The organism is Lacinutrix iliipiscaria (genome assembly GCF_042686125.1).
GTDB classification, from domain to species: Bacteria; Bacteroidota; Bacteroidia; order Flavobacteriales; family Flavobacteriaceae; genus Oceanihabitans; species Oceanihabitans iliipiscarium.
In genome coordinates this window covers 230686-288356 of sequence record NZ_JBHUOV010000007.1, presented here as the reverse complement: position 1 = coordinate 288356, position 57671 = coordinate 230686, and the positions used below count along the sequence as shown (strand labels likewise).

The 57671-nt window shown below is 32.2% G+C and carries 58 protein-coding genes and 2 tRNA genes (2 of these 60 only partly in view); 28 read left to right on the top strand and 32 right to left on the bottom strand.

All coding sequences use genetic code 11. The features are described 5' to 3' along the window. From ACFS5M_RS11835 to tgt, 12 genes are all read right to left on the bottom strand, one after another. A protein-coding gene (locus ACFS5M_RS11835; protein ID WP_183488312.1) for an asparagine synthetase B crosses the window boundary here: on the bottom strand, positions 1-848 show its 5' portion. Its footprint begins 409 nt before the window's first position; 848 of the gene's 1257 nt are visible here — the first part of the coding sequence; it begins with the start codon at positions 846-848; the stop codon falls past the left edge of the window. Positions 849-900: 52 nt separating this feature from the next. Then, positions 901-1626: a sulfotransferase-like domain-containing protein gene (locus ACFS5M_RS11830; RefSeq protein ID WP_221267581.1), complete on the bottom strand. Its 726-nt coding sequence runs from the start codon at positions 1624-1626 to the stop codon at positions 901-903. Further along, on the bottom strand, positions 1619-2539 hold the full coding sequence (locus ACFS5M_RS11825; protein ID WP_183488314.1) for an aminotransferase class IV: 921 nt from the start codon (positions 2537-2539) through the stop codon (positions 1619-1621). The genes ACFS5M_RS11830 and ACFS5M_RS11825 overlap by 8 nt, the downstream gene beginning before the upstream one ends. 43 nt (positions 2540-2582) lie before the next feature. Further along, on the bottom strand, positions 2583-3188 hold the full coding sequence (locus ACFS5M_RS11820) for a MarR family winged helix-turn-helix transcriptional regulator (RefSeq protein WP_183488316.1): 606 nt from the start codon (positions 3186-3188) through the stop codon (positions 2583-2585). A gap of 70 nt (positions 3189-3258) precedes the next feature. Then, positions 3259-3522 (bottom strand): DUF2024 family protein, encoded by a 264-nt coding sequence (locus ACFS5M_RS11815; RefSeq protein ID WP_183488318.1) that lies wholly within the window; start codon positions 3520-3522, stop codon positions 3259-3261. A gap of 18 nt (positions 3523-3540) precedes the next feature. Next, the gene (locus ACFS5M_RS11810; protein ID WP_183488319.1) at positions 3541-3774 is read right to left on the bottom strand and encodes a thioredoxin family protein; all 234 of its coding nucleotides are present in this window, start codon (positions 3772-3774) and stop codon (positions 3541-3543) included. A gap of 96 nt (positions 3775-3870) precedes the next feature. Beyond that, positions 3871-4884, bottom strand: a complete 1014-nt coding sequence (locus ACFS5M_RS11805; RefSeq protein WP_183488321.1) for an AI-2E family transporter — start codon at positions 4882-4884, stop codon at positions 3871-3873. Positions 4885-4906: 22 nt separating this feature from the next. After that, positions 4907-6436 carry a replicative DNA helicase gene (dnaB, locus tag ACFS5M_RS11800; protein WP_183488323.1) on the bottom strand — a complete coding sequence of 510 codons (1530 nt, stop codon included), beginning with the start codon at positions 6434-6436 and terminating at the stop codon, positions 4907-4909. 243 nt (positions 6437-6679) lie between these two features. Then, positions 6680-7633, bottom strand: a complete 954-nt coding sequence (locus ACFS5M_RS11795; protein WP_183488325.1) for an acetyl-CoA carboxylase carboxyltransferase subunit alpha — start codon at positions 7631-7633, stop codon at positions 6680-6682. Between the two features lie 61 nt (positions 7634-7694). Then, positions 7695-8594, bottom strand: a complete 900-nt coding sequence (locus tag ACFS5M_RS11790; RefSeq protein ID WP_183488327.1) for a DMT family transporter — start codon at positions 8592-8594, stop codon at positions 7695-7697. Next, positions 8581-9657, bottom strand: coding sequence for an LptF/LptG family permease (locus ACFS5M_RS11785; protein ID WP_183488329.1), 1077 nt, complete (start codon positions 9655-9657; stop codon positions 8581-8583). Before ACFS5M_RS11785 ends, ACFS5M_RS11790 begins: the two co-directional genes overlap by 14 nt. A 48-nt stretch (positions 9658-9705) precedes the next feature. Then, a complete protein-coding gene (gene tgt / locus ACFS5M_RS11780; RefSeq protein ID WP_183488331.1) occupies positions 9706-10836 on the bottom strand; it encodes a tRNA guanosine(34) transglycosylase Tgt in 1131 nt (376 codons plus the stop codon). A 168-nt stretch (positions 10837-11004) separates the two neighbouring features. On the opposite strand from tgt, the gene ACFS5M_RS11775 reads away from it, so the two are divergent. From ACFS5M_RS11775 to ACFS5M_RS11765, 3 genes are read left to right on the top strand one after another with little or no spacing between them, the layout of a single operon-like run. Next, positions 11005-11850, top strand: a complete 846-nt coding sequence (locus ACFS5M_RS11775; protein ID WP_183488333.1) for a transketolase — start codon at positions 11005-11007, stop codon at positions 11848-11850. 16 nt (positions 11851-11866) lie between these two features. Further along, positions 11867-12820 (top strand): transketolase family protein, encoded by a 954-nt coding sequence (locus ACFS5M_RS11770; protein ID WP_183488334.1) that lies wholly within the window; start codon positions 11867-11869, stop codon positions 12818-12820. A 46-nt stretch (positions 12821-12866) separates the two neighbouring features. After that, the gene (locus tag ACFS5M_RS11765; protein ID WP_183488336.1) at positions 12867-13451 is read left to right on the top strand and encodes an outer membrane beta-barrel protein; all 585 of its coding nucleotides are present in this window, start codon (positions 12867-12869) and stop codon (positions 13449-13451) included. A 51-nt stretch (positions 13452-13502) separates the two neighbouring features. On the opposite strand, the gene ACFS5M_RS11760 is transcribed toward ACFS5M_RS11765, so the two are convergent. Beyond that, complete coding sequence (locus tag ACFS5M_RS11760; protein WP_183488338.1) at positions 13503-14534, bottom strand: FKBP-type peptidyl-prolyl cis-trans isomerase; 1032 nt, start codon at positions 14532-14534, stop codon at positions 13503-13505. An 84-nt stretch (positions 14535-14618) separates the two neighbouring features. Here ACFS5M_RS11760 and ACFS5M_RS11755 point away from each other — a divergent pair, with 84 nt between their 5' ends. Together ACFS5M_RS11755 and ACFS5M_RS11750 are read left to right on the top strand one after the other, a co-directional pair. After that, on the top strand, positions 14619-14993 hold the full coding sequence (locus ACFS5M_RS11755) for an RNA-binding S4 domain-containing protein (RefSeq protein ID WP_183488340.1): 375 nt from the start codon (positions 14619-14621) through the stop codon (positions 14991-14993). A 51-nt stretch (positions 14994-15044) separates the two neighbouring features. After that, positions 15045-15548, top strand: coding sequence for a phosphoribosyltransferase family protein (locus ACFS5M_RS11750; protein ID WP_183488342.1), 504 nt, complete (start codon positions 15045-15047; stop codon positions 15546-15548). Here ACFS5M_RS11750 and ACFS5M_RS11745 read toward each other — a convergent pair. Then, positions 15540-16058 carry a shikimate kinase gene (locus ACFS5M_RS11745; protein ID WP_183488344.1) on the bottom strand — a complete coding sequence of 173 codons (519 nt, stop codon included), beginning with the start codon at positions 16056-16058 and terminating at the stop codon, positions 15540-15542. The two genes, ACFS5M_RS11750 and ACFS5M_RS11745, sit on opposite strands and share 9 nt — an antisense overlap. Positions 16059-16189: 131 nt before the next feature. Between ACFS5M_RS11745 and ACFS5M_RS11740 the strand changes: the two genes are divergently transcribed. Then, positions 16190-16262, top strand: a tRNA-Lys gene (locus ACFS5M_RS11740). Positions 16263-16318: 56 nt separating this feature from the next. Further along, positions 16319-16402, top strand: a tRNA-Leu gene (locus ACFS5M_RS11735). A gap of 82 nt (positions 16403-16484) precedes the next feature. On the opposite strand, the gene ACFS5M_RS11730 is transcribed toward ACFS5M_RS11735, so the two are convergent. The 7 genes from ACFS5M_RS11730 to ACFS5M_RS11700 form a co-directional block, all read right to left on the bottom strand. After that, entirely contained in the window at positions 16485-17348 is an 864-nt protein-coding gene (locus tag ACFS5M_RS11730; RefSeq protein ID WP_183488897.1) for an anti-sigma factor, read from the bottom strand. A 76-nt stretch (positions 17349-17424) separates the two neighbouring features. Beyond that, positions 17425-18096: a Crp/Fnr family transcriptional regulator gene (locus ACFS5M_RS11725; RefSeq protein WP_183488346.1), complete on the bottom strand. Its 672-nt coding sequence runs from the start codon at positions 18094-18096 to the stop codon at positions 17425-17427. Between the two features lie 119 nt (positions 18097-18215). Then, positions 18216-20486 (bottom strand): aconitate hydratase, encoded by a 2271-nt coding sequence (locus ACFS5M_RS11720; protein ID WP_183488348.1) that lies wholly within the window; start codon positions 20484-20486, stop codon positions 18216-18218. Positions 20487-20769: 283 nt separating this feature from the next. Then, the gene (locus tag ACFS5M_RS11715) at positions 20770-21723 is read right to left on the bottom strand and encodes an AAA family ATPase (RefSeq protein WP_183488350.1); all 954 of its coding nucleotides are present in this window, start codon (positions 21721-21723) and stop codon (positions 20770-20772) included. Position 21724: 1 nt separating this feature from the next. Further along, positions 21725-23170, bottom strand: a complete 1446-nt coding sequence (locus ACFS5M_RS11710; RefSeq protein WP_183488352.1) for a peptidylprolyl isomerase — start codon at positions 23168-23170, stop codon at positions 21725-21727. After that, positions 23133-23987: a peptidyl-prolyl cis-trans isomerase gene (locus ACFS5M_RS11705; protein WP_379898906.1), complete on the bottom strand. Its 855-nt coding sequence runs from the start codon at positions 23985-23987 to the stop codon at positions 23133-23135. Before ACFS5M_RS11705 ends, ACFS5M_RS11710 begins: the two co-directional genes overlap by 38 nt. A gap of 1 nt (position 23988) precedes the next feature. Next, a complete protein-coding gene (locus ACFS5M_RS11700; RefSeq protein WP_183488354.1) occupies positions 23989-25914 on the bottom strand; it encodes a peptidylprolyl isomerase in 1926 nt (641 codons plus the stop codon). Between the two features lie 227 nt (positions 25915-26141). On the opposite strand from ACFS5M_RS11700, the gene ACFS5M_RS11695 reads away from it, so the two are divergent. The 3 genes from ACFS5M_RS11695 (at position 26142) to ACFS5M_RS11685 (ending at position 27583) form a co-directional block, all read left to right on the top strand. Next, positions 26142-26795 (top strand): T9SS type A sorting domain-containing protein, encoded by a 654-nt coding sequence (locus ACFS5M_RS11695; RefSeq protein WP_183488356.1) that lies wholly within the window; start codon positions 26142-26144, stop codon positions 26793-26795. A gap of 103 nt (positions 26796-26898) precedes the next feature. Further along, positions 26899-27354, top strand: a complete 456-nt coding sequence (locus tag ACFS5M_RS11690) for an SRPBCC family protein (RefSeq protein WP_183488358.1) — start codon at positions 26899-26901, stop codon at positions 27352-27354. Then, positions 27344-27583 carry a hypothetical protein gene (locus ACFS5M_RS11685; protein WP_183488360.1) on the top strand — a complete coding sequence of 80 codons (240 nt, stop codon included), beginning with the start codon at positions 27344-27346 and terminating at the stop codon, positions 27581-27583. The genes ACFS5M_RS11690 and ACFS5M_RS11685 overlap by 11 nt, the downstream gene beginning before the upstream one ends. A 120-nt stretch (positions 27584-27703) precedes the next feature. Here the strand turns inward: ACFS5M_RS11685 and ACFS5M_RS11680 are convergent, their stop codons facing one another. After that, positions 27704-28981, bottom strand: coding sequence for an NAD(P)/FAD-dependent oxidoreductase (locus ACFS5M_RS11680; RefSeq protein WP_183488362.1), 1278 nt, complete (start codon positions 28979-28981; stop codon positions 27704-27706). A gap of 130 nt (positions 28982-29111) precedes the next feature. Between ACFS5M_RS11680 and ACFS5M_RS11675 the strand changes: the two genes are divergently transcribed. Both ACFS5M_RS11675 and ACFS5M_RS11670 read left to right on the top strand, forming a co-directional pair. Next, a complete protein-coding gene (locus tag ACFS5M_RS11675; RefSeq protein WP_183488364.1) occupies positions 29112-29606 on the top strand; it encodes an RNA polymerase sigma factor in 495 nt (164 codons plus the stop codon). Positions 29607-29610: 4 nt separating this feature from the next. Beyond that, positions 29611-30255: a hypothetical protein gene (locus tag ACFS5M_RS11670; protein ID WP_183488365.1), complete on the top strand. Its 645-nt coding sequence runs from the start codon at positions 29611-29613 to the stop codon at positions 30253-30255. Here the strand turns inward: ACFS5M_RS11670 and ACFS5M_RS11665 are convergent. Both ACFS5M_RS11665 and ACFS5M_RS11660 read right to left on the bottom strand, forming a co-directional pair. Then, entirely contained in the window at positions 30252-31064 is an 813-nt protein-coding gene (locus ACFS5M_RS11665) for a lysophospholipid acyltransferase family protein (protein WP_183488367.1), read from the bottom strand. The genes ACFS5M_RS11670 and ACFS5M_RS11665 overlap by 4 nt on opposite strands. 50 nt (positions 31065-31114) lie before the next feature. Beyond that, a complete protein-coding gene (locus ACFS5M_RS11660; RefSeq protein ID WP_183488369.1) occupies positions 31115-31756 on the bottom strand; it encodes an NUDIX hydrolase in 642 nt (213 codons plus the stop codon). 214 nt (positions 31757-31970) lie between these two features. Between ACFS5M_RS11660 and ACFS5M_RS11655 the strand changes: the two genes are divergently transcribed. Next, positions 31971-32678 (top strand): peptidylprolyl isomerase, encoded by a 708-nt coding sequence (locus tag ACFS5M_RS11655; RefSeq protein WP_183488371.1) that lies wholly within the window; start codon positions 31971-31973, stop codon positions 32676-32678. Between the two features lie 3 nt (positions 32679-32681). Here the strand turns inward: ACFS5M_RS11655 and ACFS5M_RS11650 are convergent, their stop codons facing one another. Beyond that, the gene (locus ACFS5M_RS11650; RefSeq protein WP_183488373.1) at positions 32682-33284 is read right to left on the bottom strand and encodes a trimeric intracellular cation channel family protein; all 603 of its coding nucleotides are present in this window, start codon (positions 33282-33284) and stop codon (positions 32682-32684) included. A 42-nt stretch (positions 33285-33326) separates the two neighbouring features. Further along, positions 33327-34043, bottom strand: a complete 717-nt coding sequence (locus ACFS5M_RS11645) for an RDD family protein (RefSeq protein ID WP_183488375.1) — start codon at positions 34041-34043, stop codon at positions 33327-33329. A 35-nt stretch (positions 34044-34078) separates the two neighbouring features. Between ACFS5M_RS11645 and ACFS5M_RS11640 the strand changes: the two genes are divergently transcribed. The 7 genes from ACFS5M_RS11640 to ACFS5M_RS11610 all read left to right on the top strand — a co-directional run bounded on the left by ACFS5M_RS11640 (position 34079) and on the right by ACFS5M_RS11610 (position 40724). After that, positions 34079-35077, top strand: a complete 999-nt coding sequence (locus ACFS5M_RS11640; protein ID WP_183488377.1) for a stage II sporulation protein M — start codon at positions 34079-34081, stop codon at positions 35075-35077. After that, positions 35074-35946 (top strand): hypothetical protein, encoded by an 873-nt coding sequence (locus tag ACFS5M_RS11635; RefSeq protein ID WP_183488379.1) that lies wholly within the window; start codon positions 35074-35076, stop codon positions 35944-35946. Before ACFS5M_RS11640 ends, ACFS5M_RS11635 begins: the two co-directional genes overlap by 4 nt. After that, the gene (locus ACFS5M_RS11630) at positions 35947-36678 is read left to right on the top strand and encodes a DUF4129 domain-containing protein (RefSeq protein WP_221267582.1); all 732 of its coding nucleotides are present in this window, start codon (positions 35947-35949) and stop codon (positions 36676-36678) included. Further along, complete coding sequence (locus ACFS5M_RS11625) at positions 36675-37910, top strand: DUF4350 domain-containing protein (RefSeq protein ID WP_183488381.1); 1236 nt, start codon at positions 36675-36677, stop codon at positions 37908-37910. Before ACFS5M_RS11630 ends, ACFS5M_RS11625 begins: the two co-directional genes overlap by 4 nt. Next, entirely contained in the window at positions 37889-38875 is a 987-nt protein-coding gene (locus ACFS5M_RS11620) for an AAA family ATPase (protein WP_183488383.1), read from the top strand. The genes ACFS5M_RS11625 and ACFS5M_RS11620 overlap by 22 nt, the downstream gene beginning before the upstream one ends. Further along, the gene (locus ACFS5M_RS11615; protein WP_183488385.1) at positions 38875-40206 is read left to right on the top strand and encodes a DUF58 domain-containing protein; all 1332 of its coding nucleotides are present in this window, start codon (positions 38875-38877) and stop codon (positions 40204-40206) included. The genes ACFS5M_RS11620 and ACFS5M_RS11615 overlap by 1 nt, the downstream gene beginning before the upstream one ends. Before the next feature lie 98 nt (positions 40207-40304). Further along, a complete protein-coding gene (locus tag ACFS5M_RS11610) occupies positions 40305-40724 on the top strand; it encodes a DUF2141 domain-containing protein (protein WP_183488387.1) in 420 nt (139 codons plus the stop codon). 89 nt (positions 40725-40813) lie between these two features. On the opposite strand, the gene ACFS5M_RS11605 is transcribed toward ACFS5M_RS11610, so the two are convergent. Beyond that, a complete protein-coding gene (locus ACFS5M_RS11605; protein WP_183488389.1) occupies positions 40814-41293 on the bottom strand; it encodes a Dps family protein in 480 nt (159 codons plus the stop codon). A 105-nt stretch (positions 41294-41398) separates the two neighbouring features. Between ACFS5M_RS11605 and ACFS5M_RS11600 the strand changes: the two genes are divergently transcribed. Further along, entirely contained in the window at positions 41399-42340 is a 942-nt protein-coding gene (locus tag ACFS5M_RS11600; RefSeq protein WP_183488390.1) for a LysR substrate-binding domain-containing protein, read from the top strand. Positions 42341-42439: 99 nt separating this feature from the next. Here ACFS5M_RS11600 and ACFS5M_RS11595 read toward each other — a convergent pair whose 3' ends face one another. The 3 genes from ACFS5M_RS11595 to ACFS5M_RS11585 form a co-directional block, all read right to left on the bottom strand. Continuing rightward, positions 42440-42637 (bottom strand): hypothetical protein, encoded by a 198-nt coding sequence (locus ACFS5M_RS11595; RefSeq protein WP_183488391.1) that lies wholly within the window; start codon positions 42635-42637, stop codon positions 42440-42442. A gap of 138 nt (positions 42638-42775) precedes the next feature. After that, a complete protein-coding gene (locus ACFS5M_RS11590; RefSeq protein WP_183488392.1) occupies positions 42776-43576 on the bottom strand; it encodes a TIGR00266 family protein in 801 nt (266 codons plus the stop codon). A 60-nt stretch (positions 43577-43636) separates the two neighbouring features. Then, positions 43637-44098, bottom strand: a complete 462-nt coding sequence (locus tag ACFS5M_RS11585) for a DUF4442 domain-containing protein (protein WP_183488393.1) — start codon at positions 44096-44098, stop codon at positions 43637-43639. 144 nt (positions 44099-44242) lie between these two features. Between ACFS5M_RS11585 and ACFS5M_RS11580 the strand changes: the two genes are divergently transcribed. From ACFS5M_RS11580 to ACFS5M_RS11555, 6 genes are all read left to right on the top strand, one after another. Then, a complete protein-coding gene (locus ACFS5M_RS11580) occupies positions 44243-44689 on the top strand; it encodes a DUF4870 domain-containing protein (protein ID WP_183488394.1) in 447 nt (148 codons plus the stop codon). A gap of 81 nt (positions 44690-44770) precedes the next feature. After that, the gene (locus ACFS5M_RS11575; protein WP_183488395.1) at positions 44771-45112 is read left to right on the top strand and encodes a PadR family transcriptional regulator; all 342 of its coding nucleotides are present in this window, start codon (positions 44771-44773) and stop codon (positions 45110-45112) included. Beyond that, positions 45109-46926 (top strand): PspC domain-containing protein, encoded by a 1818-nt coding sequence (locus ACFS5M_RS11570; RefSeq protein ID WP_183488397.1) that lies wholly within the window; start codon positions 45109-45111, stop codon positions 46924-46926. Before ACFS5M_RS11575 ends, ACFS5M_RS11570 begins: the two co-directional genes overlap by 4 nt. Positions 46927-47025: 99 nt before the next feature. Continuing rightward, on the top strand, positions 47026-47754 hold the full coding sequence (locus ACFS5M_RS11565; RefSeq protein ID WP_183488399.1) for a head GIN domain-containing protein: 729 nt from the start codon (positions 47026-47028) through the stop codon (positions 47752-47754). 158 nt (positions 47755-47912) lie between these two features. Next, a complete protein-coding gene (locus tag ACFS5M_RS11560; protein WP_183488401.1) occupies positions 47913-48761 on the top strand; it encodes a GIN domain-containing protein in 849 nt (282 codons plus the stop codon). 65 nt (positions 48762-48826) lie between these two features. After that, a complete protein-coding gene (locus ACFS5M_RS11555) occupies positions 48827-50641 on the top strand; it encodes a M2 family metallopeptidase (RefSeq protein WP_183488403.1) in 1815 nt (604 codons plus the stop codon). A 77-nt stretch (positions 50642-50718) separates the two neighbouring features. Here the strand turns inward: ACFS5M_RS11555 and trxB are convergent, their stop codons facing one another. Then, positions 50719-51699 carry a thioredoxin-disulfide reductase gene (gene trxB, locus ACFS5M_RS11550; protein ID WP_183488405.1) on the bottom strand — a complete coding sequence of 327 codons (981 nt, stop codon included), beginning with the start codon at positions 51697-51699 and terminating at the stop codon, positions 50719-50721. A gap of 316 nt (positions 51700-52015) precedes the next feature. Here trxB and ACFS5M_RS11545 point away from each other — a divergent pair, with 316 nt between their 5' ends. Continuing rightward, complete coding sequence (locus tag ACFS5M_RS11545; protein ID WP_183488407.1) at positions 52016-57436, top strand: CHAT domain-containing protein; 5421 nt, start codon at positions 52016-52018, stop codon at positions 57434-57436. A 73-nt stretch (positions 57437-57509) separates the two neighbouring features. Here the strand turns inward: ACFS5M_RS11545 and ACFS5M_RS11540 are convergent, their stop codons facing one another. Next, a protein-coding gene (locus tag ACFS5M_RS11540; protein ID WP_183488408.1) for a hypothetical protein crosses the window boundary here: on the bottom strand, positions 57510-57671 show its final stretch. The gene runs 240 nt beyond the window's last position; only the last 162 of its 402 coding nucleotides appear in the window; its start codon lies beyond the right edge, outside the window — the gene reads right to left on this strand; the stop codon is at positions 57510-57512.

Below are 57671 nucleotides of genomic sequence, written 5' to 3'. Positions count from 1 at the left end.
AATTCGTAGATATTCGGACTTTGCTCAAGTGTATAATCTGTAAATGCAAATGTTTTACTATAATCTATTTTATTTTGATAATTGGCTTCGCTTCCATCGCCATCAAACATGGCTTCACAAATATCGATGCCTTGAGCAGAAAGAGCAATATCAAAGCTATCTGTAGCACTACACATGGCAAACATAAATCCGCCACCAATCACATAATCTCTAATTTTTAGAGCGACATCTAGCTTTTCTTCAGAAACTTTAGAGTAGCCTAATCTATTGGCTAACGCCTCAGCTTCTTTTTTTTCTTCTATATACCAAGCAGCTGTTCGGTACATGCGATAAAATTTACCATATTGTCCTGTAAAATCTTCGTGGTGTAAATGCAACCAATCAAACAATATCAATCCATCATTTAAAACCTCTTCATCGTATATGGTTTCGTAAGGAATTTCGGCATAAGTTAACACCATAGTAACGGCATCATCCCAAGGCTGTTTCCCTTTTGGTGAATACACTGCAACTTTTGGTGCTTTTTCTAAAACTACAGCTTCCATATTTTTACTTGGACTACTTATTTCTTCAAGGATACTTTCTGCTTTAGCATCAGAGAGTACTTCAAAAGAGACTCCACGTATCTGACATTCACGCTGAATCTCATCGCTGTCTGGCAAAAGAAAAGAACCTCCACGATAATTAAGTAACCATTTTACTTTTAGTTGGTTATTAAGTGTCCAATAGGTAATTCCGTAAGCTTTTAAATGGTTTTTCTGGCTTTCGGCATCCATAGGAATTAATATATACGATGCAAATGTTTGGGTTACAAACAGTATTAATAAGAGTGTTATTAGTTTTTTCATTGCAAGAAAGATACTCAAAAATTGTTCCTTTTAAAGCCAGTTTAAAACAATTTTAACCTATGGCATATTTTAGTAATTTATTATAATGAGGTAAGCACTCGTTTAATAAGGGTTTTAAATGCTTCGGAAAGGGTTCTGTTTTAGGTTTATATTCTAAAAATCCTGTAGATTTATGAATGTTTGCATACCAAAATTTGGCCCAAGTACCATCTTCTACTCGTGGTCCAGCTTCCCAATGCAACATATTATCATTAAAAGGAATGCCGATAAATTCACATAACTCGGTTAATACTTTCTTCGGATTTAATAAGACGCGTTTTGAATCTAAAACGATAGGTTGAATCTGATGGGTTTCAAAATAGTTTAATAATTCTGTATGATTGGCGTAGCCAACATCTTCAATTGAAGGGTTTTGAATAACTTTATCGAAAGAAGGAAGCATTTCTACAGGATCACGAGTTAAAATCACATTATAGACTTCTTTCATAAAATCTCGATTTAAATCTAAAAGATGATGCGTCATATTTTTAAAAAACAGTACAGGCTTTTCCTGATTAGACATCATTTTTGCAATCACCTTTTTACCATCATGCTCTAAACTATTCAAAATATCTTGAGTTCCTGGATGATATGCTATAGCACTTGTATTACTTAAATAATACGCATATAATGGTTCATCAAACACTTTAGTATCTTGTCTTTGAGCAAAGGCATACATTAATGTTGTAGAAATATTTCGTGGACCAGACCACAAGCATATACGTTTAATATTAGCCATTGTTTTGTACTTCTCTTTCAATTAAACTTTGATATAAACCACTTAAAATTCTAGTAGTATCTCCAAAAGGCTTTTCTCCTATTTGACGACCATCTATTTTGGTGACTGGAGTTAATCCTCCAAAGGTTCCTGTTACAAAAGCTTCATCTGCACCATAAACATCAAACAATGAAAAATTCTTTTGGTGACACACGATATTATTTTCATGACACACTTGAATAACTTTAGCTCTCGTAATCCCGTTCATACAGTATTGTCCAGTAGATGTCCATACTTCCCCATCTTTAATGATAAAGAAATTAGTCGCATTACACGTCGATACAAAACCATGTATATCTAACATTAAGGCTTCATCGGCTCCAGCTTCAATAGCTTGAATTAGTGCTTGTACTTCATGAAGTTTACTGTGGCAATTCAACCTAGGGTCGAGGTAATCTGGTGAGCCACGACGAATGGTACTCGTAAAAAGAGTAATTCCTTTTTCTTTGCTTTCGGTTGAAGCTTTTTTATACTCTGGAAGAATCACCACATTTGGTCCAGAAATCGTAAGACGAGGATCTTGAGAAGGTGTTTTTTTTAATCCTCTTGTAATCATGATACGCACATGCACATGATCTTGCATGTTATTTACATTGAGAGTTTTCCAGACTTCAGCGATGAGTTCTTCACGAGAAAAAGGAAATGTCATACCAATAGTAGCAGCAGATTGCCATAATCTATCTAAGTGATCTTTTAAGAAGACCAAAACACCATGATGTAAGCGTAATGCTTCCCAAATACCATCACCTACGAGATAACCACTATCTAATACTGATATTTTAGCATTCTCTCGATTAAAAAATTCGCCATTAATATAAATTTTAATGTCCTTATTTCTGCTATCTTCAATAGCATTATGTGTACCATGAACCATGAAATAATAATCGCTTTAATGAAAATGAAAGATACTAAAAATGTTATTTATTTAGTTCAAATTCTGCACAATCTACTCGAATATCTTTGTCATTTAATTTTTGATTCAAGTAATGGCAAAAATGATTTTTATTAATGCTCTCATAAAACTTGCACGAATAACACATACGCTGTACACTTAGTTGTCCTGTTTTATTTAAACCATATATAAGATTGGTTATTGATTTGTAAAGCATTTCTAAATCTGAATGATTAATCTTATTGAGTTCTTTCTGAATAGGATTAGCAAATCCTTCCGTTTGAGAAACAATATCCTGACCAATGTCTGACAAGAAAACAGAATACCTTCTACTGTCGGTTGACGAATACTCTTTAACTACAAACCCTTTATTGACTAAGACTTTAACAGCATCGCTTATAGTTGGTTTAGTCACATTAAACTCTTGAGCAAAATGACTTACATTACAGTATTCTTGCTTATGATGAGCAATAAAAATTAATATCTGAATTTGAATAGGGCTTAAACCAATAGCTTTAGCGTGTTCCCAAAGTAAAACCTTAAAGGCTTCTGAAACACGTTCTAATCCAACCACTATTTTACTCGTTAAGTTGGTTTCTTGTTGCTTGATATTGAATGCACTCTTAGTCATAAAAAAAGCTTGTTAAGATAATGTCTTAACAAGCTAAGTTAGTAATCCTAATTATATTAATCAAAAAAACTTAAATACAATTTTCCATTTCAATAATTGAAAATCCTTTTTTATTAATGTCTTCAATTATTTGAGGTGTAGCCTGTTCAATATGACATAATTTACATTCTTGAGTTGAAAGGCTATTCGTTTTAAATGGTTTTTGACTTAAATACAAATCTCCATAATTAAATATTATAGATTGGTCATCTAAATGATGAGGAACTAGAATGTCAAAATGCATGGTTTTGCCATCTTCTCTTCTAACGTATGTGTCCCAAACTGATACTTTCATTAATATAATGTAATTAAATTAGCCTTTAACATCTGCAAGCGATGCTCCAAAATTAATATGTAACACATTTCCGTTTGAAGTCACTAAAGATGGTACCGACTTCACCCCTGCTTGTTCAGCTTGTGCGATTTTAGACTTATCTTCTCCAAGATGAATAACTTCAACATTAGAAGCACCAATCAGATCAATGATATCGTGTTCTGCACTAATGCAAACAGGACATCCAGCGTGATAAAAAATAGATTTACTCATTGTATTATAATTTATGTTAATGCAACATTGCAAAACAAATATAGTTAGGATTCCTAACCTAAGCAAATTTATAATCATTTAAATGAATTTTAATTTTTACGATATTAAATCTGAAAATCTTTTAGTACCAGGAAATTGTTCGAAAATAATTTTAAGAAAAACAGTAATTGGAATAGCCATTATGAGGCCAGGAATACCCCAAAGAAAACCCCAAAACATGAGCATTACCAGAACTGTAATAATGTTTATAGAGAAAGATTTTCCCATAAAAATAGGCTCTAAAATAGCCCCAAAAAGCACTTGTACTCCTGTTATAGTCAATATAAAAAACAGCAAGAAGCTTGAAGTTTCTAATTCAATAAAAGCAAAAATAGAAAGTATAATCACACAGACAAATGATCCAACCATTTGAACAAAATTAATAAGGAAGGCGAAAATTCCCCAGAAAATAGGAAAACTTATATCGAAGAAATAACAAGCCAACCCAGTACCAACTCCTGTTAAAAAGCTCACTAAAACTTTAACTTTTATAAAGGTTATTAATTCCTTTTCAATTTTCCTAAACGCTCGTATAGAAGCATACCTGCCCTTTAAAATAATTCGGTCTAATACTTCGTGAACATTAATAGACTCGGCTAACCAAAGGACTACAAAAAAAGCAATCATAAGTAGCATGGTAACAAATTTTCTTAAAAACCCAACAGTTGTACCAATGTTTTCCTTTTTTACTATTTGAGTTAACAGATTTTTATCTTGCTGCATTTCGATTCCATAAGTATCTTCCAAATAAAATGAAGCTTCATTGATTTTTTCTTCGGCCTTAGCAAAGAATTCAGTATCTGATGACATGATTTGCTTGCTTGATAATTGAACGAGTTCAACAGCGATAAAAAACCCAGAAATTATAATAAGAACAATAACAAAAAGACTAATAAACTTAGGTACTTTACGTCTATCAAACCAACGCATTAATGGTAAAAATAATAAGGCATTAAATAATGAGAATACTAATGGTATAAAGATAAATGACAGTACTTTTAATAAATAAAATACAATTGGAATAACTATAATTAATAATAATATGTTGGTTGTACGACGTTCGTTTAACATTTGGCTTCTTTTATGAGATTAATTAAAACGGCACATCGTTATCATCTGGAGCTCCAAATGCATCATTTGGTGATGGTAAATTTTGAGTTTTGAACGTATCATCATTTGCTGCAGCATTCATTTTTGAATGGAACTCAAAAGGCGAATCAAAATCATCTAGATTATCAAATTTACCTAAATGCCCAATAAATTTTAAGCGAATATTATCTAATCCACCATTTCTATGTTTAGCCACTATGAATTCTGCCTGACCTTCTGTAGGTGAGCGTTCTTCATCATCCCATTCTTCAATTTTATAGTATTCTGGTCGGTATATAAAACTTACAATATCGGCATCTTGCTCAATAGCTCCAGATTCACGTAAATCTGATAGTAAAGGCCTTTTACTTCCTCCACGAGTTTCAACTGCACGTGATAATTGAGATAATGCAATTACAGGAACACTTAACTCTTTTGCTAACGCTTTAAGGTTACGAGATATTGTTGAAATTTCTTGCTCTCTATTTCCTCCTTTTTGGCTTCCTCCTGCAGTCATTAATTGCAAATAATCGACAATGATTAATTTAATACCATGTTGAGAGGCTAAACGACGTGCTTTTGCTCGCAAATCGAAGATAGATAACGAAGGGGTATCATCTATAAATAGTGGCGCTTTTTCTAATCCTTTAACCTTTACATTTAGTTGTTCCCATTCATGTTTTTCTAATTGACCTGTTCTTAATTTTTCGGAAGACAAACCCGTTTCACTTGAAATTAAACGCGTTATTAACTGTACCGAAGCCATCTCTAATGAAAAGAAAGCTACAGGGATTTGGTGATTTACAGCAATGTTTCTCGCCATAGATAAAGTAAGCGCTGTTTTTCCCATACCAGGACGAGCAGCAACAATAATTAAATCACTTTCTTGCCAACCAGAGGTTAACTTATCTAATTTATCAAATCCAGAAGGAATACCACTCATTCCTTCTTTATTAGAAATTTCTTCAATCTTCTTTTTGGCTTGAATGACTAAGCTTTGAGCTGTTTCACTAGACTTTTTAATGTTGCCTTGAGTGACTTCATAAAGTTTAGCTTCAGCATTATCTAATAAATCGAAAACATCTTTTGTTTCATCATAAGAATCTTCAATAATTTCACTTGAAATCTTTATCAGGCTACGTTGAATAAATTTCTGTAAAATGATACGTGCATGAAACTCTATATGTGCTGAAGAAGACACCTTTTGAGTTAATGAAATGAGATAAAAATCACCTCCAGCTATATCTAGTTTTTGGTTTTTCTTTAATTGACTAGAAACTGTTAATAAGTCAATAGGTTCACTATTCTCAAACAGCTGAAAAATAGCTTCAAAAATATGCTGATGTGCTTCTTTATAAAAAGCATCTGCACTTAAAATATCAATGACCTCATCTACCCCTTTTTTGTCTATCATCATCGCACCAAGCACTACTTCCTCTAAATCAATAGCTTGAGGAGGTATTTTCCCTTTTTCAAGATTAATTATCGTGCTTTTATCGACTTGATAGCCTTTTATTGGATTAGGTTGTTTCATCTATAATAAATTATTTATAAGAGGTCAGAATGATTCGCCAAATCAATTTTACTTTTCTTTCAGAATTAAATTTAGCTCATTTAATGGAGAGCGAAAGTAAGTAAATTATGGAGAATTTTAATTTTATAAAGATACTTGAATCTTCACAAGAAAGTGTTAATAAGTTTCAAAATATTGTTAATAAGCATAAAAAAATCTGAAGTGATAGGCTTCAGATTTTTTAAGCGTGTGGGTTTATAAGGACTAACCTTTAAAAACACCCATGCTTAGATATTTTTCCATACGTTGTTTTACCAAATCTTTTGGTGATAAGTTTTTAAGCTCATCATAAGATTTAACAATGGCATCGCGAACAGCTAAAAATGTTTTTTCTCTATCGCTATGCGCACCTCCAATAGGCTCTTTTATAATCCCATCAACAACTTTAATTTTCTTAGCGTCTGTTGCAGTTAGTTTAAGTGCTTCGGCTGCTTTTTCTTTATGCTCCCAGCTTCGCCATAAAATAGACGAACAGTTTTCTGGTGAAATCACTGAATACCATGAATTTTCTAACATCAATACCTTGTCGCCAACACCAATACCTAATGCACCTCCTGAAGCGCCTTCACCAATAATAATAGCAATAATTGGGACTTTTAAACGAGTCATTTCAAGAATATTTCTAGCAATAGCTTCTCCTTGTCCGCGCTCTTCAGCTTCCAAACCAGGATAAGCGCCTGGAGTATCAATAAAGGTAACTACAGGTATTCCAAACTTTTCGGCAGATTTCATTAAACGAAGGGCTTTACGATAGCCTTCAGGATTAGCCATTCCAAAATTTCTATATTGTCTAGTCTTAGTATTATACCCTTTTTGCTGACCAATAAACATGTAGCTTTGATCTCCAATTTTACCTAAACCTCCAATCATAGCCTTATCGTCTTTCACATTACGATCACCATGTAACTCCAAAAAGGTATCGCCACAAAGTGCTTTAATATGATCTAAGGTATAAGGTCTATTAGGGTGACGTGACATTTGTACACGTTGCCAAGGTGTTAAGTTTTTATATATATCCTTTTTGGTTGCTATGAGTTTCTTTTCAATTTGCTTACATGTTTCAGTGACATCAACATCACTTTCTTCACCAATAACTTGGCACTTTTGAAGCTGATCTTCTAGCTCTTTTATAGGTAGTTCAAATTCTAAATATTCCATATTCGAATTTATAGATTAATTTTAGTTAGCCCACAAATATAAAAAACTTTAATGTCTTAATTTATTTAGACTGATTTCTTTTTAAAGCCTTCCTGTTTTTTAAAATCCCATTTAATACTACTACACCAAGAATCATCGATGCACCATAATAAAAATGTGAGGACATTTTTTCTTTTTCAGGGAATAAAATAATGGCCAAAATTATACCATAAATTGGTTCTAAGTTATACGTGAGTACTACTGTATATGGACTAATATAGCGCATCACATATACTGAAGCTATAAAGGCATACGCTGTACAGACAGATGCTAATATGAATAAATAGATATAATCTGTAGTAGACAACTGAAAGAACTCAACCGAAAAACCGTCATAAAAAACGAGCAGAAAAATACTTATAAATGCTACTCCGCTAATAAATTCATAAAAAGAAATCGTTGTTGCTGAATATTTTTCTAGAAACTTTCCGTTAAGCACTGCAAATAAAGAAGATAGGAATGCTGATATGATCCCTAGTACAATTCCGCTTAAATATTTTATTTCACTTTGCGTAATTATTACAACTCCAAATATGACTATTAAACCGAAGAGCATTTCATACCAAATAATTTTTCGTTTATAAATTATGGGCTCAATCAAAGAAGCAAAAAAAGCACCAGTAGAAAACATTGCTAGCGTTATTGAAACATTTGAAACATCTATAGCTCCAAAAAAAGTAATCCAATGTAAAGCGATAATGATTCCTGCAAAAGATAGTTTTGCAATGGCAGTTATTGGCAATTTAATTTTGGTTTTAGAAAACCACACATAAAAACCTATAAGTATGGTGGCAATACTCATTCTAAACCAAACTAAGGGGACTGCAGTAATAGATATAAGTTCTCCAAGAATAGCTGTAAAACCAGCAATAAATACTAGAACATGTAGGTGTAGATAATTTTTTAATTTATCGTTTAGCATTATATAATAAATATAGTGCTAAAATACCAAACAAGATGTTTGGAAACCAAACTGCTAATAAAGGTGAAAAATTAGATTGAGCAGCCATAACTCCAAAGATCTTATCAAAAAACACAAAAATCATGGCAATACAAATTCCAAAGGCAAGGTTGACTCCCATTCCTCCTCTACGCTTTATTGAAGAAACTGCTACGGCTATAATGGTTAATATGAATACTGAAACTGGTAAACTCCATTTTCTATATTTAACCAATTTATAACGTCCGATATTTGATGACCCTCTTTTTTCTTCTTTATCAATAAAACGAGTTAAGTCACTATAAGCTAAGGTTTCTGCTATATATTCAACAGGTGTTAGATCGTCTAAATCAAAAGCGAACAGTGTATCTTTTCTTTTCGTTTTTTCTATGATGTCTTCATGGTCACCAATCTGTCGTTTAACATACCGTGTTAATCTATATAAAGAATCACCTTCAAGATATTTTATATTTTGAGCAGAAATTTTATATATTAATTTATCATTTTCAAAATGCTCTAAGGTGAAATTTTGTCCAACCTTATTTTTAATATTAAAACTACTTACATATATATAGTCATTATCATTAATCTGTCTGAATACATCATTGTTATTATTACTGCTCTTTTTTCGGGATAAATATTTTGTATCAAAATCATTGAATCCTTTACTTGCTTCTGGAGCAAGATACAATCCCAAGACAATAGATAGTATCGCAACAATAGTTGCGCCAATGAGATATGGTCGTAAAAACCTAGAAAATGAAACACCCGAACTTAAAAACGCCACAATTTCGGTATTGTTAGCTAGTTTGGAGGTAAACCAGATTACTGAAAGAAATAAAAATAATGGAAATAAAAGGTGAGCAAAATAAATTGTAAAATCTACAAAGTACAGCAGTACTTCACTAATAGGCACTTCGTTTTCAAGGATTTTCCCTATTTTTTCTGCTAGATGCACTGTAATTCCAATAGGAATAAAAAGCAGTAACATCATGAAAAATGTAAACAAATAACGTTTTAATATGTACCAATCTAAAATTTTCATCAGTTATTTTATATTGCTTTTTTGGTCAGATGCCTTTCGCATTTCAAACTATAAACGCTTATTCATTTGCTTAACCATTTTATCTTTCCAAATTCTAAAATCTCCTGCTAAGATATGTTTTCTTGCTTCGCGAACCAACCACATATAAAAACCAAGATTATGAATGGTTGCGATTTGTTTTCCGAGTAATTCATTTACAGAAAACAAATGTTTTAAATAAGCTTTACTGTATTCCGTATCGACAAACGTAATTCCCATTTCATCTATTGGAGAAAAATCATCCTTCCATTTAGCATTTTTCATATTTATAGTTCCATGAGCTGTAAACAGCATGCCATTTCTAGCATTACGTGTTGGCATCACACAGTCAAACATGTCTATACCTAACGCAATATTCTCTAGAATATTAATTGGTGTTCCCACACCCATAAGGTATCTAGGTTTATCTTCAGGCAGTATGTCAGTAACCACTTCGGTCATGGCATACATTTCTTCAGCAGGTTCACCCACAGAAAGCCCACCAATAGCATTTCCTTCTGCTCCAGCATTCGCAATGTATTCGGCAGATTGTTTACGTAAATCTTTGTAAGTACTCCCTTGTACTATTGGAAAAAACGTCTGACTATAATCATACATGAAAGGTGTTTTTTCTAGGTGATTAATACATCTATCTAACCAACGATGGGTCATATGCATTGAACGCTTTGCATAGTTGTAATCGCAAGGATAAGGTGTACATTCATCAAATGCCATGATAATATCTGCACCAATACTACGTTGAATTTCCATTACATTTTCTGGTGTAAACATGTGCATACTACCATCAATATGTGATTTAAATTTAACGCCTTCTTCTTTTATTTTTCTATTAGCCGATAGAGAATAAACCTGATAGCCTCCAGAATCTGTTAGAATATTTCTATCCCAATTCATAAATTTATGTAAGCCACCTGCTTTCTCTAAAATTGGTGTTTGAGGTCTTAAAAACAAATGATAAGTATTGCCTAAAATAATATCTGGATTAATATCATTTTTAAGTTCTCGTTGATGTACTCCTTTTACAGAAGCCACAGTTCCTACAGGCATAAAAATTGGTGTTTCGATAACACCATGATCTGTAGTCATTACTCCTGCTCTTGCACTACTTTGTGCATCTTTTGCTTTTAATTCAAATGTCATACTTAATATAATGAATGGGCAAATATAATTAACAAAATGGGAGGAGCTTCTTAATAAAATCAAAATTGTTAGCAAATGCATGAAATTGGTTAATAAGTGTACACATTCTCTTTTTGCTATAGCTTTATAAACCTCTATTTTTGACTACTTAAATTTAACTTTAAAAACATGCCAAACACACAACAACTAAAAGATTTAACTACTCAAGTCCGTAGAGATATTTTACGAATGGTACACAAAGTCAACTCTGGACATCCTGGAGGTTCCTTAGGATGTGCTGAATTTTTCGTAAGTCTTTATAACCATATAATGGAGCACAGCACTAATTTTAATATGGATGGTAAAGGAGAGGATTTATTCTTTCTATCTAATGGCCATATTTCACCTGTTTATTATAGTGTTTTAGCAAGATCTGGATATTTTCCAGTTGAAGAATTAAACACCTTTCGTTTAATTAATTCTCGTTTACAAGGCCATCCTACAACGCATGAAGGCTTACCAGGAATACGTATCGCATCTGGTTCTTTAGGTCAAGGTATGAGTGTTGCTCTTGGTGCAGCGCAAGCAAAAAAACTAAATAATGATAATCATTTAATATATAGTCTTCATGGTGATGGTGAATTGCAAGAAGGTCAGAATTGGGAAGCTATTATGTACGCTTCAGCAAAAAAAGTTGATAATATAATTTCTACAATAGATTTAAATGGCCAACAAATTGATGGTTCTACAGACACCGTTTTAGCCATGGGAAATATTAAAGAAAAATTTGAAGCTTTTGGATGGATCGTTATTGAGATTGAACAAGGAAATGATATTGACTCCATTATAAGCGGAATGGCTGAAGCGAAGTCTAAAACTGGTCAAGGAAAACCTGTTTGCGTTTTACTAAAAACAGTAATGGGTAATGGTGTAGATTTTATGATGCACACACACGCTTGGCATGGTAAAGCACCAAATGACGAGCAATTAGCTATTGGTTTAGCTCAAAATGCTGAAACGTTAGGAGATTATTAATCATCAAATAAGAATAATGAAAACATATACATATACTCAAAAAAAAGATACACGAAGTGGTTTTGGAGATGGACTTACAGAGTTAGGGAGAACAAATCCAAATGTTGTAGCACTTTGTGCCGATTTAATTGGCTCTTTAAAAATGAATCAATTTATAAAAGAAAACCCTGAACGCTTTTTTCAAATAGGAATTGCTGAAGCCAATATGATGGGTATAGCAGCAGGATTAACCATTGGTGGAAAAATACCGTTTACAGGAACTTTTGCTAACTTTTCTACAGGTCGTGTTTACGATCAAATAAGACAAAGTATTGCTTATTCAGATAAAAACGTGAAAATTTGTGCCTCTCATGCTGGTGTAACGCTTGGCGAAGATGGTGCAACGCATCAGATATTAGAAGATATTGGATTAATGAAAATGCTTCCTGGCATGGTTGTTATTAATCCGTGTGATTATAATCAAACAAAAGCGGCAACTATTGCTATTGCAGATTATCATGGTCCTGTATATTTACGTTTTGGAAGGCCTTCAGTTCCTATTTTCACTCCAGAAAACCAGACTTTTGAAATCGGAAAAGCAATTCAATTAACTGAAGGTAAAGATGTTACTATAGTGGCTACAGGGCATTTAGTTTGGGAAGCTTTAGAAGCTTCTAAAGCGTTATATGAAAGAGGTATTTCTGCTGAAGTGATAAACATTCATACGATTAAACCACTAGATGATAAAGCGATTTTAGATTCAGCAGCAAAAACGGGCTGTATTGTTACTGCTGAAGAACATAACTATCTAGGTGGATTAGGAGAAAGTGTTTCTAGAGTACTTGCAAAACACAATCCAACACCACAAGAGTTTGTTGCTACTAATGATACTTTTGGAGAATCTGGAACTCCTGCTCAGCTTATGGAAAAATACGGTTTAAACAGCAACGCTATTATTAAAGCTGTTGAAACCGTTATGAAAAGAAAATAATTAGTCGTATTATTCGTTGTAATTATAAATCAATACAACGCATATTATGAAGAGATTCTTATTTACTAGCCTTTTACTTTTTGCCTTTGTATTTAGTTTACATGCGCAACAAGGAAAAGGCTTTGGTTTTAAAGGTGGTTTAAATTATAATGCCAATGGTGATTATTTTGAATCTATAGGCTCAAGTTCAGAAAATCCTGATAGAAATGTAGGATTTCATTTTGGCCTCTTTGGAAAATTAGGCGGAAAATTTTTCGTTAAACCAGAACTTGTATTTACTAGTACTAGAAGTGATTATGATGACGATAGTTTTAAAATGCAAAAACTTGATGCGCCACTTTTAGCTGGTGTGACATTCTTGAAATATTTTAATGTCTTTGCTGGACCTTCTTTACAATATATTATAGATACAGAATTTGAAGGTATTTCTATTGATGACATTGAGAATGATTTTACAGTAGGTCTTAATTTTGGAGTTGGAGTTAGTATTAATAAAATTGGAATAGATTTAAGATATGAGCGTGGTTTTAGTGAAAATGAAGCGACATTTATAAACAGTAATGACATAGATATAAGTAGGATTGATACAAGGCCAGATCAACTTATCTTAAGTATTTCATTACTCCTTTAAAATAAAAAAGCCACTTTACAAAGTGGCTTTTTTATTTATCTTTAATTTAGTTTATTCGATTGTGTCATCTAAATAATCTGGTATTCCATCACTATTCGAATCGGTTAAAATAATCGTATTTATTGTAATAACTCCATCTTCTTCACTTCTATCTACCTCATACTCATTAGAAGCAAGTATTGGTTCCATTTCTCCAATGTTTGTATCTACAATATATTCGACTTTTTCAATTTCATCAACAGTTAAAAGTGAATCACCATCATCATTGGTATCTAAAAAATTCGGAGATACGTCTTCATCTGTATCATCACTAAAAACATCTTTGTCACCATCTAAATCTTCAAGATATGAAGGTATTCCATCATTGTCATGGTCTAAAATAACAGTATCAACAAGATTAAATTTAAAAAATATTGGTGTATAGCTATCAACATCACCAATAGGTTGAGAAAAATAACCAATACCTGAAGGTATAAAACTCATACCAATACCATGACCATGATATGTAAGTGTACCATCTCCATTATCTGTAAACCCTGTAGATGTTTTAAACTCAAGAAGTGACTCTCTAAAACCTGTAACCACTCCAGAGGTAAGCCCTACAGTCGTTAAGTTAAATGACACAGGAGTCACAGCACTATCAAAAACAGTTTCATCAGACAATGTCCCTTCGTAACTCACAAAAGCTTGATCAATAAAATTTAAGTGACTTCCTAAACCTTCTCTTACTGTTAAGTAATATAATTTGTATTCTATGGTTTCATCAGATGGATCTGTAACCATTTTAAAGCTTAGCTCTGGGCTATCCATTAAAGACGTTACATTGTCTGGATTACCTTCAGGTATTTCGCTTACAACAATCTTATAAGTGTCATTTGCTAAACTATATGGATCTCCAAAATCAAATTCTTCATAATTATAGAAATGGGTTTCTAAATACTCTTCAATTTCAACGATGTCTTCGGCATAAACTTCTGCTCTATCACGATCAGGAACCGTTGAAGTACTTTCATCATCTTTATTACAACTAGTAACAGTAACCATTAAAGCTGCAATCCCTAAAGTAATTTTTCTTAATTTCATTATTGCTTATTTTTTTTGCTTGCAAGATACAATTTTAAACTAATTTTGCACAAGAACATTAACGTAGTTTTTTCAATATATTATATGCGAGTTGACAAGTATTTATGGTGTGTTAGGTATTTTAAAACAAGAAATATTGCAACCAATGCGTGTAAAAAAGGCCATGTGAAAGTTAATGGTGATACTGTAAAACCTAGTCGAGAAATTTATGCTACAGATATGATTACAGTCAGAAAAGATCAAATTAACTACACCTTAAAAGTTAATGATATTCCTTCTAGTAGAGTTGGTGCTAAGTTAGTTGATATTTACAGAACAGACACTACACCAAAAGAAGCCTTTAAAGCTAAGGATATTCTTAAGTATTCAAAAGATTATTATCGAAAAAAAGGAACAGGAAGACCAACTAAAAAAGATCGTAGAGATATTGAAGATTATCATGATGAGAATGAAAACTAAATTTAGTACTTTTAACTTTTCTCTTTTATAATTGAAAAACACTTACATCTTATGGAAAGCAAAGAAAACAGCATATTAACACATGAAGAAATTAATCATAAAATTAGACGCATTGCTTTTCAAATTTATGAGAGCAATATGAATGAAGATGAAGTTGTTTTAGCTGGAATAGATAGTAATGGTTATATTTTAGCTAAAAAATTAAAATTGATTATCTCTAAAATATCATCAATTAATCCCATTTTATGCAAAGTATTAATTGATAAGAAAAATCCAAGACAACCTATTAAAACTTCGATTTCGGCTGAAAACTACATGAATAAATCAGTTGTGCTAATTGATGATGTTTTAAATAGCGGAACCACACTTGTATATGGAGTAAAGCATTTTTTGGATGTCCCATTAAAACAATTTAAAACCGCAGTATTAGTCAATAGAAATCATAAAAAATATCCTGTTAAAGCCGATTTCAAAGGCATTTCATTATCGACCTCCTTACATGAGCATATCGATGTTGTATTAGAAGGTAAGCGCTTCGAAGCTTTTCTAAAATAATTTAAAGAGGATGGATTCTATGATTTCGTTTTCTGTTCTATCAGCATCGATTGTAAACTCTGCTTGTGTGTAAAATGGTATGCGTTCAAATAAGTGCTTCCCAACAAACTCTGTTAATTCTTCTTTTGTTTTAATATGAGAAACCAATGGTCTATTCTTTTTTTCTTTAAAGAGTCTGTCTACTAAATTAGTCATTGAAACTTTTAAATAGAGTGTTTTTAAATCTGATTTATTTATTAGTAAATCTAAATTATTACTATAACAAGGTGTACCTCCACCTAAACTAATCACATTTCTTTTAGTGTCTAAAACTAAAGTCTTAAGGGTTTCGTGTTCTAATTTTCTAAAATAGATTTCACCTCGTTTTTTAAATATTTCACTAATCTTTAGTTTCTCTTTTTTTTCAATCCATTCATCCAAATCAATAAATTCACAATCCAAAGTTTGTGCTAATTTTTTTCCAATTAGTGACTTTCCAGAGGTCATATATCCCAAGAGAATTATTTTCATTTTTATGTTATAAATTGATTCTTAAAAACATAGGCTAGTACTTCACAAAAAAACAAAAATTTATCTAAAAAAAGTATTGTTTTTTTAATTAAACATTTTATATTTGCACCCTCGTTAAGAGAAACAATTATGACCTGGTAGCTCAGTTGGTAGAGCATCTCCCTTTTAAGGAGAGGGTCCTGGGTTCGAGCCCCAGCCCGGTCACAAAAAAAAGTTAAGCAGTAGCTTAACTTTTTTTATTTATATTGCTTTTTATTTTTGCGCACGTGGCGGAATTGGTAGACGCGCTAGCTTGAGGGGTTAGTGTCCATTAGGACGTGGAAGTTCGAATCTTCTCGTGCGCACAATATTTCAACAACTTATCTGTAAAAAACACCGTATAATTTTTTATTAAAACGGTGTTTTATAATTTTGATGAATAAGCATTTACCTTGTTACACTTCCTGTCGGCAAAGACATTAGGTTTTGATTAAAATCATGTAGCGCTGGCGCTAAATCTACTCCTGCCACTCCGACTAATGGTTTCATTACAAAAGGAGCAGGAGAATCGTCAGGCACTGGTTCTATAGAAATTACAACAGTTCGCCCTCTAATATCTAAAGGAAAGGTTTCACCTACTGGTTCATTCATAAAAAAGTCTTCTCCAGGGACTGGTGGTCCAGCTGAAGCACCACTAAAAGGCGCTGCATTATCAGCTAAATTAAACGCTGTAAAAGTTCCAGTGCTTAAAGGACCTGAATCACCTACAACCCAACCTTCATAAGCCCAACCATCTGGTAACATTGGCAAAACAAAATTTGGCATTGGAGGTGCTCCTGGAGTTCCAAACCAAACTCCATTTTCATCATTACCATTATTCATTCCCGATTCATCTGTTGGTGTTCTTAAGAAAAATGCGCCTGCTGCATTACTAAAATCACCAACTATTCCTGTATCTATACTTGCTGTATCGCCTGAGAAATCTCCAGCTAGTATTTTTGTGTCAGCTGGAGCTGGATCTGGGTCTACTGCTGGTTCTATAGATACTACAAAAGTAGTCGCTGAGGCTAATTGTGCTGCATTAACTGTAAATGTTTGAGATGCTGCTACGCTAGTGAATGTTCCAGTTGAAACAGGTGCGCCATCAACAATAATCCAGCCTTCGTATACATAATCATTTCCGAGAGCTTCTAAACCATTTAAGTTTAGTGTTAATTCTGCTGTTGTAGAAATAGAGTTATCGTCATCGCTACTGCATGAAGTGGCAAAAATTCCTAATGCCAAAATTGCTAAAAACATTTTTTTAATCATTGTCATATAATTTTAGTTTATAATTATGAACCAAAATTATACAACAGACTTATCATAAAATGTTAGCTGTCTAACACTAAGCAATTTTTTTATAAATTCTTATTTCTTTTCTACTGAAGTCAAGCATTTCTTCATCTTTTAATTCATTTAAAAGAATGTTAAGTGTAGGTCTTGAAGTACCGATTAGTGAGGCGATATCCTTTTGAGTATATGGATGTTTTATAACATGATCTCCTGTTTTTTTACAATTATATCCATATTCTTCACACAATTGATCTAAAAATTCAATTAAGCGCGTTTTAGTGTCTTTAAAAAGAAGCAACTGTAAGCGTCTTTCTAGCTTTTGAAATTTAAAACCAATAAACTTATAAATTTTAAAACTAAAGGTTTGGTTGTTGCGCATTAAATCATGCATGGTTTCAACACCAATAGGACAAATTGACGTTTCATTATCTACAGATTGTGCAAATTCATTTCTTTTATTTGCTCCAAGAATGGCTTTTTCTCCAAATAATTCTCCGCGTGTTAAAATGGCTTTAACCACCTCATCTCCATCTTCATTATAATATCCTATTTTTACTTTGCCTTTTTCTATAAGGTATACCTTATTTGCAGAATCTTCTACAAAATAAATGTAATCCTTTTTTTTATAAGCATCAAAGTTATGATTCTGCTTATATGATTTAAATTTGTGAGGGCACAGAACTTTAAACAAATTGACATCATCGAAAAACCAAAGTGAATTCATTTTTACAATATTACATGTTTCACAAATGGTCGGTTAACACTTATATTACTTACAAAATTGAACAAAAAAAGCTCCTAAAATTATTCAGGAGCTTTAATGCTAATTTGAATTAATACTATTTAAGCATTATTCTCTTTCTTAATAAGATTTAGTGCAGAACCTTCATTATACCAATCGATTTGCGGTTGATTGTAAGTATGATTTAGCATGATAATATCTTTACTTCCATCTGAGTGAACCACCTCTAAGGTCAATGGTTTTCCAGGAGCAAACTCATTTAAATCCACAAAGTTGAACGTGTCATCCTCTTGAATTAAATCATAATCAGATTCATTACTAAAGGTTAAACCTAACATTCCTTGTTTTTTTAGGTTGGTTTCATGAATTCTTGCAAAAGATTTCACAATAACAGCAGCTACACCTAAATGTCTTGGCTCCATTGCAGCATGCTCTCTAGAAGACCCTTCTCCATAATTATGATCACCAACAACTACTGTTCTAACTCCAGCAGCTTTATAAGCTCTAGCTGTATCAGGAACACCTCCATACTCGCCAGTTAATTGATTTTTAACAAAGTTTGTTTTCTTACCAAAAGCATTAACAGCTCCGATTAAACAGTTATTAGAAATATTATCTAAATGTCCTCTAAAACGCAACCAAGGTCCAGCCATTGAAATATGGTCTGTTGTACATTTCCCAAAAGCCTTAATTAACAATTTAGCACCTTCAATTTTATTACCAATAGGCTCAAATGGTGTTAATAATTGTAATCTTTCAGAAGTTGGACTTACAGTAACTTGCACTCCACTTCCATCTGCAACTGGAGCTAAATAACCATTGTCTTTTACTTCAAAACCTTTAGGAGGTAACTCCCATCCTGTTGGCTCATCAAACATCACCTCTTCTCCATTTTCATTAATCAACTTATCCGTAATAGGATTAAAGTCTAAACGTCCAGCTATAGCAATAGCAGCAGTAATTTCAGGAGAAGCAACAAAGGCATGAGTATTAGGATTGCCATCTGCTCTTTTAGCAAAGTTTCTATTAAAAGAATGCACAATACTATTTTTTGGTGCATTTTTTGGGTCAGAATATCTAGCCCATTGACCAATACAAGGTCCACAAGCATTGGTAAATATTTTAGCATCTAGATTTTCGAAAACCTCTAGAATTCCATCTCTTTCTGCTGTATAGCGTACTTGTTCAGAACCAGGATTAATTCCCAATTCAGCTTTCATTTTTAATCCTTTATCTAAAGCTTGTTGAGCGATTGAAGAAGCCCTTGATAAATCTTCATAAGAAGAGTTCGTACAAGAACCTATTAATCCCCATTCAACTTTTATTGGCCAATCATTAGTTGTAGCAGCTTCATTCATTTTGCTTCCCACAGGTGTAGATAAGTCTGGCGTAAATGGTCCGTTTAATAAAGGCCCTAATTCAGATAAGTTAATTTCAATAACTTGATCAAAATACTGCTCAGGATTAGCATAGACTTCAGCATCACCAGTTAAGTATTCCTTAACTTGATTTGCGGCATCAGCAACATCAGCACGTTCTGTAGCTCTTAAATAGCGCTCCATAGATTCATCATAACCAAAAGTAGAAGTTGTTGCTCCAATTTCGGCTCCCATATTACAAATGGTTCCTTTTCCTGTACATGACATTGATGTCGCTCCAGGTCCAAAATATTCAACAATAGCACCAGTACCTCCTTTTGCAGAAACAATACCAGCTACTTTTAGAATCACATCCTTAGGCGCTGTCCAACCAGAAATTTTTCCAGTTAATTTAACGCCAATTAATTTAGGGAATTTAAGTTCCCAAGCCATTCCAGCCATGACATCTACAGCATCTGCTCCTCCAACACCAATTGCTACCATTCCTAGACCACCTGCATTTACAGTGTGTGAATCGGTTCCAATCATCATTCCTCCAGGGAAAGCATAATTTTCAAGAACCACCTGATGTATGATACCAGCTCCTGGTTTCCAGAAACCAATACCATATTTATTAGATACAGATTCTAAAAAGTCAAAAACCTCACTACTTACAGTATTGGCGTGTTTTAAATCTTCAGAAGCACCATCTTTAGCTTGTATTAGGTGATCACAGTGTACTGTAGTCGGAACTGCTACTTTAGCTTTTCCTGCTTGCATAAACTGTAATAAAGCCATTTGAGCAGTTGCGTCTTGACAGGCTATACGGTCTGGAGCAAAATCTACATAATCTTTTCCTCTTACAAATGCAGTAGTAGGATTTCCATCCCAAAGGTGATTATATAATATTTTTTCAGAAAGTGTTAATGGTTTACCAACAACTTCGCGTGCTTTATCTACACGCTCAGCCATTTGAGCATAAACCTTTTTTATCATATCAATGTCGAATGCCATATTTATTTATTTATTGGTTGATTAATACAGTTTTTTAGGTCTTGCAAAAATACACATTTTTACGATATTTTAAAAAATATATAATAAAAACGAACGATTACTAAACATAATTCAATAAATAAGCATTTTTATGAATATATTTTGCGCTATTACTAATTTATTTATTAAAAAAATAATAAATTAACAAGTGTTTAAAACTAAAAAACTAATGATTTTAGATGATTTAATAAGTTAGAAGCTATCTGAGATTACTTATTAAAGTGAAATTTAACAAGGGTAATTATTAAAATAAGCTTTTAATAATTTGATCTTCAGAAATCCCTTCAGCTTCTGCCTTATAGTTTTTAATAATTCTGTGACGTAAAATACTAGGCGCAACAGCTTGGATATTTTCAATATCTGGTGAGAATTTGCCGTGTATTGCAGCGTGAGTTTTTGCTGCTAAAATTAAGTTTTGTGAAGCTCTTGGACCTGCTCCCCAATCGATATAGTTCTTAACTAAATCTATTGCAGAATCACTATTAGGTCTTGTTTTCCCAACCATAGATACCGCATATTCTATCACGTTATCTGCAACAGGAATACGACGAATAAGTTGTTGAAAATTAATAATCTCATCAGCAGAAAACAAAGCATTGACTTGTACTTGTACATCTGTAGTCGTTGTTTTAACCACTTGTACTTCTTCTTGAAACGAGGGATAATCTAAGTTAATAGCAAACATAAAACGGTCTAATTGAGCTTCAGGTAAAGGATACGTTCCTTCTTGCTCAATAGGGTTTTGTGTCGCTAATACAAAATAAGGTAAACTTAGCTTATAATGATGTCCAGCAACTGTTACAGCGCGTTCTTGCATAGCTTCAAGCAAAGCGGCTTGTGTTTTTGGTGGTGTTCTATTTATTTCATCTGCTAAAATAATATTAGCAAATATTGGTCCTTTAATAAACTTAAACTGTCTATTCTCGTCTAAAATTTCACTTCCTAGTATATCACTAGGCATAAGGTCTGGTGTAAATTGAATACGCTTAAAGTCTAAACCTAAACTTTGAGCAATTGTATTGACCATTAATGTTTTTGCTAATCCTGGAACACCAATAAGCAATGCATGTCCACCAGAAAAAATAGAAATTAGGATTTGGTTTACAACATCATCTTGCCCAACAATAACTTTAGCAATTTCTTGTCTTAAGGCTTTATATTTTCTAACAAATTGTTCTACAGCTGCTACGTCTGACATATTATTTCTTTAACCAGTTACTCGTAAAATCACAGTCTCTATGTTCTCCATTAATTTTAACATAGGTATCCATGATTTTATCATCTTGCCATTTTCCAATAGCTTTAAATTGTTTTTCTGTGAGTGCTAAATCTTTTATTTTCAAATAATCTCTAGAATAGTCTGCAACATGCTCGTCAACTCTATCTGTTACACGAAGAATTTTATACTTAACCTTACCTGTTCTATCTCTTTCAGTTTGAACTAAAGTAATTTCGCCATCTTTTAAATCTTGAATTTGAGTATATAATTCTGTATCCATTCGTGTTAACTCAAAATTATAATCTTGTGTTGCAGGATTAATTAAAAATCCGCCTTCACTTTTTGTTTCTTTTTCATCACTAGACTCTCTAGCAGCTTCTTCAAAAGTGATATCACCATTTACAATTTTTTCTCGAATGGCTTCCAATTTTTCTTTAGCTTCGTCCATTGCGGATTGAGAAACTTCAGGAATCAATAAAATATGTCTTGCGTCATATTCTTGTCCGCGTATTTTTTCAAGCTGAATTATATGAAATCCGAAAACACTTTCAAAAGGCTCAGAAATTTCACCTTCTTCTAAAGAGAAAGCAACATCTCTAAATTCTTTTACAAACACTGGCTTTTCTCTATTTAAAGTGTATAAACCTCCTTTTGGAATAGATGCTTTATCGTCTGTATAAAGAACTACTTTAGATCTAAAACTTGCTCCATTTTCTAAAACATCTGCTTTAAATTCTTTAAGTCTATTAATAATCTTTTCCTTTTCTTCAGGAGAAACTTTTGGTTCGATTACAATTTGAGACACCTTTAATTCTGTCCCAAATGTTGGTCGTTCATCTTCTGGAATTTTATTAAAAAAAAGTCTCACCTCTTCTGGAGTGACTTCAATTTCGTCAACTATACTACTTTGCATGCGTTTAGCAAGTTCATTTCCTTTATTAATCTGGTACATTTCCTCTCTAAAGCTCTTTTCATCTTCTTTTTTATAAAACTTAATAAGGTCTTCTAATGTTCCTCCTGTATTAGCCAGAAATTGTTGAATTTGAAAATCGACATTTGATCGTATTTCATCATCAGACACTTCAATACTATCTTGAACGGCATGATGTGCATAAAGTTTATTTTCTAAAAGTGATCCAAAAATCTGACAGCGTGGAATATCTTCAACGTTGACGCCTTGAGATTTCATTTGTAAAATGGTTTTATCGATATCAGATTCTAAAATAATATTATCTCCAACTACAGCAGCAACACCATCAATTTTAGTAGCCTGAAATGGTTGTACACTATCTTTTACCTCTTCTTTCACTTCATCTGGAATGATTTCTTGCGCTGATAATTCGCTTGAGATAAAAATTGCTACACATAATGTAAATATGTGTTTTAGATTATTTGTAAATTTCAAATTGTTTGTTTGTAATTGCATCTTTTGTAATATCCTTTTCTAATTCTCTGATTTTTTCTAATTTTCTTTTATTAATGACTATCTGATCAATCGTAGGTTTCACATATTCTATTGGCGCAATACTGTTTTGCAATAGCACGTCATTAATTTGCATCAAATATAAACCTAATGAGTCTTCGAGTTGTATAAAATTAGATTTTTTTAACAGTTGATCTTTATTATTTGCATTTATTGCAGGAATTTTTTCTATTATTTGGTTCAACTTTATCCAAATAGAATCATTTAACGAATACGATTTAAATTGTATAGACATGGAGTCGAGTTCTTTTTTATCTTGAGCGTCAAACCTTTTAAATTTCTTTGCCACCTCGTTGTTATCTTTCCAATTTTCATCTAGATTGATATAACGAAACTTGATTAACTCTTCATTAAGCTTAAAAGCCTCCTTGTTTGCATTATAGTAAATTTCAGCCTCTTCAAAAGACACAATTGTATCTAAACCTCTGTTTACTAGAGCTTGTAAATATGCTTTAGAATATAAATCGCTCTTATACTGTTCAACTAATCTGTTAAATTCATTTTGTTTTTCTTCACTTAAATTAAGCATTGCACCTTGAACAAGCAACTGCTGAGTTGCCCAACTATTAATATAATTGTTAACTAATATCGTGCTGTCTTCTATAGAAAGTTCTTGAGTCATTAAATCCTCGATATCTTCTTCGTACAAATACGATTCATTAACTCGTGCTATTGGTGTTCTTTCTTCTTGCTCTTTAAAAAAATCGCAAGACATTAAAAGAAAGACAACAGCGACTAATATGACGATTTTAAAACGCAAATTATTTGTTTAATTTATATTTCACTTCTTTTAAAGCCTCTTGATTAATGACTACTTTATACTTGTTGGCAAGTGCTTTTAGCCATTTCATTTCTTTAGCCTCTTGATAATCACTAACAACTTTTCCTTTAGCTTCTTCAAAAGTTTTAAACGTTTTTGGAAGCACTTCATTAACTTTTACCACTATAAAAGCACCATTATGTTCTAAAACTTCTGACACGCCTTTTTTAAATAAAAATCCATTAGGAATAGCTTGATGACTTGCATCCATTTTATCTGATGTAAAGATGACACGGATTTCATCATTGGTATTAACAAGCTCTTTTATTTCGTCTGGTGTTTTTCCTTCTTTCATCAACTTTCCAACCTTTTCTATATCTTTTCTTTTAGCTGAAGACGCTACAATAGCATCAATACGTTCATTAAAAAAATAGTTGCTTTGGTTTGCACTGTAATATTCTTGTACAGCAACGGTATCTTTGGCTGCAGCTTTCCATATCTCATTCTCCATTAACTCAAACAACAACAATCCGTCTCTATACTCACTTAAAATATAAGAGAATTCTTCATTTTCGTTTTCTAAATTTTCTTCTTGAAATTCTAGCAAGTTGCCTTCTAAAAAACTATTATACGTTGTAGTAACCAATTCTTTAAAATCGACTTGTTTTGTTGTACGACGTTGATTTTTAATTAAGAAATCTGCAAAATCCTTATATGTTAATTGTTTGCTTTCGATTTTAACAAATGCTTTTTCAGGATTAAAGTCTTCTGGCACTTTCCATTTACTATTGTAGTATTCGTTGTTTAGTATAGAAGTAAAGTATTCCAAATCCTGATCTACATTAGAAATGGTATATCGTTTTTTTAGTTCTTCAACTCTAGATTCACTTATTAATTTAGATCTAGAATCTCGTTTTACTTTCGATTCTAGCGTAGGTTTCATGTCTTCAAAAGAACCGATTTCTATTTTTTTGATAAGTTTTATAATATGCCATCCAAAATCGGTTTTAAATGGTTGAGTATAATCCCCTTCATTTTGAATTCCGAAAGCTTGATTTTCAAATTCTGGAGAACGTAATTCTCCTCCTGAAAACGGCGTTAATTTTCCTTCTTTATTGGACGTGCTTTTATCTTCTGAAAACTGTTTAGCTAAAGACCCAAAATCTTCCCCTTGTTGAATTTTCTTGTATATATCCTGAATTCTACTTTCAGCATCTTCTTTTAAATTAATCATAATATGAGCTACTTCACGCTGACCTCTAGATTTTCTTTTATCAAACACCTTAACAATATGGTATCCAAACTGGGTTCTAAAAGGTTGTGACACTTCACCTACAGGAGTATTAAAAGCCACATTTTCAAACTCATAAACCATTTTAAACCCAGTGAAATAATTTAAGTCTTCTGCAAAAACCGTTTTACCATCATGCACATCTTTTTGAACAGCTTTATAACCTTCTTCAATAACACGCGCTCTTAATTTTAATAATTTGTTATAAGCTACAAGCGTATCTTTAGGGCTTGCATTTTCATCTACTCGAACCAATATATGGCTAGCATTTACTTCATTGGAAATTCGCTCATAAGCTTCCTCAACCAATTCATTTGTAACCTTATTGTCTGTTAAGTAGTTTTTTGATAACTGTTTTTTATAGCTCCCAAGTTCTCTTAAATATTTTTCATCTTTATCTAAACCTAAAGTTTTAGCTTCTTTTAACTTGAGCTTATAATTAATGAATAGCTTTAAGTATTCATCTACGTCTTTTTGAGATTCATCTTTAACTAAATCTAGATTCTTATTAAAAACACGAATAAACTCTGAACTATATACAGGATCATTATCTACGGTAAAAAGTACACCTGCTTTATTTTGAGCCTGAAAACTTATTGTAAAAATAAAAAAGAATAGGATGGATAATAGTCTCATAATGTATCTTAAGGTATTATTTTAAAGTCTTGCAAAAATAGAAATATTAAGCTATATACCAAGTCGCATTAACAAACGGTTAATAAGTTTTTTTAGTATTAATTTTATATTAGTTGCACATGATTAAACACAAAAACGTTGAATTTAGCTTTTCAACATGAAAACATGGAATTTTGTTATTGTTATTATATTTTAGCTTAAACTATTAATTTTACAAGAAATAACTTATGAAAACAAGATTACTTTTATTGTTACTAGGTGTTTTATGTGTGACAATAGCTAATGCCCAAATGCGTATTCAAACGGACGACAACTTTGTTACATTTAACGTTGACGACACATTTGATGGAGACGATTGGGATGCTAATGGCAATGATATATATCTGTATTTATTTATTGACGCTTCCGATGCTTCAAATGGCATATCTTCTGAACCACTAGGAAGCTTCCCTGGCACAATAATGGCTAGCCTAGGTGCTGACCTGTATAAAGTCACTATTGATTTATCTGATTTTTACCCAAATGGCACTACAATTGACGAAATATATTACACTTATAATGACAACATGGGAAGTCAAAATCCAGCTAGTGGTGGTTTTAGCGGATTAGCAGCCAGCTATGTTCCTGTAACAACTTTATCTACATCAGATATTGAGAAAAACGAACTTTCATTTAGCATTGTTAATGGACAGTTAATGGCCTCAAAAAATGAAACTATTTCCATAAACGTATATAACATAAATGGACAATTAGTTAAGCACTATACAAACATTAACATAAGTGCAAATACTAGTTTTGATCTAAACCTTAATAAGAATAAAGTATACTTTGTTCAGCTTGAATCAGGTAATACAACTCAAGTAATTAAAACGATTCATTAAAAACTTTAATTATAACCCTTTTTTAGCCACCTTAACCAAGGTGGCTTTTTTATCTGTTTTTATATAAAATAGTATCTTTATACTATGCAATAAATTATACACAATGACTTATACAACAGAAATCATTATTGAACTTCCGTTAGATGACTTTATAAAAAAATTAAACAATGCTGAAAACATGAAGCATTGGCAAAAAGGATTAGTTCGTTATGAATATATTTCTGGTATTCCTGGCGAATTAGGTAGTAAAATGGAGCTCTTTTACAAACTAGGTAAGCGCGAAATGAACCTTACAGAAACTATTATTTATAGCAAACTACCTCATGAACTTCATATGACTTATGACACCAAAGGCGTACATAACATTCAAAAAAATTATTTTGAATCAACACCTGAAGGATTTACTAAATGGACGAGCAAAAATGAATTTTTACCAACAACATTCACCTTACGAATGATGATTTTACTCATGCCTAGAGCTTTTAAAAAGCAATCGATGAAATACTTATTAGATTTTAAAAACTTTGCAGAAAACGATATATCAGTCAATGAAGCGTAAACTAAAACTTATATGGGATTTTAGAGGTCCTGGAGCATTAAGAACTGCTCAGCATCACGAAATACATTTAAACGAATATGTGAAGCATCAAAACTCAACGGTTTTAATGATTGGTCACGAAACAATAAATGAATTTCACTCCTTAACTTTTATTGTGGTAAATGAAGAAGATATGAAACCTTTTAGAGACCAACTAAAACCACATAGAGGCGAATGGCATGATGAATAATGCGCTGCGAATGACGCTTATAATTATATAACTTTTAGGTCTTTGATCACGATAGATAATATCTATACTTAAAATTTATAATATTATTAATCAATACTTTAAATATAATAATATAAACTTTTACTTCAACTTATTAAACGGTCTAATTATTAGTCGAGCAGATTTATCAAAATTGATATAATTATAAATCCAGTTAAATAAAACCACAACTCTATTTCTAAATCCAACCAAAGCCATAAGATGAATAAACATCCAAACAAACCATGCAAAAATTCCTGCAAACTTATATTGACTTAAATCCACAACTGCTTTATTTCTTCCAATAGTAGCCATAGATCCTTTGTCATTATAAACAAACTTTTTTAATGGTTTTCCCTGTATTAATTTTAATAAATTTTTACTTAATAATTCACCTTGCTGAATGGCAGGTTGAGCCACTTGCGGATGACCTTTAGGGTATTTTTGCGTTTTCATTAACGCAATATCACCTAAAGCAAAAATTGAATCATACCCTTCCACCATATTATACTCATCCACCACGTAACGATTTCCACGTTCTGATAACGCTTCAGCTCGAAGGCCATTAACAGGATTTCCCGTAACACCAGCAGCCCAAATTAGAGTTTCTGTTTGCAATTGCAAGGTAGTATTTGTCATTACAGTTAAGCCATCATAGTGCTTTACAAAAGTGTTACAATGTACATGAACACCGAGATTTTTTAAAAATTTTTCAGCCTTCTTAGAAGCATGCGGACTCATAGGCGACAACACACGCGCACTTCCTTCAAGTAAATGAATCTGCATATCACTCGCATTCAAATCATGGTAATCCCTAGGTAAAATATGATTTTTAAGCTCTGCAATAGCTCCTGCCAACTCAACTCCTGTAGGTCCTGCTCCAACAATTACGAAATTTAAAAAAGTTTTTCGACTAGCTTTTGAATTTGCAATAGCTGCTTTTTCAAAATTCTGAAGTATCAAACTTCTAATATTCAACGCTTGCGGAACCGTTTTCATTGCCATACTATTGGCTTCAACCGCCTTATTTCCAAAAAAATTGGTTTTCGCTCCAGTCGCAATAACTAAATAATCATAATTTAACTGACCAATACTTGTTGTAATCGATTTGTTTTCTGGCTTAATACTATAAACTTCAGCTAAACGAAAAAAAGCATTCTCATGTTTTTTTAAAATTTTACGTAAAGGATAAGCTATTGAATCTGGCTCTAATCCAGCACTAGAAACCTGATATAATAAAGGTTGAAAAGTGTGATAATTATTTTTATCAATTAAAACAACTTGTACGGCTTTATTTTTTAAAGATTTGGCCAATTTAATGCCAGCAAAACCTCCTCCAATAATAACAATTCTAGGGACTTCAGACTTAGGAATATTCATATGTCTAGACTAAAAAATATCTTTCACAAAGTTACAAAATAAGCATCTTAAACACTATTTTTAAACGATCTTAATCCTTCGTGTAACATTTTTTATAAAATGCTACTTATAGAGTAACTAAACCATCACCTTGAATAAAGAGTTAGAACATAGTTTTGTAGAACAATTAGAACAGCATCAAAATATAGTGCATAAAGTTTGTAGGCTATACACCAACAATCAAGATGCGCATAATGATTTGTTTCAAGAGATTACCATACAGCTTTGGCGAGCTTATCCAAAATTTAGAGGCGATGCCAAATTTAGTACATGGATGTATCGTGTAGGTCTGAATACTGCAATCACTTTATATCGAAAAAGCAAGCGCAGAATTACAACACAACAGTTTGATACAATTCAATTTAAAATAAAAGCAGACGAATATGATGATACTGAAGAAGAACAGTTAAAATTATTATACAAGGCTGTACACCAATTAAACGACATCGAAAAAGCTCTTGTATTCTTATATTTAGAAGACAAGAACTATAAAGAAATAAGTGAAACAATGGGGATTAGTGAAGTTAACGCACGTGTAAAAATGAATCGTGTAAAAAACAAATTAAGAACCATTTTAAATCCGTAACCCTATGGATGAATTAGAATTATTAAAAAAAGATTGGAAGAAAGAGGACACCTCTCGCTTTCCGAAATTAACTTACAATGAGCTATACAGCATGATTTTAAAAAAATCATCTTCAATTGTAAAGTGGATTTTCATTATTAGTATCCTTGAATTTGTTTTCTGGACATTGATTTCTTTTGCACTAAAAGATGCAGATTACAACAAACGTTTTGAGTCTTATCATGCAGAAAACATAATGATTCCTTTTATGGCTCTTGGTTATTTAATTTTAGCCTATTTCTTTTATAAATTTTTCATGAATTACAGAACAATTTCAGCAACAGACAATGCTAAAAAACTCATGGAAAACATCCTTAAAACACGAAAAACGATAAAACAATATGTCGCTTTTAACTTAATCTATATGGCGCTTTCGGTATTTGTTGTTTTGGGCATTCAGTTTAATAAAGATGAAGAAATGATTTCTTTAATTGAAAAGGCGACAGCTAATGGTGAATTATTTCAGTTTTATGCTGTTACCATTTTAATCGCACTAGCAGCTTCAGCTGTACTCATTGGTATTATTCTAGGATTCTATTACCTTATTTATGGTATTTTATTAAAACGCCTAAATAACAATTATAAGGAATTAAAACGACTGGAAGTCTAAGCCTCTTTTTTACTCCATTTTCGTTGTTTATTCAACTCTTCTTGAAGCTCAAGCTCTTTTTGAGGAATTACTTTTAAAAATGAAGGGTGTTGCTCTATAGCATACTCGATTTTCTCAACGATACTCGCTACACTTTCATTGTCATAATCAATTTGAAGCGGTTCCTTGATCTCAAAAGATTGCATTATATTTTTCTTTTTTATACGAAGCCCTTTTTTATCAAAAGAACGTCTAAAACCATCTATTACAATTGGCACAACAACAGGTTTATATCTTTTTATAATATGAGCTGTTCCTTTTCTTATTGGTTTAAAAGGCGTCGTAGTCCCTTGAGGAAAAGTAATCACCCAACCATCATCTAATGCCCTACTAATATTAGAAATATCACTCATTTTCACTTGCCTATTTATATCTTTTCCTTCAGAGCGCCAAGTCCGTTCAATACTAATAGACCCAACATAAGCCAATATTTTTGGTAGTAAACCTGCGCTCATTGTTTCTTTAGCAGCAACATAATAAATATTTAATTTAGGATTCCATAGATAGCCTATGTTTTTGATAGAATCTTCACGCTGACTTAAGCTTGCATTAAACACATGAAACATGGCAACCACATCAGCAAAATAAGTCTGATGATTAGAAATAAACAACACATTAGTATCTGGCAAATTTTTAATGATTTCTGAGCCTTCAATTTGAAGCTCATTAAATCCGCGAAAACGCCTATGAGTGATTGCGCCTAAAATTCGGATTAACCATTTTTTAATGAAGAGAATATGACCAAAAGGATTTTTTTTAAATAAACCCATGAATGCGTTTTACAATTTAGTTAGTTTACAAAAGTAATAAAACTGAAGCTTTACAAGTAGAGTTTTAACAAGTCTTTTATTTCGCTAAGCATCATTGCTGTTGCTCCCCAAACCACATGATCATTTAATTTAAATGCTGGCACCTCAACATTTACCTTATAAGAGGTTGACACCGTTTTTGTTATCACATTCTGCTCATCTAAAAAATGTGACAGTGGCACTTCTATAAGTGCTTCAACTTCACTGTCTTCTTTTATAAAATTTGGAGTCTGATTTACCACACCAATGTAGGGATGCACATAAAAATTACTAGGCGGAATATAAACTTGTGTCATTTTTTTAAGCACTTTAACATGCTTTCTTGGCACACCTACTTCTTCTTCTGTTTCACGTAAAGCCGTATGCTCTAGCGACTCATCTTCCTCTTCTACTTTCCCACCTGGAAAACCAACTTGAGCAGAATGCACGCCTTTATATGTTTTTCTTAAAATTAAAATAAGGTTGGTATTATACAAAGTGTCTGGATAAAACAAAGCCAATACAGCAGATTGTTTCGCGTTTTTTATTTTATCCTGTTGCTGTTTTAATAACTCCAATCGAAAAGGAGGCGACATTTTAAACTGTGAAGCTTCTGCTGGAAGTGGCATATCTCCAATATTAGATATCGATTCTAAAAACTGATTAAAATTCATTCTTGCGATTTGAAATTTTAGAAATTCAAAAATAAGGTTTTAATCTTTTATCTAAACACCGTTTAAACCTTAATTAAAAATCGATATACGTATCGAAAAAACGACGAACTGTATTTTTGTTAAAAAGTAGCACTTTTTGTTAATATTATTAACCGCTGTTAAACAGCTTTTTAGGTGTCTTTTTTTATCTTTGGGCTTACCATAAAATTTCCTAATGCGATTATTTATTATTTGTTTAGCCTGTCTCTTTGTCTTTAATTGTGAGGACAACATTACCGAAATCAAGAAAACGTCCCCGACAGCTCATGTGTATTCTGAAGCTAAAAAAGATATACAAAAAGATACCTTTGTAGAGCCAATTCGTGAGTTCCCTTACCTAACAGATAAAAATGCTTTAGATTTCTTTTCAGAATATGGTGAAGAAAACAAAGAATCTATTGTAAGAATTACAACCTATTTTGGTAAGATAGACATTAAATTATTTAATGAAACCAAATACCATCGTGCTAATTTTATTTTCCTTACAAAACAAGCTTATTTTGATAATACGCAGTTTTATAGAGTTATAGATAATTTTATTATTCAAGGAGGAAACACAGATGACATTGATGTTTTACGGAAGCGTAGAAAAATAGGAAAGTATCTACTACCAACAGATACCAATCATGGCTTAAAGCATCATAGAGGCATGGTAAGTATGCCTAGTCGTGATGTTGAAAATCCACATAAGTTAGCATCACCTTATCAATTTTTTATTGTTCAGAAAAAAGATGGTGCCTACCACTTAGATGGCAATTATACTATTTTTGGTGAAGTTATTAAAGGCATGAATGTTGTTGATGAAATCGCGAAACAAAAAACCGATAATGCAGATTGGCCATTGAGTAATGTCTACATAAAAAAAGTAGAAGTTTTAGAATAAAACTTATTTTTTATACAAGCTAGGCAAGCTAATTTTAAATTTCACTGCAATTAAGCGTACAATAATTACAATTGCTCCTGATATTATAAACACAAAATTGTCTTCTATTGGTAATTTTCTAATTAAAAAATAAACCAATCCACCTAAAATACAAGCTGTTGCATAGATTTCTTTTCTGAAAATCACTGGAATTTCATTACACAAAATATCTCTAATTACTCCTCCAAAACAAGCCGAAATAGTCCCTAGAGCAATACAAATAATTGGGTGCAATCCAGCAGACAAGCCTTTTTCTACACCTACAACAGTATAGAGTCCAATTCCTATAGTATCAAATAAAAATAGTGAGGTTCTTAAATAATTAATTTTACTTCTAAACACTACAGCAAGTACTGTAGATCCTAATATAACATAAGTAAAAATCATATTCGTCATCCAACTTACTGGAGTTTGACCAATAAGAATGTCACGTAATGTTCCTCCTCCTACTGCAGTTACAAAAGCAATAATAAGAATCCCAAAAGGATCCATTTTCTTATTCATAGCAACCAAAACTCCAGAAATAGCAAAAGCAATAGTTCCTAAAATATCTATAATTTCAAACATATACTTAGATGTGATTTAACCGTTTTTTACTTATTATATGATTTACATATTTTGTGTGTAATAATTATAATCTTTTATAACAATACCAACAAAATCTATAGGATTCTCTGTTGGAGTAACTTGCATAACTTTCACCAATCTATTATGCAACTCTAAAATCACATTATGTTGTCCATTCCGTTTAGCTGTATCATATAAACTTTTAATCGTCTGCATATCACTATCATTAAAGACCGTAACTTGACTATATGTTGGCACATAATTAGGTTCAATGTGTTTTAAAATCGTATCATCTATACTAAGTTTGCGCTTTTCGCTAATTACAGTGGTTCCTGCTGCAATATCACCAACTCGCTGACCATTGCCTCGAATTAAAATACTAAGCACAGCTACACCTCCACTAGTCAGACTCACATCAACGATACGTAAAATCCATCGCACAAAATAATTTGCAAAAGTAGCCTTAGAACCATCTATTCGTACCACTCGTGTCTTCATTGTAAACTTTCCAACGGTTTGTCCATCCCAAAAGGTTTCTAATAAGACATAATATAAAAAGGCAGGTAAAGATGCTAATAAATATAAGGCCCAAGAATCTCCTGGATCTAAATCTAGTGAGATTAAGAGCATCATAATTAAAACCAAATACACGAAGATAATTAGGCTATCTAAAAGGTAAGCCAAAATTCTGTCACCAAGATGAGCAACGTTTTGGTTTATACCAACATTTTGCGCTGTTTCAATTTGAAATTCCTCCATATTTTCTTTTCTTTGATAGCAAAACTCTACAGTAGATGCGTGAAGCTGCTTTCGTGAAGCAAAATAAGGATAAATGGTTAAAGTTTGAAAGTGTTCTTTCAAATAATATTGAGATTAATCCAGATGAGTTATCAGATTTATATATTGAAATTACAGACCATTTAAGCTACGCGAAAACCTTTTATAGTAAAAGTAATACAGAACGCTACTTAAACCAATTAGCATCACAAGCACATCAAAAAATATATAAGACTAAAAAAGAGTCGAAAAACAGAATTATTTCATTCTTTAAAACAGAGTTTCCTTTAATGTTTTACACACATCATCGTGAGCTTCTAATTGCTTTTCTTACCTTTAGTTTGTTTGTTATTGTTGGAGCTTTTTCTGCAGCAAATGAAGGTGACTTTGTGCGCTCCTTTTTAGGTGACAGCTATGTTAATATGACACTTCAAAATATTGAAAATGGAGACCCAATGGCTGTTTATAAAGAACAAGGCGAATTTAATATGTTTCTTGGAATTACGATAAATAATATTAAAGTTGCTCTAATGGCATTTGCTTACGGCTTACTTCTTGGTCTTGGCACATTATATATCATGTTACAAAACGGAGTCATGCTAGGCAGTTTTCAATACTTCTTTTATGATCACGGTTTATTATGGGAATCTGCTCGAACCATATGGATTCATGGTACAATTGAAATTTCTGTAATTATTATTGCAGGTTGTGCTGGATTAGTTTTAGGAAATAGCATGCTCTTTCCTGGCACTTACACTCGACTAGAATCTTTTAAGCAAGGCGTTAAAAACGGATTAAAAATTTTAATAAGCACAATACCTTTTTTTATTATCGCAGGATTTTTAGAAGGTTTTGTCACCAGACATACAGAAATGCCAGATTGGCTAGCCATTACTATTATAGTTAGCTCTCTTGCTCTTATTCTTTTTTACTACGTCATCTACCCAAGGCAATTACACAAACAACAATTAAAGCAAAAAGCTTTAAAAGAGTACAATACTATACCTTCAAAATGAAAAAATTAATAGAATTTAAAAAACAACGTGAACTTGGAGAGGTTCTAACTGATACCTTTGGGTTTATTAGACAGGAATTTAAACCTTTTTTTAAAACAGTTCTGCAAATTTGCGGACCATATTTATTGTTGTTTTTAATTGCTCTCGCTTTTTATATCTATAGTTCTGGTGATGTGTTCAATTTTCAATTAGGCAATGAACTCAGACAAGATAATTTACCGTTAATGTTTGGGTCGTTATTTGCATTTATGATATTTGGAGTAATCGCTTATACCGTTGCAGATTCTACCGTTTTACATTATATAAAATTATATGTTCAAAACGAAGGAAGTATCAATATAGATGAAGTTAAACAAAACGTAAAAGATACTTTTTGGGGATTTTTAGGATTAAGTATTCTAAAATTAATTACTCTATTTGTCGCTGTATTAATTTGCTGCTTACCTGTATTTTATGTTATGGTGCCTATGTATGTTGTATTCTGTATTTATGTTTTTGAAAATAAAGATGCAACAACAGCTTATAGTTATAGTTTTTCCTTGATTAAAAGTGAATTCTGGATAACTTTTGCTACAATTATTGTTATTGGTATCATAGCTATGATTGCCAGCTATGCCTTAGATATTCCAGCTTCAATTTATAGTATTTTAAAAATGGGTGTATTCTCTGGTGAGATCGATCCAGCAAATATGAAAGATTTTATTGATCCTGTTTATATATTACTAAACGTTTTAAGTTACTTATTTAAATTCCTTTTAAATTTAATCTTAACTGTAAGCGCAGCATTAATTTATTTTAATTTAAACGAAAGGCAAAATTTCACAGGAACCTTTGAACGAATTCAATCACTAGGAAAGACAGAAGACTAAATGCTCAAAATTAAAATCATTCTCTTCTTTTTATTAACTACATCTTGGGTGTTTTGCCAACAAGACTCTACTTCTATTCAATATGATGATTCAAAATTAGATGTTCAACAAATCACTAAAGACGACTTAAAAAAATATAAAGACGACAAGGATTTTAATTATACTGAAACCGTTGATGAAACATCAATTTTAAACAGAATTGTTTTATGGTTTCAGAATATCATAACTCAACTATTCGAATGGCTTTTTGGAGTCGGAAATGCTACAGGAATATTAAAATTTATATTTAATGTATTGCCTTATCTTATTCTTATTGGCTTAGTCTATTTACTATTAAGATTCTTTTTAAAAGTAAACTCAAAAAACCTTATTACAGGACAACAAAACCAAGCAAGTGTTCAATTTACTAATGAAGAACATATCATAAAAAACGAAGACATTAATGCCTTAATTAATGAAGCCATAAAACAAGGTAACTATCGCTTAGCCATTCGCTATTACTATTTACTATCCTTAAAAAAATTAAGCGAAAACCATATCATTTCTTGGGAGCAACAAAAAACTAATGAAGATTATATTTCTGAAATTGAAACGAACAGCTTAAAATCTGGATTTACCAACATTACTAGAATTTATGATTATGTATGGTATGGCGAATTTAATATTGATGTCTTAAAATTTGAAGCGTTTAAAACTCAATTTGAAACCCTTAATAACAACATAAAACCTTGAGTCGAAAAGGAAAACTATATATCATATTAACGGTTATAACAATACTTTCTATTGTCGCTTTAGAGTATTCAAAACCTCAAGAAATTAATTGGTTCCCTAGCTATGCTTCTCATCATAAAATCCCTTTTGGCACATTTGTTTTTCATGAGCAATTAAAACGTATTTTTAACACAAACTATATTGTTGATGTAGACAGACCGCCTTTTGAATACTTAAAAAGAAACGATAGCATTCAAGGCACTTATATTTTTATAAACAACAACATTGCTTTTGGAGAAGCTGAATTGGACGAACTTTTAGATTGGACTGCAAAAGGCAATACCTTATTTATTGCTGGTGAAGAAGTGAGTGGCAATTTACGCGACACCTTAAAGATTAAGTCTTCAGTTATTAGCACTATTGATAATTTAAAAAATTCTTATCAACTACAACTAAAAAACAAACAGTTGTTACAAGACAGCTTGTACACCTTTGACAAAGCCAATTACGCTTATTATTATCGAGAAATCGACACGCTAAATGCAAAAGTTATTGGAGTAATTGATAATGCTTCAGAAGCCCCATTTCAATTAGAAAAAGAACATGTAACCACCATAAAACAGCCTTTTGGTAAAGGCACAATTATCTTGAGCAGCTTTCCGCAAGCATTTACTAATTACTTTTTATTAACAGCACCAAATCAAAATTATACTGCTGGACTATTATCATATATCAATCCATCACAAAATATTTACATAGATCAGCATTACAAATCAGGAAAGACGTTTTACACATCTCCATTATACATCATGCTTAATAACAAACAACTTAAATGGGCATATTACATGATGCTTATTGGAGTGTTTTTCTATGTGCTTTTTGATGGTAAGCGCAAGCAACGTGCTATTCCTATTGTAAACCCCTTACGCAATCAAACTGTTGACTTTACAAGAACGATTGCTAATATGTATTACGAAAAAGGAAAACATAAAGAGATGGCAACTCATAAGATCAATCATTTTTTAGAATATATCAGAGTCCATTTTCACTTACATACTGCAACCATTGATGACGTGTTTATAGAGCACCTTGCAGCTCGAAGTAACAACACCATAGAAGACACTAAGCTGCTTTTTGAGACCATTACACTTTTAAATGCTAAAACTCACATTAACAATACAGAACTTGAAGGCTTAAACCGCTTAATTGAAGAATTTAAATCTCATAACACATGGAAGAAAAACAAGACATAAATTTTGATAACAGAATACCTTTAGAAGAATTAAAGCAAGCTGTAGAAACTATTAAACAAGAATTAGGTAAAGTCATTATTGGGCAAAGAGACTTTGTAGAATTGCTTATCGTTGCTTTATTAGCAGATGGTCATGTGCTCATTGAAGGCGTTCCTGGAATCGCTAAAACTATTACAGCTAAGCTATTTGCAAAAGTTTTAAAAACCGACTTTAGTCGCATTCAATTTACTCCAGATTTAATGCCAAGTGATGTTTTAGGAACTTCGGTTTTAAATATGAAGACCTCAGAATTTGAATTTAAAAAAGGACCTATTTTTTCTAATATCGTTTTAATTGATGAAATTAATCGTGCTCCAGCAAAAACCCAAGCTGCACTTTTTGAAACTATGGAAGAACGCCAAGCAACTATTGATGGCACTACTTATAAATTCAAAACACCTTTTATGGTCTTAGCAACTCAAAACCCAATAGAACAAGAAGGCACCTATGCATTACCTGAAGCACAATTAGATCGCTTCATCTTTAAGATTAAAGTCGATTATCCTAACTTAGAAGATGAAATCAAAATTATTGAAACACATCATAAACGTCAAGGAGAGCAACCACAAACCTTGATAAGTACTGTTTTAGATGCCAAAAAATTAGCTGATTATAAGGCAAAAACTCAAGCTATAGTCGTTGAAGAAAAAATCATTAAGTACATCGCGGAAGTGGTTTCTAAAACAAGAAATCATCCGCATTTATACTTAGGTGGCTCACCAAGAGCATCTATAGCTATACTAAATACTGCAAAAGCTTTTGCTGCAATTCATGGTCGTGACTTTGTCATTCCAGAGGATGTAAAAAAAGCAATGGCTCCTGTTTTAAATCATAGAATTATTTTAACACCAGAACGCGAAATGGAAGGCATGACTACAGAGCAAGTTATAGACATGATTGTGCAATCGGTTGAAGTCCCTAGATAATGAAATTCTTCAAATCGCTATACATACACAAACAATTTTACATCTATATGACAATAGCTGCTATCTGCTTCTTATTGTCTTATTGGGTATCCATTTTGTATCCTATAGCGTGGATTATTGTACTTGTTATTTCTGTACTATTTTTTGTTGACATTCTACTACTCTATCGTTTTAATAATGCTATAAAAGCAAGGCGTTTACTGCCTGATAAATTTTCTAATAGTGATGAAAATCCAGTTCCTATAACCATTACTAATCATTATCCTTTTCAGATAATATTAGATGTTATTGATGAATTGCCTATACAATTTCAAAAACGAGATTTTTCATATATAACAACTTTAGCATCTAATGACATTCATGATTTTAGTTATGATGTTCGTCCAGTAGAACGAGGTGAATATATCTTTGGCAACCTCAATATTTACGCCTCTTCAAAACTAAAGATTGTAAAACGAAAATATCAGTTTCAGAATGAACAGATGGTTATGGTATATCCTTCATTTATTCAAATGCAGAAATACGACTTCCTGGCTATAAGCAATCACCTTTCAGAATTTGGTCTCAAAAAAATTAGAAAAATAGGACACACACAAGAGTTTGAGCAAATAAAAGATTATGTGCAAGGAGATGATTTTAGAACTGTAAATTGGAAAGCTACAGCCAAACGTGGGCAATTAATGGTTAACCAATATCAAGATGAAAAATCACAGCCAGTTTACTCAATTATTGACACAGGGCGTGTCATGAAAATGCCCTTCAATGGTTTAAAATTACTCGACTATGCCATTAATTCAACTCTAGCTTTCAGCAATGTTGCATTAAAAAAGCATGATAAAGTAGGTATGTTATCTTTTTCAAAAACTATAGAATCTTTTTTACCAGCCATACATAAGCTCACTTATTTAAACAAGATACTAGAGAATTTATACAATATTAATACGCAATTTAACGATAGCGACTTTGGCTTACTTTACGCACAATTAAAACGAAAAGTCACACACAGAAGCTTACTACTACTCTACACAAACTTTGAACACATAAGTGCCCTAAAAAGACAATTGCCTTACTTGCAGGCTATTTCAAAAAAACATTTGCTTGTTGTTATTATGTTTGAAAATACAGAACTAGACAATCTTATCACTCAAAACGCTGAAGATATACAAAGCATATATCATAAAACCATAGCAGAAAAATTTAGTTTTGAAAAACGTTTAATGGTTAAAGAGCTACAAAAACATGGTATTCAAACCATCTTAACTGCTCCAGAAAAATTAAGCATTAATACCATTAATAAATACCTAGAAATTAAAGCTAGAGGACTTTTATAACATTTCATCCTAAGAAAAATACAATTGAGTCAAGCTTTTTAGTTTACTACATGCTTTTAGAGGACTTTTACACTGTAATCAACTAAAAACAAACAATTATGAGAACACTAGCCTTAATTATCACTTTTATTTTATCGTCTTACTTGAGCCAAGCTCAAACTGAAACTAAAGGACAAACTATTACAGTAACCATTAACAATGTTAAGAATAATAATGGTAAAGTTATCATGTCATTACATTCGGCAGATACGTTCATGAAATCTGAAGGTCTTCAAAATGAAGTGTCTACGATTGAAGGAAATTCAGTAACTGTAACTTTTAAAGATGTGCTGCCAGGAACTTACGCTATTATGGCCATTCATGATGAAAATGACAACAAGCAAATGGATTTTGAAAATGGTATGCCAAAAGAAAGCTATGGCATGTCTAACAACCCTTTATCTTATGGACCTCCACAATTTAGTGAAGCAAAGTTTGAAATGACTGACGAAGATGCATCTTTGATTATTCGTTTCTAAAAAGTTATATAAAAGCAAAGCCACGATATTTACATATCGTGGCCTTTTTCATTGCTATTAATCAATCCTTTTAGAGAAGGATTATTTTGTTAGACGGTTTCATTTAACCAAGCTTTCATCATCCATACTGTTTTTTCTTGTTCAGTAATAAAATCGCTCATCATAGAGTTTGTTCCTTCATCGTTTGCATCACCAGATTTATTTAATATCCGACGTTCAATTTGCAATAATTCAGTTAAAGAATCTACAATTAAACGTACAGCTTTAGAGTCTTCAGATACATTCTTTCCGACAGGAACTTTCGTTAATTTATTATAATCATCAAACGTGTGTAATGGTGTTTCTCCCAAGGTTAATATACGTTCAGCAATTAAATCGACTTTCATATTTGCATCTGTGTATAATTCTTCAAACTTCACATGAAGATCAAAAAAAGCCTTCCCTTTAATATTCCAATGAATACCTCTTAAATTTTGGTAATATGTTTGAAAATTTGCCAACAAACCATTTAAATCTTGAGCTAATTCTTTAGTTATTTTTGAATCTAATCCTATACTATTTAGTGTCATAATTGTTCTATTTGTTTTGTTTATACAAATTTAATCTATAATTAACATTTGTTATAATAAATTTTATTGATAGTTTTTATATTTTTATAGTCTAAATTGATACATATGACTATTACACAATTATATTACGTATTAGCAGTTGCCGAAAACCAGAATTTCACCAAAGCTGCAGAAAAATGTTTTGTCACACAACCGACTTTAAGCATGCAAATACAAAAACTTGAAGACGAGTTAGACATTCTTATTTTTGATAGAAGCAAGAAACCTATTGAGCTTACAGACGTTGGAAAAAAAATAGTCCATCAAGCTAAGAATATTGTTAATGAATCTTATCGCATACAAGATATTGTTGACCAGCAAAAAGGATTTATTGGAGGTGAATTTAAACTAGGAATCATACCAACGGTTATGCCAACCTTACTCCCTATGTTTTTAAAAGCTTTTATTAAGAAACATCCAAAAGTAAAATTAAAAATAGAAGAGCTTACGACTGAAGAAATTATTTCTAGAATTAATGATGGTCACTTAGATGCTGCAATTGCCTCTACACCTTTAGAAAATGAAACCATTAAAGAGCGTGTTTTATTTTTTGAACCTTTTGTAGCCTACATTCCAAAAAATCATCGCCTTCACGATAAGAAAAATATAGATGTTTCCGATTTACAAATAGAAGATATGCTACTACTGGAAGATGGTCATTGTTTTAGAGAAGGTGTTATTAATTTATGTAAAGTTTTCAAAAATCATGAAAATGATAATTTTCAATTAGAAAGTGGCAGCATTGAAACTTTAGTAAAATTATCGAATGAAGGTTTAGGAATGACGATGTTACCTTATTTACATTCTCTAGATATTAGTGAAAAACACAAGAATAATCTTCGCCTTTTTAATGAACCTAATCCTGCCAGAGAAGTAAGCTTAATTTATCATAAAAGTGAATTAAAAATGCAAATAATTGATGCTTTACAAAACACTATTTCTGGAATCATAAGAGGTGCTATTGCCTTTCAAAATGTAAAAATTATAAGCCCTTTAGCAACAAAATAAACTTTAGGAATTGTAATAAAAAAAATCATAATAGAGCATAATTATAGACAGAAGGTATTTTAATAAACCTAAAAAAAGCGACTCGTAAGTCGCTTTTTTTTATGGTTTTAAATATATTAAACATTGATTTAATTCTGGGTTTTGCTGTACTAGCGATTGTATAAAGATTTTTAACTCTTCTATTTCATAAGGTAATAATCTTTGAATCGCTTTTTGTACTTCTTTGCAAAACAACGTCGCATCAAAACTTACTTTTTTAAGTACAGTTTTTGTGTACTCAAACATTGCTCTTGCCATAATTTAATTAGGTTTAGGTATTAAAATAAAAAGTAGATCTGTTTTATAGGCACATGATATTTTTAGATTGATTAAATGTAATAAAAAAATGAATTGGTTTTACATTTAAAGAAAACTTTAACACAGAATAATTATGCTCTAAAAATTATTATCTCCATCCAGCAGATCGCCTATACCACCAAGAATACTGCCTTCACCTTTACTTTTTCCTCCTCCTCTTGGTGCACTAGCTAATACTCGTCCTGCTAATCGACTAAATGGTAAGGATTGTACGAAAACCGTACCTGGACCTTCAAGTTTAGCAAAGAACAAACCTTCACCACCAAAAACTGTGTTTTTTATACCACCAACAAACTCAATATCATAATTTACCGTTTGATCAAAACCAACAATACATCCTGTATCAACACGCAAGGTTTCACCTACTTTCAATTCTTTTTTTGCCATAGTCCCTCCTGCATGAACGAATGCCATACCATCACCTTCTAGTTTTTGCATGATAAAGCCTTCTCCACCAAATAAACCTCGCCCTAGTTTTTTAGAAAATTCAATCCCAACACTCACTCCTTTAGCTGCACATAAAAAGGCATCTTTTTGACAAATGAATTTACCACCAAACTCGGTTAGATCTATAGGAATAATTTTACCAGGATAAGGCGAAGCAAAACTTACGTTTTTTTTTCCTGTTAGGTTATTATAAAAAGCAGTCATAAACAAACTTTCTCCTGTAAGAATTCGTTTACCAGCTCCTAGAATTTTTCCGAGAAAACCAGTATCCTTTTCAGAGCCATCTCCAAAAATGGTCTCCATTTTAATACCATCATCCATCATCATAAAGCTTCCAGCCTCAGCAACAACGCCTTCTTGAGGGTCGAGTTCTATTTCTACGAATTGCATTTCTTCGCCGTAAATTCTGTAATCTATTTCGTGTGCTGTCATATTTTTGATTTGATTGTTATAATTGTATATATGTTGTGAATTGCTTTTTTTTGTTACAGCTTAGGTCTTAGATTTAACTTTTATAGACCATTCAAAATTAAAGACTGACACTTCTATTCCATCTTCATTTGTTCCAACAGATTGCATCCAAATGGTCTGTCCTTCTCCTGTTTCAATAGCTTTAATTATAGCTTCATCTATTTTATTGCCATCTTGACATTGAAAAGTAATTCGTCCTGTAGCCTTTTTAGTAAATGTCGCATTATTATTAGCAACAAGCATAGAGATGTTTTGTCCACTTTCTTTAATTTTCATAAGCATTAATGCGCCAGTAGTTAACTCTGCAGCCATACCTTGTACTGCCCAAAACATTGATTTAAAAGGATTTTGATTAATCCATCTATGCTTTACTGACACTGTACAAACTTCATTGTTAATTGATTTAACGCGGATTCCAGTAAAAAATACGGCTGGAAGTTTAAAGCAGTTAAAGGTGTTTATTTTTCTAGGTGTAAGCTTCATTTGTTCGTTATATATCTTCAAAATTATTGAAAATATTTGACAATGCAATTTGTTAATTTTTTGTTAATTTTTAGTACTTTGTATTGCACAATACCTTCTTTTAGATATATATTTGCATAAGAAACTATTATATGCTTTTTTAAAATGGAAGACTCACATCAAAAAAATATTGCCACTTTTATACATTTATCTACATTTTCTAGGTTTATTATTCCGTTAGGTAATTTTTTAGGACCAATCATTCTTTGGGTTGCTAATAAAGATAAATCGGATTTTGTAGATGCTCATGGTAAGCAAGCGATTAATTTTCAAATTAGTATACTTTTATACAGTATAGTAGTAGGCTTACTTACTGTGCCCTTTTTTATTTTTAATCTCTTTAATGGTATTGATTTTCTAGATATTAATGCTTTTGAAAGTATTCAAATAAACATAGACAAGCCTTCTCCTCTATTATATATAGGAGGTGCTTTTGCAGGATTAGCAGTAGTTGGTTTTATTTTAGAACTAGTGTTCATCATCAAAGCGAGTTTAACAGCCAGAGAAGGCGATTTTTATAAATACCCACTAACCATCAATTTTTTAAAATAATTTATGCTGAATTAATTTCAGTTTCATCAATCAAATCAATCAAAAAATGAACAGTTTAATAATTTTAAATCGCATGACAATATGAAGATTGAAAACACAAAAGCACAAATGCGTAAAGGTGTTCTTGAATACTGTATCCTTTCTGTCTTAAAAGATAATGATGCTTACGTTGCAGAAATATTAGGAACATTAAAAGACGCCAAATTGCTTGTTGTAGAGGGTACTATTTACCCTTTACTCACACGCTTAAAAAACGCTGGACTTCTCAATTATAGATGGGAAGAATCAACCTCAGGACCTCCAAGAAAATACTATGGTTTAACTGAAACTGGAAAACTATTTCTTAAAGAGTTAAACACTACTTGGAACGAATTACAAAACGCAGTTAATATAGTAACAAGCCAAAAAACAACAAAAAAATGAATAAAACAGTCAACATAAATTTAGCAGGTATATTTTTTCACATCGATGAAGATGCATACGCAAAACTACAACGCTATCTTGAGGCTATAAAACGTTCATTTACAGACTCTCAAGGACGTTCTGAAATTATATCAGACATTGAAGCTCGTATAGCCGAATTATTTAACGAGCGAGTAAAACATGAAAAACAAGTTATAGGTAATGCTGAAGTAGACGAAGTTATTACTATTATGGGCCAACCTGAAGATTATCTCGTAGACGACGAAATATTTGAAGATGAACCTACTAGACCTACTAGCCATAAATCGTCAAGAAAACTTTTTAGAGATACCGAAAATTCATATGTAGGTGGTGTATCGTCTGGTTTAGGGCATTATTTCGGAATAGATGCCATCTGGATTCGACTCATCTGGATTCTTTTAATTTTTGGTGCTGGAACAGGAATACTATTATACATTTTACTATGGATTTTACTTCCTGAGGCTGTAACCACTTCAGACAAGTTAATGATGACAGGTGAACCTGTTAACATTAGCAACATTGAAAAAAAAATTAAAGGCGGTATTTCTACAGTAACAGATACCGTTTCTGATGTAGCAAGAAATGTTTCAGATTCTGTTTCTGATGCTGCAAAAAATGTGGATTTTCAAAAACAGACCAACTCATTAAAATCTACTTCAAAATCATTCTTTGATACAATTGGAGATATCTTTATGTTTTTCCTTAAAGTCGCTGCCAAATTCATTGGTGTTTTACTAATCATTGTTGGTGCTTCAGTATTAATAGGTATGATTATAGGCATGTTTACTGTAGGTGTTTCTGACGCTATAGACGTTCCTGGTTTTGATATCGTCGAAACAGCAAATGCAGCCAACACTCCTGTTTGGCTAGTATCATTACTAACGTTATTTGCTGTAGGTATTCCGTTTTTCTTTGTCTTTTACTTAGGATTAAAAATTCTAATTAACAATTTAAAATCTATCGGAAACGTTGCGAAATTTTCATTACTAGGTTTATGGATAATGGCAATCATTGGTCTTATAATTCTTGGAATTAGACAAGCTACCGAACATGCTTTTGATGCAAGTGTAACGCAAAAAGAACAGTTGTACATAACACCAAGTGACACTTTATATTTAAAAATGGTAGATCACGAAGCATACTCTAAATCTCATAATTATAATCATAGACATTCTATACGCATTGTTTATGATGAGAATAATGAAAAATTAATCTATTCATCAGATATAAGATTAATTGTACGCTCAACCAAAGATTCTATAGCAACAATTCAAATTGATAAAAGTTCAGATGGTAGAAACTTTCAGTTAGCTAAAGATCGTGCAAATGAAATTAATTACAATTATGCTTTAGTTGGAAACGAATTACAATTAGATTCTTATTTAATTACAGAGGCAAAAAATAAATTTAGAGATCAGGAAGTAGAAATTATTTTATACTTACCTGAAGGCTTAACACTTTATGCTCATAACAACACCTATCCATACCATAGTAATTCTAGCTATTATAATGACATTCTAGATCATGGCATGGAAGAGCATTACTTAACGGTTGATAGTAATAAACTGATTTGTTATGATTGTCCAATTGAAGATGATGATGATGATGACTTCAAAATTAAATTCAATGTTAATGACAAAGGGACAAACCTAAAAATAGATGATCATGGCTTAGAACTTAAGACTGAAGACTCTACTTTAAAAATTGACGATCATGGTGTTAAAGCTAAGTCTGATGATATTAAAGTAAAGATAGATGATGATGGTATAAAAATCACATCAGACGATAATTAACAATTCATCAACTAAAAACAACAACTCAGAATTTTAATATTTTAACCATCAGTCTGTTGTAATACATTTACAACGTAATCAATCAAAAAACGAACAATCATGACAACACTAATCAAAATCATTGTAACCACATTATTAAGTATGTTTTTACTATCCTGTAATTTCGATGTAACTTTTAACAACGGAATTAAAGGAACTGGTCCAGTTTCTTCTGTAAATAGAACATTAGACTCCGATTTTTCATCTGTAAAAATCAGTGATGGACTAGATCTATACCTAACTCAAGGTGACACAGAAAGTTTAACTGTAGAGGCTAACGAAAACTTACATGACCTCATTCAAACTAAAGTTGAAAATGGAGTATTGAGAATTTATTCAGATAAAAATATTGGTCATGCTGAAGCTAAAAAAATCAATCTTACATTTAAATATCTCACAAGCATTAAATCGACAAGCGGAAGTGATGTCTTTTCAACAAAAATTATTCGTGCCAACCAATTAGAGCTCATTTCTACAAGTGGCAGCGATATGGATTTAGAAGTTGAAACCGAAACTTTAAAATGCAAAGCGACTAGTGGAAGTGATTTAAAATTAAAAGGTCAAACCAATACATTTAATGCTCAAGCGACAAGCGGAAGTGATATAGATGCTGAAGATTTAATCGCAAATTCTTCTCGAGTTAAAGCAACAAGTGGCGCAGGAATAACGGTTAACTCAAAAAAAGAGCTTTACGCCAAAGCGACTAGTGGTGGCGATGTTACTTATTATGGTAATCCAGAAAAAGTAGAAAAAAGCGATGGTGTATCTGGAAGTATCTCAAAACGATAATAACACCATACTAAACTCGTTTTAGTATCTAAAAGCGTATTTCTGTTAAGGAATACTCAAACCAAGCAACCAACCAATCAAACCATTCTAAACTTAAAATCAAGTTTGGGATGGTTTTTGTATATATTTGTTTCAACAAAATTAACACTTAAAAAAGCATGTCAAAAAAATGGCTCTCCTTCCTATGCATTGTTACCATAACATGTACTAGTTTTGCACAAGAAAAAATTAAAGGAAATAAAAATGTAACAACCATTGAAACTAAAATTGATGAATTTAATACCATTGATTTTGGTGAAAAATTTGAAATTGAACTCATTGAAAGTGACTCCCCTTCTGTTGAAATTGAAACCGATGAAAATCTACATGATGTAATCCGTTTTTCTGTAAAAGATAATGTCCTAAAATTTAAAACAACAGCTAAAATTCAGTCGAGTAAACGCTTAAACATAACCGTTTTTTACACGTCTGCATTACATAAAATAGAAGTCAGTGAAGATGCTGAAATTAGCGCAACCAACACGATCAAAAACGACAGCCTAGAGCTACAAATTAAAGATTACGCTAGAGCTTTCTTAAATATTGAAAATCAATATTTTAAATTAATCAATAATAACAAGTCAACATTCGGAATTAGTTCAAAATCAAAACTAAATATTGAAAGCAAAACTGTCACTTTAGAGTTAGATGAAAATAGCAAAACCGAAGCGCTTATTGAAACCGATAGTTTATATGTCGATATGTACAAAAGAGCTTATGCAAAAATTGAAGGTGATGTCGATTACTTAACTCTAACGACTATAAACGCTTCAGATTTTTCTGCAAAAAATTTAAGCATTAATACATGTATAGTTACCACAGAGGATTCTAGTGATGCTACTATTCAAGTTATAGACGAGGTAACTATAGAAACTTCTGGAAGTAGTGAAATATATCTATATGGCGATCCTAAAATCACTATAAACAATTTTAAAGACACCTCGTCCATTCACAAAAAAGAATTATAAAACGATAAACCCTAATTTGTATTTCGGTTTTTTTTTAACTTTAAAGCTCAACTAAATTCAATCCAATGAAAAATTCACTCTTAATTCTCTGTTTCCTTTTTACTCTTGTTGCTTGTAAAAAAGACAACTCCAAGCCTAATAATGACAATATAAAGGCTGAGGTTCAAACGTTTTTAGAAGACTATACTAAAACGTATAAAAAACTGGCTTATGCTTCTGCATTGGCTGAATGGGATGCTAACACTAAAATTGTTGCTGGTGATACAACAAATGCCTATAATGTTCAAAAAACAAATGAAGCCTATGCTAAATTTTCGGGAAGCACAGATGTGATTGAAAAAACTAAGAAATTTTTAGAGAATAAAGATCAATTAGATTTAGTTCAAGTGCGCCAATTAAACACCATCTTATATGGTGCCGCTAATAATCCGCAAACCGTTTCAGAGTTAGTAAAGGAGCGTATTGCTGCAGAAAATGCACAAAATGAAACCCTTTTTGGTTTTGATTTTAAGGTTGACGGAAAGTCTAAATCGACAGGAGATATCGATAACGTTTTAAGAACATCAAATAACGAAACAGAACGCCTGAAAAACTGGGAAGCGTCTAAAGAAGTTGGTAAAAGTTTGAAAGATGGATTAGATAACTTAAGACATTTACGAAATAAAACAGTTAGTGCTTTAGGCTATGATGACTATTTTTCTTATCAGGTTTCAGACTACGGAATGACTCGCGAAGACATGCTAAATGACATGAATAAAATGGTTAGTGATGTTTGGCCTTTATACAGAGAATTGCATACTTGGGCACGTTATGAATTAGCAAAAAAATACAATGCAGAAGTACCTGAATATATTCCTGCGCATTGGTTGCCTAACCGCTGGGGACAAGATTGGAGTGCATTAGTGAATGTAGAAGGTTTAGATATTGATGGTGCTTTAAAAGACAAGGATCCTGAATGGATTGTTAAAGAAGGCGAAAACTTTTATAAGAGTATTGGTTTTGATGCTTTGCCTGCTAGTTTTTATGAAAAATCAAGCATGTATCCTTTACCTGAAGATGCCACCTACAAAAAAAATAATCATGCTTCGGCGTGGCACATGGATTTAGAAAACGATTTACGTTGTTTAATGAGCGTTGAACCTACAGCCGAATATTATGAAACTATTCACCATGAATTAGGGCATATTTACTATTATCAAGCTTATACCAATCCAGATGTTCCACCTTTACTTCGTGGAGGTGCTAATCGTGGTTACCACGAAGCTATTGGGAGTCTATTAGGCTTAGCTGCTATGCAAAAACCATTTCTTGCTAGCAAAGGTTTAGTTGATGCTAATGCAGAAATCGATGAAACACAAAACCTACTAAAAGAAGCATTGAACTATGTGATCTTTTTACCTTTTTCAGCTGGTGTAATGACCGAATTTGAAAACGCTTTATATGCTGAAGATTTACCTAAGGATCAATTCAACAAAAAGTGGTGGGCATTAGCAAAAAAGTACCAAGGTATGGTTCCGCCTTCAAATCGCGGTGAAGAATATTGTGATGCTGCTTCTAAAACACACATAAATAACGATGCCGCTCAATATTATGACTATGCAGTGTCGTATATTCTACTGTTTCAATTTCATGACCATATTGCTAAGAACATTTTAAAACAAGATCCTCATGCAACTAATTATTATGGTAGTAAAGCCGTTGGTGACTTCCTAAAAGAGGTATTAAAAACTGGAGCAAATAATGATTGGCGTGAATTGTTAAAAGAAAGTGTAGGTAGTGAAATGAGTGCTAAACCAATGCTAGAATATTTTGCGCCTTTAATGACATATTTAAAAGAACAAAACGAAGGAAGAACTTACACACTACCTGAAACTTTATAATAATTATTTTGAAAATATATTAAAACTAAAAAACCGAAGCGTTGGCTTCGGTTTTTTTTTATATACACCACTTAATTTTAGTTATAGGTCGATGTACTCACTTCAAAAGTAGAATCTTTAGCAGCTAGCCATCGCTCTGCATCTAAAGCAGCCATACAACCAGTTCCTGCAGCAGTAACGGCTTGTCGATACACATGATCTGCAGCATCACCACTTACAAAAACACCTTCAATATTTGTTTTAGATGTTCCTGGTACATTAACGATATAACCTGTTTCATCCAATTCCAAAAAGCCTTTAAAAATATCAGTATTTGGCTTATGACCAATGGCAACAAAAAATCCTGTGGCAGGAATCTCATGCTTCTCATTCGTTTGATTATTAAAGACACGTACACCAGTTACAACCTGACCATCACCTAAAACCTCATCGGTTTCTGTATTGAATAATATTTCAATATTCTCTGTGTTTTTTACACGAGCTGCCATAATTTTTGACGCTCTAAACTCGTCACGTCTGACTAACATTGTAACTTTTTTGCACAATTTTGAAAGGTAGTGCGCTTCTTCACAAGCACTATCTCCTGCTCCAACAATCACAACTTCTTGATTTCTATAAAAGAACCCATCACAAACAGCGCATGCAGAAACACCTCCTCCTAGTTTTAAATACTTTTGTTCAGAATCTAATCCTAAATATTTAGCAGATGCTCCAGTAGAAATAATAACTGTATCACAGTGAATTTCTTTAGTTTCATTCACCCAAACCTTATGTACATCTCCAGAAAAATCAACTTTAGTAACCCAACCATCACGAACATCTGTTTCAAATCGCTCGGCTTGTTTTTGTAGCTCCATCATCATTTCTGGTCCAGTTATTCCTTCAGGATAACCAGGAAAATTCTCAACTTCATTAGTCGTTGTTAATTGACCTCCTGGCTGAGTGCCTTGGTATAAAACAGGTTTCATATTTGCGCGTGCAGCATAAATTGCAGCAGTGTAACCCGCAGGCCCAGAGCCTATTATTAAGCACTTTATTTTTTCAATTGTATCAGACATTTTTTTTATAATTTTATCAATACAAAAGTAGGATTTTTGATAGAAATCTTACACTTAAGTTATCAACAGTTCTTATAATTTTATAGATAATTATAATAGATTCCATTTCCCTTTAATCGAAAGAGAAATTAAGGCCCAAATAAAATATTTTTTCATAATAAAAAATATTGTAACTTTTAATCCTCCTTAAAAGCTATATATAAGTTTATCAAATTGATTAACTTACGATTAATGGCATAGTTATGCCTAGATAATTCTAGCTTAATACTAAACAATATATTCAAACATTAATTTTAAAACGTCTAAGTTAAACGCTATGGAGCCAATTAAGAAACTCATTTTACATGGAAATAAAGAAACCGATAAAGATGGAAATATTGTTTATAAATTAGAAAGTAGTAATCGTGACCTGTCTAACCAACATGAGATTTCTCTCAAAGAAAATGATAAAATTCTTGAATTTGTTTTAGAAGATGGTGTCTCTTGGAAATGTGATCCTTCAACCCTTCATGAGGTATTTCCAAAAGTCGATCCTGCAATAGAAAGACCTGAAAATCGCGATGGTGATTCTGATACTTTTGTTCTCCCAAGTAAAATTGATGAATCGGGTTCAGATCGTGGTATTATTGGAAAAATAGCCATTAAAATTTTAAAAGTATTTGCTAAAAAAGCAATTTCAAAAAGCGTTGCAGAAATTGCAAGAAATCTTGAAAACAAAAATTTAGAGTTTGGCATTCCTAAGGATAGTTTAATATGGAAAACCGTTACTAAAGAAGATTATTTAGATCATGGTGCAGGGCTTTTTAAAGTCTCTAAAGATTTTGAATTTAGTATCTTTAATGGCAAGCCTTCAGCACAACCATTTTTCCTTTTTATACATGGCACCAATTCAAATGCTCAAGGTGCTTTTGAAGACTTAAAACAATCTACAGCTTGGTCAACACTTCATGAAACTTATGGCGACAATGTTTTAGCATTTCAACATAGAACACTAACCGAAAGTCCACTACAAAATGCAGTGAAATTGTCTGAAATGCTTCCAGAAAACAGCACTATTCATATGATTACACACTCAAGAGGTGGCATTGTTGGTGATATTATTAACAAATACAGTACTAGCGATTCTGATCAGGCGATTGGGTTTTCTAATGATCATATCACCTTCTTAGAAAAGGAAGGAAAAAGAGAAAAAGATATAGAGGCTATTGAAGCATTAAACACTATTTACAGAGACAAAAAAATACGTGTTTCTAAATTTATTCGTGTAGGCTGTCCTGCTGCTGGAACAAAGTTAGCCTCGAAAAGGCTATCTCATATTCTTAATGTCTTTTCAAATTTACTTGGAGGTGTATTTGGAGATATTTTAAATGAATTAGTCGCTGCAGCAATTGAAACTAAAGATGATGTAGATGTGTTACCAGGTTTGGAAGCCCAAAACCCAGAATCACCATTTATAAAAATATTAAACGACCCTTCTGAAGCAAATGCCATAGACGGGAAACCGCTTGCTGTAATCTCTGGAAATGGTACAGTAAGTGCAAGCAAAAAAGGTTTGCTAGTCATTCTAGGAAGACTGTTTTATTGGCAGCGCAATGATCTAGTTGTTAATACGGATTCAATGTATTTAGGAGCAAAACGAGCGACTAACATTCAGTATTTCTTTAGTCAAGGCGACGACGTTAATCATGTCAATTATTTCGAAAAAGAAAAAACTAGAGACGCCATAAATCTGGCTTTAAAAACAGATGAAGGCAAGCCAATTCCAGGCTTTAAATCTATTGCACAACTTGAAATACCTGGTAGTGACAGAGGAGCAATAGAACATGGTGAATTATACCCTTCTCCTAATCCGCCATCTGGTACAAAACCAATTGTTGTTTTACTTCCTGGTATTATGGGATCAAACTTATCTCAAAAGGACAAAGAAATTTGGTTACACTATGGTCGTATTCTAACAGGAGGATTAATTAACCTTAACTATTCCAATATTAATAAAATTGAAGCCGAATCAGTTGTAAAAACATCATATTATAAGTTATACAAATGGTTATCTGGAAAATACGATGTTGTCGTGTTTCCTTTTGATTGGCGTAAACCCTTGAATTCATGTACTAATGATTTCAATCTAAAAATTAAAAGCCTTCTAAAAATTGGTCAGCCTATAAAAATTATAGGCCATTCAATGGGAGGTGTACTGGTCCGCGATTTTATAATTAGTCACAATGAGACTTGGCAAGAATTAAATGCTTCGAATGGATTTAAGTTAGTGTACTTAGGCTCTCCGTTAGGTGGCTCACACAGAATTCCAGCGGTTTTATTTGGTGAAGATGCAATCATTAAAAAACTAAGTAAACTTGATCTGTTCCACACCAAAAAGAGTCTTTTAAAAATGTTTTCTAAGTTCCCTGGGATTTTAAGTTTATTACCAATTACAACTGATGCTGAAAACGATTTTGCTCAAATAGCGACTTGGAAAAAAATGCGAGAGTTCTTTGGCAAACCAAGTTGGCCACTACCTACTGTTAAAGATTTAAACAATTTTAAAACCTATAGAGATAATATTATTGCAAAAAGAGATCATATTGATTATTCTAATATGGTTTATATCGCAGGAAAAGATAAAATGACACCATGCGGTTATTATCTTGAAGATTTTTCTCATAAAAAGAAACTTTATTTCCTTTATACTGGTGAAGGCGATCAAAGTGTTACTTGGGAATTAGGTATCCCAAAGCAAATGGAAGCTTTAAATGCAGTATATTATTCACGCGTTACTCATGGAGCATTAGCAAACAGCCCTTCACTTTTTAATGCTATTGAAGACATCTTATCAACAGGACAGACTAAGCTTTTACACACCTCTAAACCTTTATTAAGAGGAGAAGAAAAAGTTTTTAGAGCAGAACCAGATATTGATTTTGATCTTTCTGAAAATGGTTTAGAAAAAACAATTTTTGGATTACCAAATAACACCGAACCTATAGCAAGCCAAATACCTGTTAATGTTACAATTAGTAATGGCGACCTTCGTTATTCTTCGTACCCAATTCTTGCAGGACATTTTACAAATGACGCCGTACTTTATGCTGAAAAAGCAATAGATAATTATTTAAATGGCAGCCTTTCCTCTAAGCATAGCTTAGGCTTGTATCCTGGCAGCATAGGCACAAATGCTTTTTTTGATAAAATGCCAGGCAGTGATTTTTCGGGCGCTATTATAGTAGGCTTAGGAGAACCTGACAAATTAACTTCATTTCAACTTTCGAAGTCTATAGAACAAGCTATTTTAAATTATTTACTTAGCATTCGAGGAACAATACCTTCTAATAAAGACATTGGGATTTCCTCTTTATCAATTGCATCTGGTTATGGCGGACTTTCAGTTGAAGGTTCGTTAAAAGCTATCATTGGTGGTGTAAACCGAGCGAATGAAAAAGTTAAATCACTATTTAATGGAAGTATAAATACTATTCAGCATATAGAATTTGTAGAACTATATGCATACAGAGCATTAAACTGCATGTACGTTCTTGATAAAATTATAAAACAAGAAAACTCAGCTTACAATATTAGAATTGATAACCGAAAGATTAAAAACCTTTTAGGTATCAGGAAAAGAATCCCTTTAGATACTTCTGAAGACTGGTGGGAACGTATTACTGTTAAATACAATCTTCCAAAAGACCCAAATGATTTATCAAGCATGGTTTTTGCATCTTCAACCACAGATTCTAGAGAAGAAAAAAATGAGTTGCATAGCAGTACGCCTTTAATCGATCTTTTTATCTCAGAAATATCAAGTAGTAATCAATGGAACGACTGCACAGCTAAAACATTATTCGAACTATTAATACCAAATGCTTTAAAAGAAAAACTAAAAAGGAAAAGTAATATTTTATGGATATTAGAAGGAAAAACGGCTTCTTATCCTTGGGAATTATTACAAGATAATTCTGTAAATGCCAAACCACTATGTATTAGTGCTGGTATGATTCGACAATTGACAACTAAAGATTATCGAATTAATATTAAACGTGTTGCAGAAAATAATGCTTTAATTATTGCCGACCCAATATTAAATGGATATGTTAATCAATTACCTGGCGCTCGAAGAGAAGGTACATTAGTTAAAGACACAATGGAAAATGCTGGTTATCCTTTTGAATCGCTTATTGGTGCAAATGCAGCAGACATCGTTAAAAGTTTATTCTGTAAAGATTACTCTATAATCCATTTAGCAGGACATGGAATCTTCAATCCGAAATCGCCAAAAAAATCAGGTATGGTTATAGGTGATAATATTTTTCTCTCTGTCTTTGAAATCCAACAAATGCCAGTAGTGCCTGAATTAGTTTTTGTTAATTGTTGTCATTTAGGTTTTAGTAGTACCGAAGACGAAAAGTTTTTTCAAAACAGATACAAATTAGCTGCAAACATTGGAACAGAATTAATTCGCATTGGTGTCAAAGCTGTTATTGCCGCTGGTTGGGCCGTGAATGATGAGGCTGCTTTCGACTTTGCTGAAATCTTTTACACAGGAATGTTTTCAGGTGATAATTTTGGAGATTCTGTTCAAAGAGCACGTAACTTCATTTACGATAAACACCCAGATAATAATACTTGGGGAGCCTACCAATGCTATGGAGATCCTTTCTTTAAGCTAAAAAATATATCAAAAAAATACAAAGCATGGACACCTAACTATATAGTTCCTCAACAAGCTGAAATGGATCTAGACAATTTGCTTAATAAATTAGAGATGGCTACTAGTATGGATGATAATCATGAAAGTGATTTAAATACGATAATTGAAGCTATTGAAAAAGATAATGATGTGTTATACACACCTCAAATAGCAGAAAGAATAGCTAAAATATATCAAGAGTTAGCTTTATATGATAAAGCTGTAGAAAAGTATAAAGACTTATTGGGAATGGAAAATGCTGGATTTTCCTTTGCGTGTATGGAAAGGTACTGCTCCACTCGAGCTAAGCTTTATATAAAATCATATTTTGAAATTCCTAAACATACTAAGGCGACAAAAACTGAAGCTTATAACAAAATAATAAAAGTTATAGATGATCTTAAAATGCTTCGCTTTGCTGGTGAAACTACAGAACGATTAAACCTTCTTGCAGCTGCTTATAAACGTTTAATTATTGTTGCACCAGATAAGAAGAAAAAAATATTAGCCTATAAAAACGCCATTTCATACTATGAAAATGCTTACCAAAATAAGAAGAGCAGTAAATATTCATTGATTAATGCTATAGAGCTCGGCACATTATTCGAGTTTTACTTTAAAAAAGGTGAAACCAAAGGATTCACTATTAATGACTCAAAATATAGTATACGTACAGCTGCAAAAGCAAAAAAAATACTGTTAGCCTTTTATGCACAACTTCCTGAAAAATCTAACATTGAAGACCTGAATTACTGGGATATGGTTGACTATTTAAATATTGAACTTTGTTTGCTATTGGTTTCAAGAGAAAATAATACAGATAAGAAATGGGAAAACATTATCGCTAATTTTAATAGAATTTGGGAAAAGGCAGGATCTGAAGGTAAAAAAATGGCCGAATTAGAACATCTTCAATTCCTTATCCATGAACTTTATATTATAAACAACTCAATTAAAGGAAAGCCTCGTTTAAATTTTGAAGCTATTAAAACTAAAGATTTAGAGAGCCAAGTCAATGAACTAAAGTCAGTAATAAATAGGCTTAGTAATTAAAAAGTATATAAAAGAAAATAAAAACTCACTAAAGCTTTATTGGTGCTCTAAAATGAGTATAAGTGGTTAAACATTAAACGATATCTTCATTTGCGTTTAATTGTCCTATAAATGTTTGGTGTACTATTTTACTCTGCTTGATTATAAAAGTACCTGAACCCAAAGAGACTTCAAGTTCTGGTGTTTTTGCGTGCCAAACAATGTATGCGACTTCATTTTCAATTGCAATCTTATC

What these genes read in the sequence shown, in the direction of transcription:
- ACFS5M_RS11590 (WP_183488392.1), bottom strand. Translation starts at nt 43,576, where the DNA reads ATGACAGCACACGAAATAGATTACAGAATTTACGGCGAAGAAATGCAA.
- ACFS5M_RS11815 (WP_183488318.1), bottom strand. Translation starts at nt 3,522, where the DNA reads ATGAAAGTATCAGTTTGGGACACATACGTTAGAAGAGAAGATGGCAAA.
- ACFS5M_RS11570 (WP_183488397.1), top strand. Translation starts at nt 45,109, where the DNA reads ATGAATAAAACAGTCAACATAAATTTAGCAGGTATATTTTTTCACATC.
- ACFS5M_RS11620 (WP_183488383.1), top strand. Translation starts at nt 37,889, where the DNA reads ATGGAAGAAAAACAAGACATAAATTTTGATAACAGAATACCTTTAGAA.
- trxB (WP_183488405.1), bottom strand. Translation starts at nt 51,699, where the DNA reads ATGTCTGATACAATTGAAAAAATAAAGTGCTTAATAATAGGCTCTGGG.
- tgt (WP_183488331.1), bottom strand. Translation starts at nt 10,836, where the DNA reads ATGACATTTGAATTAAAAGCAAAAGATGCACAAAGTAGTGCAAGAGCA.
- ACFS5M_RS11745 (WP_183488344.1), bottom strand. Translation starts at nt 16,058, where the DNA reads ATGAAAATAATTCTCTTGGGATATATGACCTCTGGAAAGTCACTAATT.
- ACFS5M_RS11765 (WP_183488336.1), top strand. Translation starts at nt 12,867, where the DNA reads ATGAAGAGATTCTTATTTACTAGCCTTTTACTTTTTGCCTTTGTATTT.
- ACFS5M_RS11770 (WP_183488334.1), top strand. Translation starts at nt 11,867, where the DNA reads ATGAAAACATATACATATACTCAAAAAAAAGATACACGAAGTGGTTTT.
- ACFS5M_RS11695 (WP_183488356.1), top strand. Translation starts at nt 26,142, where the DNA reads ATGAAAACAAGATTACTTTTATTGTTACTAGGTGTTTTATGTGTGACA.
- ACFS5M_RS11555 (WP_183488403.1), top strand. Translation starts at nt 48,827, where the DNA reads ATGAAAAATTCACTCTTAATTCTCTGTTTCCTTTTTACTCTTGTTGCT.
- ACFS5M_RS11730 (WP_183488897.1), bottom strand. Translation starts at nt 17,348, where the DNA reads ATGATTAAAAAAATGTTTTTAGCAATTTTGGCATTAGGAATTTTTGCC.
- ACFS5M_RS11630 (WP_221267582.1), top strand. Translation starts at nt 35,947, where the DNA reads ATGCTCAAAATTAAAATCATTCTCTTCTTTTTATTAACTACATCTTGG.
- ACFS5M_RS11585 (WP_183488393.1), bottom strand. Translation starts at nt 44,098, where the DNA reads ATGAAGCTTACACCTAGAAAAATAAACACCTTTAACTGCTTTAAACTT.
- ACFS5M_RS11755 (WP_183488340.1), top strand. Translation starts at nt 14,619, where the DNA reads ATGCGAGTTGACAAGTATTTATGGTGTGTTAGGTATTTTAAAACAAGA.
- ACFS5M_RS11715 (WP_183488350.1), bottom strand. Translation starts at nt 21,723, where the DNA reads ATGTCAGACGTAGCAGCTGTAGAACAATTTGTTAGAAAATATAAAGCC.
- ACFS5M_RS11635 (WP_183488379.1), top strand. Translation starts at nt 35,074, where the DNA reads ATGAAAAAATTAATAGAATTTAAAAAACAACGTGAACTTGGAGAGGTT.
- ACFS5M_RS11655 (WP_183488371.1), top strand. Translation starts at nt 31,971, where the DNA reads ATGCGATTATTTATTATTTGTTTAGCCTGTCTCTTTGTCTTTAATTGT.
- ACFS5M_RS11600 (WP_183488390.1), top strand. Translation starts at nt 41,399, where the DNA reads ATGACTATTACACAATTATATTACGTATTAGCAGTTGCCGAAAACCAG.
- ACFS5M_RS11825 (WP_183488314.1), bottom strand. Translation starts at nt 2,539, where the DNA reads ATGGTTCATGGTACACATAATGCTATTGAAGATAGCAGAAATAAGGAC.
- ACFS5M_RS11545 (WP_183488407.1), top strand. Translation starts at nt 52,016, where the DNA reads ATGGAGCCAATTAAGAAACTCATTTTACATGGAAATAAAGAAACCGAT.
- ACFS5M_RS11685 (WP_183488360.1), top strand. Translation starts at nt 27,344, where the DNA reads ATGAAGCGTAAACTAAAACTTATATGGGATTTTAGAGGTCCTGGAGCA.
- ACFS5M_RS11680 (WP_183488362.1), bottom strand. Translation starts at nt 28,981, where the DNA reads ATGAATATTCCTAAGTCTGAAGTCCCTAGAATTGTTATTATTGGAGGA.
- ACFS5M_RS11700 (WP_183488354.1), bottom strand. Translation starts at nt 25,914, where the DNA reads ATGAGACTATTATCCATCCTATTCTTTTTTATTTTTACAATAAGTTTT.
- ACFS5M_RS11560 (WP_183488401.1), top strand. Translation starts at nt 47,913, where the DNA reads ATGTCAAAAAAATGGCTCTCCTTCCTATGCATTGTTACCATAACATGT.
- ACFS5M_RS11795 (WP_183488325.1), bottom strand. Translation starts at nt 7,633, where the DNA reads ATGGAATATTTAGAATTTGAACTACCTATAAAAGAGCTAGAAGATCAG.
- ACFS5M_RS11810 (WP_183488319.1), bottom strand. Translation starts at nt 3,774, where the DNA reads ATGAGTAAATCTATTTTTTATCACGCTGGATGTCCTGTTTGCATTAGT.
- ACFS5M_RS11650 (WP_183488373.1), bottom strand. Translation starts at nt 33,284, where the DNA reads ATGTTTGAAATTATAGATATTTTAGGAACTATTGCTTTTGCTATTTCT.
- ACFS5M_RS11640 (WP_183488377.1), top strand. Translation starts at nt 34,079, where the DNA reads ATGCGTGAAGCTGCTTTCGTGAAGCAAAATAAGGATAAATGGTTAAAG.
- ACFS5M_RS11580 (WP_183488394.1), top strand. Translation starts at nt 44,243, where the DNA reads ATGGAAGACTCACATCAAAAAAATATTGCCACTTTTATACATTTATCT.
- ACFS5M_RS11725 (WP_183488346.1), bottom strand. Translation starts at nt 18,096, where the DNA reads ATGAATTCACTTTGGTTTTTCGATGATGTCAATTTGTTTAAAGTTCTG.
- ACFS5M_RS11805 (WP_183488321.1), bottom strand. Translation starts at nt 4,884, where the DNA reads ATGTTAAACGAACGTCGTACAACCAACATATTATTATTAATTATAGTT.
- ACFS5M_RS11760 (WP_183488338.1), bottom strand. Translation starts at nt 14,534, where the DNA reads ATGAAATTAAGAAAAATTACTTTAGGGATTGCAGCTTTAATGGTTACT.
- ACFS5M_RS11690 (WP_183488358.1), top strand. Translation starts at nt 26,899, where the DNA reads ATGACTTATACAACAGAAATCATTATTGAACTTCCGTTAGATGACTTT.
- ACFS5M_RS11720 (WP_183488348.1), bottom strand. Translation starts at nt 20,486, where the DNA reads ATGGCATTCGACATTGATATGATAAAAAAGGTTTATGCTCAAATGGCT.
- dnaB (WP_183488323.1), bottom strand. Translation starts at nt 6,436, where the DNA reads ATGAAACAACCTAATCCAATAAAAGGCTATCAAGTCGATAAAAGCACG.
- ACFS5M_RS11665 (WP_183488367.1), bottom strand. Translation starts at nt 31,064, where the DNA reads ATGGGTTTATTTAAAAAAAATCCTTTTGGTCATATTCTCTTCATTAAA.
- ACFS5M_RS11565 (WP_183488399.1), top strand. Translation starts at nt 47,026, where the DNA reads ATGACAACACTAATCAAAATCATTGTAACCACATTATTAAGTATGTTT.
- ACFS5M_RS11750 (WP_183488342.1), top strand. Translation starts at nt 15,045, where the DNA reads ATGGAAAGCAAAGAAAACAGCATATTAACACATGAAGAAATTAATCAT.
- ACFS5M_RS11615 (WP_183488385.1), top strand. Translation starts at nt 38,875, where the DNA reads ATGAAATTCTTCAAATCGCTATACATACACAAACAATTTTACATCTAT.
- ACFS5M_RS11610 (WP_183488387.1), top strand. Translation starts at nt 40,305, where the DNA reads ATGAGAACACTAGCCTTAATTATCACTTTTATTTTATCGTCTTACTTG.
- ACFS5M_RS11670 (WP_183488365.1), top strand. Translation starts at nt 29,611, where the DNA reads ATGGATGAATTAGAATTATTAAAAAAAGATTGGAAGAAAGAGGACACC.
- ACFS5M_RS11710 (WP_183488352.1), bottom strand. Translation starts at nt 23,170, where the DNA reads ATGCAATTACAAACAAACAATTTGAAATTTACAAATAATCTAAAACAC.
- ACFS5M_RS11605 (WP_183488389.1), bottom strand. Translation starts at nt 41,293, where the DNA reads ATGACACTAAATAGTATAGGATTAGATTCAAAAATAACTAAAGAATTA.
- ACFS5M_RS11785 (WP_183488329.1), bottom strand. Translation starts at nt 9,657, where the DNA reads ATGAAAATTTTAGATTGGTACATATTAAAACGTTATTTGTTTACATTT.
- ACFS5M_RS11645 (WP_183488375.1), bottom strand. Translation starts at nt 34,043, where the DNA reads ATGGAGGAATTTCAAATTGAAACAGCGCAAAATGTTGGTATAAACCAA.
- ACFS5M_RS11820 (WP_183488316.1), bottom strand. Translation starts at nt 3,188, where the DNA reads ATGACTAAGAGTGCATTCAATATCAAGCAACAAGAAACCAACTTAACG.
- ACFS5M_RS11575 (WP_183488395.1), top strand. Translation starts at nt 44,771, where the DNA reads ATGAAGATTGAAAACACAAAAGCACAAATGCGTAAAGGTGTTCTTGAA.
- ACFS5M_RS11660 (WP_183488369.1), bottom strand. Translation starts at nt 31,756, where the DNA reads ATGAATTTTAATCAGTTTTTAGAATCGATATCTAATATTGGAGATATG.
- ACFS5M_RS11830 (WP_221267581.1), bottom strand. Translation starts at nt 1,626, where the DNA reads ATGGCTAATATTAAACGTATATGCTTGTGGTCTGGTCCACGAAATATT.
- ACFS5M_RS11775 (WP_183488333.1), top strand. Translation starts at nt 11,005, where the DNA reads ATGCCAAACACACAACAACTAAAAGATTTAACTACTCAAGTCCGTAGA.
- ACFS5M_RS11790 (WP_183488327.1), bottom strand. Translation starts at nt 8,594, where the DNA reads ATGCTAAACGATAAATTAAAAAATTATCTACACCTACATGTTCTAGTA.
- ACFS5M_RS11595 (WP_183488391.1), bottom strand. Translation starts at nt 42,637, where the DNA reads ATGGCAAGAGCAATGTTTGAGTACACAAAAACTGTACTTAAAAAAGTA.